At 67.2% G+C, this 57,149-nt stretch carries 49 protein-coding genes, 2 tRNA genes and 4 pseudogenes (2 of these 55 only partly in view); 28 read left to right on the top strand and 27 right to left on the bottom strand.

Features of this window, described 5'->3' with window-relative positions; genetic code table 11:
- Positions 1–351, top strand: partial view of an SEC-C metal-binding domain-containing protein gene (locus JQX13_RS36060; protein ID WP_239014062.1) — the 3' end only. 1,992 nt of this gene lie to the left of the window's left edge; only the last 351 of its 2,343 coding nucleotides appear in the window; its start codon lies beyond the left edge, outside the window; its stop codon occupies positions 349–351.
- A 33-nt stretch (positions 352–384) separates the two neighbouring features.
- Here the strand turns inward: JQX13_RS36060 and JQX13_RS36055 are convergent, their stop codons facing one another.
- Together JQX13_RS36055 and JQX13_RS36050 are read right to left on the bottom strand one after the other, a co-directional pair.
- Positions 385–1,029, bottom strand: coding sequence for a helix-turn-helix transcriptional regulator (locus JQX13_RS36055; protein ID WP_203403971.1), 645 nt, complete (start codon positions 1,027–1,029; stop codon positions 385–387).
- A 518-nt stretch (positions 1,030–1,547) separates the two neighbouring features.
- Positions 1,548–2,719, bottom strand: a protein-coding gene (locus JQX13_RS36050; protein ID WP_203403970.1) for an IS3 family transposase whose coding sequence is annotated in 2 segments (ribosomal slippage) — positions 1,548–2,464 and positions 2,464–2,719 — 1,173 coding nt in all. Because the reading frame shifts where the segments join, the coding sequence is not laid out codon by codon here.
- A 197-nt stretch (positions 2,720–2,916) separates the two neighbouring features.
- On the opposite strand from JQX13_RS36050, the gene JQX13_RS36045 reads away from it, so the two are divergent.
- The 4 genes and pseudogenes from JQX13_RS36045 to JQX13_RS36030 all read left to right on the top strand — a co-directional run.
- A complete protein-coding gene (locus tag JQX13_RS36045; protein ID WP_203403969.1) occupies positions 2,917–3,144 on the top strand; it encodes a hypothetical protein in 228 nt (75 codons plus the stop codon).
- Between the two features lie 656 nt (positions 3,145–3,800).
- A pseudogene (tnpC, locus tag JQX13_RS36040) lies at positions 3,801–4,981 on the top strand (IS66 family transposase); the annotation flags it as partial.
- Between the two features lie 60 nt (positions 4,982–5,041).
- Positions 5,042–6,212: pseudogene (locus JQX13_RS36035) on the top strand (IS3 family transposase).
- Positions 6,213–6,234: 22 nt separating this feature from the next.
- Positions 6,235–6,546, top strand: a pseudogene (locus JQX13_RS36030) (IS66 family transposase); the annotation flags it as partial.
- 84 nt (positions 6,547–6,630) lie between these two features.
- On the opposite strand, the gene ltrA reads toward JQX13_RS36030, so the two are convergent.
- Complete coding sequence (gene ltrA, locus JQX13_RS36025; RefSeq protein WP_203403968.1) at positions 6,631–7,968, bottom strand: group II intron reverse transcriptase/maturase; 1,338 nt, start codon at positions 7,966–7,968, stop codon at positions 6,631–6,633.
- Between the two features lie 735 nt (positions 7,969–8,703).
- On the opposite strand from ltrA, the gene JQX13_RS36020 reads away from it, so the two are divergent.
- Positions 8,704–9,531 carry a hypothetical protein gene (locus JQX13_RS36020; protein ID WP_203403967.1) on the top strand — a complete coding sequence of 276 codons (828 nt, stop codon included), beginning with the start codon at positions 8,704–8,706 and terminating at the stop codon, positions 9,529–9,531.
- A gap of 43 nt (positions 9,532–9,574) precedes the next feature.
- Here the strand turns inward: JQX13_RS36020 and JQX13_RS36015 are convergent, their stop codons facing one another.
- Complete coding sequence (locus JQX13_RS36015) at positions 9,575–9,862, bottom strand: helix-turn-helix domain-containing protein (protein ID WP_203403966.1); 288 nt, start codon at positions 9,860–9,862, stop codon at positions 9,575–9,577.
- Between the two features lie 94 nt (positions 9,863–9,956).
- Between JQX13_RS36015 and JQX13_RS36010 the strand changes: the two genes are divergently transcribed.
- The 10 genes from JQX13_RS36010 (at position 9,957) to JQX13_RS35965 (ending at position 16,448) form a co-directional block, all read left to right on the top strand.
- Entirely contained in the window at positions 9,957–10,172 is a 216-nt protein-coding gene (locus JQX13_RS36010; protein WP_203403965.1) for a hypothetical protein, read from the top strand.
- Positions 10,173–10,341: 169 nt separating this feature from the next.
- Positions 10,342–12,201, top strand: a complete 1,860-nt coding sequence (locus JQX13_RS36005) for a serine/threonine protein kinase (RefSeq protein WP_203403964.1) — start codon at positions 10,342–10,344, stop codon at positions 12,199–12,201.
- Positions 12,202–12,319: 118 nt separating this feature from the next.
- Positions 12,320–13,276 (top strand): DUF2381 family protein, encoded by a 957-nt coding sequence (locus JQX13_RS36000; RefSeq protein WP_203403963.1) that lies wholly within the window; start codon positions 12,320–12,322, stop codon positions 13,274–13,276.
- A gap of 81 nt (positions 13,277–13,357) precedes the next feature.
- Positions 13,358–14,662: a SitA5 family polymorphic toxin gene (sitA5, locus tag JQX13_RS35995; protein WP_239014061.1), complete on the top strand. Its 1,305-nt coding sequence runs from the start codon at positions 13,358–13,360 to the stop codon at positions 14,660–14,662.
- A gap of 7 nt (positions 14,663–14,669) precedes the next feature.
- A complete protein-coding gene (locus tag JQX13_RS35990) occupies positions 14,670–14,897 on the top strand; it encodes a hypothetical protein (protein WP_203403962.1) in 228 nt (75 codons plus the stop codon).
- Positions 14,898–14,958: 61 nt separating this feature from the next.
- A complete protein-coding gene (locus tag JQX13_RS35985) occupies positions 14,959–15,276 on the top strand; it encodes a hypothetical protein (RefSeq protein ID WP_203403961.1) in 318 nt (105 codons plus the stop codon).
- Positions 15,277–15,279: 3 nt separating this feature from the next.
- Entirely contained in the window at positions 15,280–15,555 is a 276-nt protein-coding gene (locus tag JQX13_RS35980; protein WP_203403960.1) for a hypothetical protein, read from the top strand.
- 14 nt (positions 15,556–15,569) lie between these two features.
- Positions 15,570–15,953 carry a DUF3969 family protein gene (locus tag JQX13_RS35975; RefSeq protein WP_239014060.1) on the top strand — a complete coding sequence of 128 codons (384 nt, stop codon included), beginning with the start codon at positions 15,570–15,572 and terminating at the stop codon, positions 15,951–15,953.
- A complete protein-coding gene (locus JQX13_RS35970; RefSeq protein WP_203403959.1) occupies positions 15,950–16,243 on the top strand; it encodes a hypothetical protein in 294 nt (97 codons plus the stop codon). The genes JQX13_RS35975 and JQX13_RS35970 overlap by 4 nt, the downstream gene beginning before the upstream one ends.
- Before the next feature lie 118 nt (positions 16,244–16,361).
- A tRNA-Sec gene (locus JQX13_RS35965) sits at positions 16,362–16,448 on the top strand.
- A 444-nt stretch (positions 16,449–16,892) separates the two neighbouring features.
- Here JQX13_RS35965 and JQX13_RS35960 read toward each other — a convergent pair.
- The 5 genes from JQX13_RS35960 to JQX13_RS35940 all read right to left on the bottom strand — a co-directional run bounded on the left by JQX13_RS35960 (position 16,893) and on the right by JQX13_RS35940 (position 22,309).
- The gene (locus tag JQX13_RS35960) at positions 16,893–17,471 is read right to left on the bottom strand and encodes a hypothetical protein (protein ID WP_203403958.1); all 579 of its coding nucleotides are present in this window, start codon (positions 17,469–17,471) and stop codon (positions 16,893–16,895) included.
- Complete coding sequence (locus JQX13_RS35955) at positions 17,468–17,842, bottom strand: hypothetical protein (protein ID WP_203403957.1); 375 nt, start codon at positions 17,840–17,842, stop codon at positions 17,468–17,470. The genes JQX13_RS35960 and JQX13_RS35955 overlap by 4 nt, the downstream gene beginning before the upstream one ends.
- Positions 17,843–17,874: 32 nt before the next feature.
- The gene (locus JQX13_RS35950; protein WP_203403956.1) at positions 17,875–19,674 is read right to left on the bottom strand and encodes a hypothetical protein; all 1,800 of its coding nucleotides are present in this window, start codon (positions 19,672–19,674) and stop codon (positions 17,875–17,877) included.
- Complete coding sequence (locus tag JQX13_RS35945) at positions 19,664–20,992, bottom strand: hypothetical protein (protein WP_239014059.1); 1,329 nt, start codon at positions 20,990–20,992, stop codon at positions 19,664–19,666. Before JQX13_RS35945 ends, JQX13_RS35950 begins: the two co-directional genes overlap by 11 nt.
- A 390-nt stretch (positions 20,993–21,382) precedes the next feature.
- Positions 21,383–22,309, bottom strand: coding sequence for a hypothetical protein (locus JQX13_RS35940; protein ID WP_239014058.1), 927 nt, complete (start codon positions 22,307–22,309; stop codon positions 21,383–21,385).
- A 40-nt stretch (positions 22,310–22,349) separates the two neighbouring features.
- Between JQX13_RS35940 and tcmP the strand changes: the two genes are divergently transcribed.
- Together tcmP and JQX13_RS35930 are read left to right on the top strand one after the other, a co-directional pair.
- The gene (gene tcmP / locus JQX13_RS35935; protein WP_239014057.1) at positions 22,350–23,147 is read left to right on the top strand and encodes a three-Cys-motif partner protein TcmP; all 798 of its coding nucleotides are present in this window, start codon (positions 22,350–22,352) and stop codon (positions 23,145–23,147) included.
- Positions 23,147–23,914: a DUF5131 family protein gene (locus tag JQX13_RS35930; RefSeq protein WP_203403954.1), complete on the top strand. Its 768-nt coding sequence runs from the start codon at positions 23,147–23,149 to the stop codon at positions 23,912–23,914. The genes tcmP and JQX13_RS35930 overlap by 1 nt, the downstream gene beginning before the upstream one ends.
- A gap of 6 nt (positions 23,915–23,920) precedes the next feature.
- Here the strand turns inward: JQX13_RS35930 and JQX13_RS35925 are convergent, their stop codons facing one another.
- Together JQX13_RS35925 and JQX13_RS35920 are read right to left on the bottom strand one after the other, a co-directional pair.
- Complete coding sequence (locus tag JQX13_RS35925) at positions 23,921–24,220, bottom strand: hypothetical protein (protein ID WP_239014056.1); 300 nt, start codon at positions 24,218–24,220, stop codon at positions 23,921–23,923.
- Complete coding sequence (locus JQX13_RS35920) at positions 24,193–24,429, bottom strand: hypothetical protein (RefSeq protein WP_203412635.1); 237 nt, start codon at positions 24,427–24,429, stop codon at positions 24,193–24,195. The genes JQX13_RS35925 and JQX13_RS35920 overlap by 28 nt, the downstream gene beginning before the upstream one ends.
- A 269-nt stretch (positions 24,430–24,698) precedes the next feature.
- Here JQX13_RS35920 and JQX13_RS35915 point away from each other — a divergent pair.
- Positions 24,699–24,787, top strand: a tRNA-Sec gene (locus tag JQX13_RS35915).
- Between the two features lie 383 nt (positions 24,788–25,170).
- On the opposite strand, the pseudogene JQX13_RS56565 reads toward JQX13_RS35915, so the two are convergent.
- Positions 25,171–25,412: pseudogene (locus tag JQX13_RS56565) on the bottom strand (AHH domain-containing protein); the annotation flags it as partial.
- A gap of 632 nt (positions 25,413–26,044) precedes the next feature.
- Between JQX13_RS56565 and grpE the strand changes: the two are divergent.
- The 5 genes from grpE to JQX13_RS35890 all read left to right on the top strand — a co-directional run bounded on the left by grpE (position 26,045) and on the right by JQX13_RS35890 (position 32,712).
- Positions 26,045–26,572, top strand: a complete 528-nt coding sequence (gene grpE, locus JQX13_RS35910; RefSeq protein WP_203403953.1) for a nucleotide exchange factor GrpE — start codon at positions 26,045–26,047, stop codon at positions 26,570–26,572.
- Positions 26,569–28,248 carry an Hsp70 family protein gene (locus JQX13_RS35905; RefSeq protein ID WP_203403952.1) on the top strand — a complete coding sequence of 560 codons (1,680 nt, stop codon included), beginning with the start codon at positions 26,569–26,571 and terminating at the stop codon, positions 28,246–28,248. The genes grpE and JQX13_RS35905 overlap by 4 nt, the downstream gene beginning before the upstream one ends.
- Before the next feature lie 3 nt (positions 28,249–28,251).
- Positions 28,252–30,243 (top strand): DUF6109 family natural product biosynthesis protein, encoded by a 1,992-nt coding sequence (locus JQX13_RS35900; protein WP_203403951.1) that lies wholly within the window; start codon positions 28,252–28,254, stop codon positions 30,241–30,243.
- 1 nt (position 30,244) lies between these two features.
- The gene (locus tag JQX13_RS35895) at positions 30,245–30,610 is read left to right on the top strand and encodes a J domain-containing protein (protein WP_203403950.1); all 366 of its coding nucleotides are present in this window, start codon (positions 30,245–30,247) and stop codon (positions 30,608–30,610) included.
- Between the two features lie 305 nt (positions 30,611–30,915).
- A complete protein-coding gene (locus JQX13_RS35890) occupies positions 30,916–32,712 on the top strand; it encodes a DUF7594 domain-containing protein (RefSeq protein ID WP_203403949.1) in 1,797 nt (598 codons plus the stop codon).
- 78 nt (positions 32,713–32,790) lie between these two features.
- On the opposite strand, the gene JQX13_RS35885 is transcribed toward JQX13_RS35890, so the two are convergent.
- Both JQX13_RS35885 and JQX13_RS35880 read right to left on the bottom strand, forming a co-directional pair.
- Positions 32,791–33,135, bottom strand: a complete 345-nt coding sequence (locus tag JQX13_RS35885) for a hydrogenase maturation nickel metallochaperone HypA (protein ID WP_203403948.1) — start codon at positions 33,133–33,135, stop codon at positions 32,791–32,793.
- 281 nt (positions 33,136–33,416) lie between these two features.
- On the bottom strand, positions 33,417–34,118 hold the full coding sequence (locus JQX13_RS35880; protein ID WP_203403947.1) for a DUF4386 family protein: 702 nt from the start codon (positions 34,116–34,118) through the stop codon (positions 33,417–33,419).
- 295 nt (positions 34,119–34,413) lie between these two features.
- Between JQX13_RS35880 and JQX13_RS55645 the strand changes: the two genes are divergently transcribed.
- The 3 genes from JQX13_RS55645 (at position 34,414) to JQX13_RS35865 (ending at position 37,479) form a co-directional block, all read left to right on the top strand.
- The gene (locus tag JQX13_RS55645) at positions 34,414–35,706 is read left to right on the top strand and encodes a GTPase family protein (protein ID WP_203403946.1); all 1,293 of its coding nucleotides are present in this window, start codon (positions 34,414–34,416) and stop codon (positions 35,704–35,706) included.
- A 196-nt stretch (positions 35,707–35,902) separates the two neighbouring features.
- Entirely contained in the window at positions 35,903–36,550 is a 648-nt protein-coding gene (locus JQX13_RS35870) for a TetR/AcrR family transcriptional regulator (protein WP_203403945.1), read from the top strand.
- A gap of 11 nt (positions 36,551–36,561) precedes the next feature.
- Complete coding sequence (locus JQX13_RS35865; RefSeq protein ID WP_203403944.1) at positions 36,562–37,479, top strand: sterol desaturase family protein; 918 nt, start codon at positions 36,562–36,564, stop codon at positions 37,477–37,479.
- Here the strand turns inward: JQX13_RS35865 and JQX13_RS35860 are convergent.
- Entirely contained in the window at positions 37,399–38,457 is a 1,059-nt protein-coding gene (locus JQX13_RS35860) for a hypothetical protein (protein WP_203403943.1), read from the bottom strand. The genes JQX13_RS35865 and JQX13_RS35860 overlap by 81 nt on opposite strands.
- Before the next feature lie 147 nt (positions 38,458–38,604).
- On the opposite strand from JQX13_RS35860, the gene JQX13_RS35855 reads away from it, so the two are divergent.
- On the top strand, positions 38,605–40,404 hold the full coding sequence (locus tag JQX13_RS35855; RefSeq protein WP_203403942.1) for a hypothetical protein: 1,800 nt from the start codon (positions 38,605–38,607) through the stop codon (positions 40,402–40,404).
- 16 nt (positions 40,405–40,420) lie between these two features.
- On the opposite strand, the gene JQX13_RS35850 is transcribed toward JQX13_RS35855, so the two are convergent.
- The 12 genes from JQX13_RS35850 to JQX13_RS35795 all read right to left on the bottom strand — a co-directional run.
- The gene (locus JQX13_RS35850) at positions 40,421–41,263 is read right to left on the bottom strand and encodes a TonB family protein (protein ID WP_203403941.1); all 843 of its coding nucleotides are present in this window, start codon (positions 41,261–41,263) and stop codon (positions 40,421–40,423) included.
- On the bottom strand, positions 41,250–41,678 hold the full coding sequence (locus tag JQX13_RS35845) for an ExbD/TolR family protein (protein ID WP_203403940.1): 429 nt from the start codon (positions 41,676–41,678) through the stop codon (positions 41,250–41,252). The genes JQX13_RS35850 and JQX13_RS35845 overlap by 14 nt, the downstream gene beginning before the upstream one ends.
- A 2-nt stretch (positions 41,679–41,680) precedes the next feature.
- Entirely contained in the window at positions 41,681–42,430 is a 750-nt protein-coding gene (locus tag JQX13_RS35840) for a MotA/TolQ/ExbB proton channel family protein (protein ID WP_203403939.1), read from the bottom strand.
- Between the two features lie 14 nt (positions 42,431–42,444).
- A complete protein-coding gene (locus JQX13_RS35835; protein WP_203403938.1) occupies positions 42,445–43,545 on the bottom strand; it encodes a PepSY domain-containing protein in 1,101 nt (366 codons plus the stop codon).
- Positions 43,546–43,554: 9 nt separating this feature from the next.
- Complete coding sequence (locus tag JQX13_RS35830) at positions 43,555–44,793, bottom strand: hypothetical protein (RefSeq protein ID WP_203403937.1); 1,239 nt, start codon at positions 44,791–44,793, stop codon at positions 43,555–43,557.
- Between the two features lie 52 nt (positions 44,794–44,845).
- A complete protein-coding gene (mxcH, locus tag JQX13_RS35825) occupies positions 44,846–47,257 on the bottom strand; it encodes a TonB-dependent siderophore myxochelin receptor MxcH (RefSeq protein ID WP_239014055.1) in 2,412 nt (803 codons plus the stop codon).
- A 185-nt stretch (positions 47,258–47,442) separates the two neighbouring features.
- Entirely contained in the window at positions 47,443–48,825 is a 1,383-nt protein-coding gene (locus JQX13_RS35820) for a class II 3-deoxy-7-phosphoheptulonate synthase (protein WP_239014054.1), read from the bottom strand.
- Between the two features lie 34 nt (positions 48,826–48,859).
- Positions 48,860–53,182: a myxochelin non-ribosomal peptide synthetase MxcG gene (gene mxcG, locus JQX13_RS35815; RefSeq protein ID WP_203403935.1), complete on the bottom strand. Its 4,323-nt coding sequence runs from the start codon at positions 53,180–53,182 to the stop codon at positions 48,860–48,862.
- Between the two features lie 64 nt (positions 53,183–53,246).
- Positions 53,247–54,158 (bottom strand): isochorismatase family protein, encoded by a 912-nt coding sequence (locus JQX13_RS35810; RefSeq protein ID WP_203403934.1) that lies wholly within the window; start codon positions 54,156–54,158, stop codon positions 53,247–53,249.
- A gap of 14 nt (positions 54,159–54,172) precedes the next feature.
- The gene (locus JQX13_RS35805) at positions 54,173–55,825 is read right to left on the bottom strand and encodes a (2,3-dihydroxybenzoyl)adenylate synthase (protein ID WP_203403933.1); all 1,653 of its coding nucleotides are present in this window, start codon (positions 55,823–55,825) and stop codon (positions 54,173–54,175) included.
- Positions 55,822–57,048 (bottom strand): isochorismate synthase DhbC, encoded by a 1,227-nt coding sequence (gene dhbC, locus JQX13_RS35800; protein ID WP_203403932.1) that lies wholly within the window; start codon positions 57,046–57,048, stop codon positions 55,822–55,824. Before dhbC ends, JQX13_RS35805 begins: the two co-directional genes overlap by 4 nt.
- A gap of 95 nt (positions 57,049–57,143) precedes the next feature.
- Positions 57,144–57,149 carry the 3' end of a 2,3-dihydro-2,3-dihydroxybenzoate dehydrogenase gene (locus JQX13_RS35795; RefSeq protein WP_203403931.1) on the bottom strand. The gene runs 768 nt beyond the window's last position, so only the last 6 of its 774 coding nucleotides appear in the window; its start codon lies beyond the right edge, outside the window; its stop codon occupies positions 57,144–57,146.

Raw genomic sequence — 57,149 nt, 5'->3', positions numbered from 1 at the left:
AGTTCCATCCTGATATTTTGCGTAACCCCTGATTTCACCCCACCATCCAGGTCGTGGATGAGAGAGTATGCTCTCGCGCTCGTTCACTCCATGCAGGGGAAGGACTTGCTCGTTTTTGAACTTGGATTTAAGGATGGAGACATCGCATGGGCGCATGGGGATATATTAGGGCAGCGTCACTTGAAAGAAATTGCACCTGATCGCCTAGCTCAGTTGAGTGAAAAATACAGCCAAAGCCGTTTGAATACGCTCAGGTCCACTAGAAAAGCCGGCAAAATTGGTCGAAACGAAAAATGTCCATGTGGAAGCGGACGCAAATACAAGGCATGTCATGGCCAGAAGAAAACGTGAAACCCCTTCTACACCTTAGCATCTCAGTTTGAATTACCTGATAGAGAGCTTACGGATAGAGTCCCCTGGATCCTGTTTCGCGCTGCCACTGCGTTTTTCGCACTTGAGAATCCGGCGCCTCGTGTTGGCCAAGCTGGGCCGACTTAACCGCTTGCCGCCCTCCTGAGGCAGGCCCTCTGCAAGCAGGGCCTCAATGCTGTCCACCGTGATCATCACTGAGCGCCCGACCTTCTGCGCTCGTTTCAATAGGCCCTGCCTCAAGAGGTCGAAGATCTTCGACCGTTTGCACCCGAGCATCGCCATGGCGCTCTCCAACGTCACGAACGTGGAGTTCCGGGCTACATCCTGGGCTCGAAGCGCTTGGAGTTCGCGCAGGATGATCTCTGTGATCCCTTGGAGGATGACCCCCACCAGTTCAGGGCCATCGTCCACAACGGGCACCTCCGACCGGAAGACCGGCACCGGGATCAACTCAGGCGGCGGTTCTGGCTGAGCGATGGAACAACTCGGAGGGATGTAGCTGAAGTTCTCGGACATGAAGGGCCTGTGGTCGGCCGGCACCTGTCCGTGCCGGTGCATGGTGTGGATCGAACCGGTGGCCACCAGTACCAAGATGAATATATCGAATCCTTGAGCACGCTCCGGCAGTCGGTTTCCCCGCCGCATTCCGCCGAGCATGGGCACGAGCTTCCTGTACGAGAACTCACCCCTCGCGAAGCAGCGCCCATCGGACGATCCGATACTTTCACTATGTATCTATGTGGTTCTCCCGTCCGCGCGGAGCGCGGACGGGTCCATCACGCCGCGTGAGCGGCGCTCTGTTTCTTCGCTCTATTTCTTCTGTTCTTTCTCTCTCTCTAGATCGGCTCTCACCCAGATGAGAGTACGGAAACCTGGAGCTGAGAGTACCGACACCTCAAGGTGAGAGTACCGACCGTGACCCAGCGCAACTGTTACCGCGCAGGTTTGTTGATGGGGATGTGAGCACGCTTGCTGATGGACTCTCCTTGGTGGCTCTATCGCCACACTGGGAGATGGGGAGGGGTCCGGGGAGGGGCGGCCCAGGGGTTGCAAAGGGGAGGCGGCCGACCCTCATGAGGAAGGGCACGGGATAAGGTGAGGGGAATCGGGCGTCGCTCGCGCAGCCCATCCAGGCCATCCGGAGTGGGCTTGCCCCGGTTACGTGGACAGTAGGGTTAAGATGCCAACTTCTGCGGTAAGGGCGCAAGCTCAAAATCCACTGGACTGACGTAGCCCAGCGAGGAGTGCCGCCGCTGGCGGTTGTAGAAGACCTCGATGTATTCGAAGAGGGCCAGCCGGGCCTGCTCGTGCGTGGCGAAGGCGGTGGTGTAGACGAGCTCCTGCTTCAAGCTGCTGAAGAAGCTCTCCACCACGGCGTTGTCCCAGCAGTTGCCCTTGCGCGACATGCTGCATTGGATGCCCCGAGCAGCCAGTGCCTGCTGGTAGTCGGTGCTGGCGTACTGGCTGCCCCGGTCCGAGTGGTGCAACAACCCCTGCGGTGGCTGGCGTCCCTCGAGGGCCATGTCCAGGGCGTTGAGCACCAGGTGCCGGTCGATGTTCTCGCTCATGGACCAGCCCACCACCTTGCGAGAGAAGAGGTCCATGACGACGGCCAGGTAGAGCCAGCCCTGCCCCGTCCCCACGTAGGTAATGTCCGTGGCCCAGGTGCTATTGGGCTGGCCGGGGGAGAAGTTGCGCTCGAGGATGTTGGGGGCAACGGGCTGGTTGTGGCGGGAGTCCGTCGTGCGCACGAAGCGCCGTCTCTTGCGAGCAGCGATGTCGTGCTCGTTCATGAGCCGGGCCACACGCTTTCGACTCACGCGCTGCCCCCGGGCACGCAGCTCCGCGTGGACGCGAGGACTGCCGTACGTGCCGCGGCTGTCGCGATGTATCCGCGTCACCTCCTCGGCCAGGGCCCGGTCCGCCTTGTCCCGCGCGGACTCCGGGCGCTCCTTCCAGGCGTAGTAGCCCGAGCGCGACACACCCAGCTGCTCGCACATGAAGTCCACAGGGAAGTGGGCCTTCTCCGCGTCGATGAACTCGAACTTCACCTCGAGGTCTCCTTCGCGAAGAAGGCCGCCGCTTTTTTTAGGAAGTCGCGCTCCATCTCCAGATGACGCACCTCCTTGCGCAGCCGCACCAACTCCTCCCGCTCGGCCGTGGAGAGTGCACCTGCCGACTCCTTGCCATCGCCTCCGTCGGCCTCGCGCACCCAGTTGCGCAGGGCTGACTCGGTCAGGTCCAAGTCCTTGGCCACCTGGGGCAGGCTCTTGCTGCCCTCGCGCACCAGTCGGACCGCCTCGGCCCTGAACTCCGGGGTGAAACTCCGCCTCTTCCTTCGCTCCATGAACACTACCTCCTGTGTAGCCGACTTATGAGGTGTGTCCACAAAACCGGGGCAGGCTCACTCGAAGGCTCAGCATCCTCGACGGTCAGCCCTACGACTTCACGCGGCGATTCGGGATGCTGACATCCCCACCGACACCACTACCGACACCGCCGCCCCCTACCCCTCCGCCCAGAAGCAAAGAGGAACGGCTGCGAGTGCATCTCGACGCGATCCGCAGTTACTTCTCGATAACGCTACGGATGAAGGGTCTGCACTGGACGCTCCGCCAGCCGACCGACGAAGAGATCCTGGAGGTGGGACTTCCGCTCGTTCCTGATCAGGAAGACCCAACTGGACGCGATGACATTCGCATGGTTCCCGCCATTGATGAGGCTCTCTTGCAGAAGCTGCTCGCGGAACACGCAAGCACCCAAAGCATGTAGAGCGGATGCCCGGAGCACGAGCGCGCCAGCCGGCACGCCACTTCGATGGAGGGCAACGGCAACCTTCCCGATCATGAGCTGGGAGAAGAACACCTCCATGACCGACAACCAGCGCGCCGCCATAGCGCGAGGGTGGGCCTCGTCCGGAATGGACCAGGCCGAGTACGCCCAGCTCCATGGCATCAGGCCCAGGACCCTGCGCGAGTGGATCCAGCGCTGGGCTCCAACAACTCCGGCCGATTTGCGTGCCCTCGCCATCGTCCGACAAACCCTCCGCGACCTTCAGGCGCTACACGATGCCCTGGCCGCCAACGTGGCGTGCCAGCAGGCGGAATCCCAGGGCGAGCCCCAACCCACAGGGGGGACACCAGCTCAGCAAGATGCCGAGCCGGCACGCCGACCGGCAGCCCCCGTGGACATGGGGCCGGTCATAGCCACGCGGAGACCTACCGCAGGAGGCTTCCAGTGGTAAGTGCGTAACCCGCTGACTCTTCGCACGACTTCGCCCCCACCACCGCTGCTCCGTGGCCAGTGGTGCTGGCAGAACTATGCTTGTAACCGTTCACCGCCTTGGCCTGGTTGAAGAGGAGCCGGGCACGAGGTGACCGGAGACGTGGTGCTGGACAAGAGGACGTCTGGCGTGGTGTAGCCAGGGCATGGTGCAGGTGGATGCCCGAGACGTGCAGATAGCGCAGCTAGAGAAGAGGCTGGAAGCAGCGCTGGAGCGTATCGCGCAGCTGGAGGAGGAGAATGCGAAGCTGCGCGAGGAGAATGCGAAGCTGCGCGAGGAGAATCGACAGCTCAAGGAGCGGCTGGGGCTCAACTCGAGCAACTCCTCCAAGCCACCCTCCTCGGATGCACCCGGCACCCGGCGCCAGCGCAAGAGGCCCACGGGCCGGCGTCCCGGGGGCCAGCCTGGACACAAGAAGCATGAGCGCGCGCTGCTGCCGCCCGAGCAGGTGCAGCACGTCGTGGAGTTGGTGCCCCAGGAGTGCAGGGGTTGCAAGCGACGGCTGCGGGGGCAGGACAGCGCGCCCCGGCGGCATCAGGTGGTGGAGGTGCCGCCCCTGTCGGCCATTGTCACCGAGTACCGCTGCCATGCACTGCAGTGCCCTGACTGCGGGGTAGTGACTCGAGGGAGGTGCCCGCGCATGCGCGCAGCGTCTTCGGCGACCGGCTCGCGGCGCTCGCCTCGTTGCTGGTGGGTAAGTACCGCCTGTCCAAACGACTGGTGAAGGACGCCTTGTCGGACATGCTGGGTGTGGAGTTGTCGGTGGGCAGCGTCAGCAACCTGGAGGGTGAAATCTCGCAGGCGCTCGCGCCAGCGACGGCCGAAGCCCTTGCCTCCGTACGCGCCTCGGAGGCGGTCAACGCCGACGAGACGGGATTCACGCAGGGACGAGAGGGTGGCCGGGCCGCTCGCGCCTGGCTGTGGGTGGTGGCCACGGCGCTGGTGGTGGTGTTCCACATCGCCACAAGCCGCGGCGGCAAGGTGGCCCGCCAGTTGCTCGGCGCGGACTTCTCAGGCTTCCTCACCACTGACAGGTGGAGCGCCTACGAGTGGGTGGACGCGGGGCTGCGGCAGCTGTGTTGGGCCCACCTCACCCGCGACTTTCAGGGCTTCATCGACAGGGGAGGAAGGGGCGGGAAGATAGGCCGAGAGCTCATGCGCGAGCGCAACCGCTTCTTCAAGTGGTACCACCGCGTGCGCGACGGCACCCTGGCACGCGAGGATTTCGAAAAGCGCATGCGCGGTGTGGAACGCAGAGTCGGCCAACTGCTGCGCAAGGCAGCGCGGCGGGCGGAGAAGAAGACGGCCGGCATGGCCCGGGAAATCTGAGCCTGCCCCGGTTTTGTGGACACACCTCATAAGTCGGCTACACAGGAGGTAGTGTTCATGGAGCGAAGGAAGAGGCGGAGTTTCACCCCGGAGTTCAGGGCCGAGGCGGTCCGACTGGTGCGCGAGGGCAGCAAGAGCCTGCCCCAGGTGGCCAAGGACTTGGACCTGACCGAGTCAGCCCTGCGCAACTGGGTGCGCGAGGCCGACGGAGGCGATGGCAAGGAGTCGGCAGGTGCACTCTCCACGGCCGAGCGGGAGGAGTTGGTGCGGCTGCGCAAGGAGGTGCGTCATCTGGAGATGGAGCGCGACTTCCTAAAAAAAGCGGCGGCCTTCTTCGCGAAGGAGACCTCGAGGTGAAGTTCGAGTTCATCGACGCGGAGAAGGCCCACTTCCCTGTGGACTTCATGTGCGAGCAGCTGGGTGTGTCGCGCTCGGGCTACTACGCCTGGAAGGAGCGCCCGGAGTCCGCGCGGGACAAGGCGGACCGGGCCCTGGCCGAGGAGGTGACGCGGATACATCGCGACAGCCGCGGCACGTACGGCAGTCCTCGCGTCCACGCGGAGCTGCGTGCCCGGGGGCAGCGCGTGAGTCGAAAGCGTGTGGCCCGGCTCATGAACGAGCACGACATCGCTGCTCGCAAGAGACGGCGCTTCGTGCGCACGACGGACTCCCGCCACAACCAGCCCGTTGCCCCCAACATCCTCGAGCGCAACTTCTCCCCGGCCAGCCCAATAGCACCTGGGCCACGGACATTACCTACGTGGGGACGGGGCAGGGCTGGCTCTACCTGGCCGTCGTCATGGACCTCTTCTCTCGCAAGGTGGTGGGCTGGTCCATGAGCGAGAACATCGACCGGCACCTGGTGCTCAACGCCCTGGACATGGCCCTCGAGGGACGCCAGCCACCGCAGGGGTTGTTGCACCACTCGGACCGGGGCAGCCAGTACGCCAGCACCGACTACCAGCAGGCACTGGCTGCTCGGGGCATCCAATGCAGCATGTCGCGCAAGGGCAACTGCTGGGACAACGCCGTGGTGGAGAGCTTCTTCAGCAGCTTGAAGCAGGAGCTCGTCTACACCACCGCCTTCGCCACGCACGAGCAGGCCCGGCTGGCCCTCTTCGAATACATCGAGGTCTTCTACAACCGCCAGCGGCGGCACTCCTCGCTGGGCTACGTCAGTCCAGTGGATTTTGAGCTTGCGCCCTTACCGCAGAAGTTGGCATCTTAACCCTACTGTCCACGTAACCGGGGCAAGCCCAATCCTGAAGTGGGAGAAGTGCCTCTGGACGTTTGTCGATGTGCCTGGCCTGGAGCCCACCAACAACTTCGGCGAGCGCTGCATCCGGCACGCCGTCATGTACAGGAAGACGTCCTTCGGCACGCAGAGTGAGGAGGGCAGCCGTTTCGTGGAGCGCATCTTCACCGCCACCACCACCCTCAAGCTGCAGGGCCGTGACGTGCTCTCATTCCTGACCGATACCCTCGCCGCACACCGCCGCGGCCTGCGCGGGCCTTCTCTCCTCCCCTCCGCCCCCGTACCTCAGCTCGCTCTCACCGCCTGAGTTGGGTCGGGTGGCCCCGGGAGTTGCCGTCCCGGGGCTCCCACAGATCCGGACGTGCGGAACTACCGCATCCGGCTCCTCGGTTCATGGATTCGCTGCGCGTCGGTAGAGGCTATGAACTACACGCGGTTTTGGTAACGGAAAGCGTCGAACGATTTGGTCGAACTTCTCCCATGTCGTCCGAGCCTGCCGCGTTCGTCGCGATAGCCATTTGTGCCACCTCTTGCGTACCTCCCATGCAAACGCCACGAGTGCCTTTGAGTTCCCGGTGATACCGAAGTACCCATAGTGCCCCCGTAGCTTCTGCGTGAGGACGCGGTGCTGCTCGGTTAACGGCCGGTGCCGATTGAGACGACACCATTGCGTCACCTGTTTCAGCGCTCGGCTCAACCGGTTGGAGGCTGTCTTGCGTTTCACCACCCAGGCGCCCCGCCGAGATCTTCCCCAGTAGTGCGTGAATCCCAGCAGGTCGAAGCTCCGACCGCCCTCTGCCTCACGTGGAGGCTTGGGGCGGTTGGATCGGAACTCCACCAACCGGGTCTTTTCCGGGTGGAGCGTCAGGCCATACTTCCCGAACCTCTTGGGGAGTACCGCCATGACGCGGCGAGCATCTTCCTCAATGGTGAAACATATCACGAAGTCGTCCGCATAGCGGATGAGTTCCGCGCTACCCTTCAGGCGCGGTTTGACTTCACGCTCGAACCACACGTCCAGAACCTCGTGGAGGTAGATGTTCGCCAGCAAGGGCGAGATGACACCACCTTGTGGGGTCCCCTGGTCGGGATGCGTTACTTCCTTCCCGTCCAGAACCCCTGCATTCAGCCATTTCCCGATGAGACGGAGCAGCACCCCATCTCGCACCCTTCGCTGGACGAGCTGCTGGAGCCGGTCATGTTCCAGGGTGTCGAAGAACTTTCGGATGTCCACCTCGAGGACCCATCCACCTCTCGTTCTCGTCAGCGACTCCCAGAGGCGTTGCAGTGCCTGATGCGCACTTCTCCCTGGGCGGAAGCCGAACGAGCAGGGCAGGAAGTCCTGCTCGTAGACTGCCTCCAGCACCATGGCCACCGCCCTTTGCAGTACCTTGTCTTCAAAGGTCGGGATGCCCAGAGGACGGGTCGTCTTCCCATCCCCTTTGGGAATATGCACACGCCTGACGGGCGGTGCCCGGTAGAGGCCGGACTTCGCGCGGTTGAGAAGCCCCTGGAGGTTGACTTCCAGGTTCTCCGCATATTGCTCCGCCGTCTGCCCGTCCGCTCCGACTGCACCGTCCTTGCGTGTGCGCCGATATGCCTCTCGTAGCCACTCCAAGTCGATGTGGTGAGCCAGCGTGGTGAACGCCGTGTCCGGCGCCTGCCTCGCCAACGTCGCTATCCGCTGGAGTTTCGTTGATACGGTTGTAGGGCTCGGTGTCCCCGCCATCTTTCCCTCCTACGGCTCCATGTTCCGGCGCCCCCTTCCCTCCACAGGGTCCGGACGGGTCCGTTCCCCTGCTTCCTCGGTACTACGAGGCGCTCCGACTCCCTGACGACCCTTCCGCCCGGCTTCGTTCTCCTTCGCCGCGGCGGTACCACCGCCACCCGTCTTTCGCTCCCGTGGGTCTCGGGCGCCCACCTCCCACGGGCCAGGGTTGTTGACCGGCTTCCCCAACCGGCTTCCGACGTGGAGTCGTCAGGGCCTCCCAGGTTCCTGGGGGACCCTCTGTACACGTGCCCCGCTCTTCGACCCCGGCGAGACCGAGGGGCCAGACCTTCGCGGCCTCACGGTGCTGCCTTCCGCTCGTTCAACGGCGTCGGCTCTCGCACGAGTGTAACTTTCGAGGCTCAATCACGCGGCCCGCGCACTCGCTGTCTACGCTTCGCAGTTCGGGTTTCCCCGATACCACGCAAGACTCGCTTCCGGCTGGTGGCCTCCTTTACCGGACAGGGGTTGAACCTGCTGGGTCCCTCGTGAGGTTTCCACTCCGCTTGTCGCTACTGCATCGTTTCCTCCTCACCCAGGCTTCGCCTGGCGCACTGAACGGTTACCTATGCTTTAGGTCATTCCACCAACCAAGAGCGGGCTATTTCTAAGGCCGCATACCGATCTCGTCCGGGCTCGATTACTGTGACGCCGTCCAACTGGGATCATTACTCTCAGCTATTATGGGAGGCAAAGATGGTCATCAAATCCACTAGTGATATCGGTCTCCACATTCTCCGTGGCCTTGCAGGGCCGCTCGGCAAGCTTGGGGACGACTACTCGGTTCCGTTGCTTGCCAAGCAGGCCGACGGTCTCCCTTGGCTCCTTGGAACAGGATGGTTCTTCCGTTGCGAACAAGAATGGTTCTTGGTCACCGCCGGGCATGTCCTCATGGAGCTTTCCACACCGAAAGCTCGAAGGGCGGGCGCTCCGAATGATCTCGATCTGTTGGTTCCAGGAGTCGGCGACGTTCTGGTGCCTCTGTCAGGCAGAATGAGCACATCACAGAGGTACGATGTAGGCATCCTCTGGCTCAAGGACCCGACTCCAATCCGAGAACGATGGACTCCAGTCACGGTGGCCGATCTGGCGCCGCTGAACGATCCTTCGAAGGCGTGGTACCACGTCACCGGATGGCCGCGTCAACTCAGCAAGAGCCTTACAGGAGGGATAGGGGCCAAACAGTTCCGGTTCACGGCCAAGTTCGACGCAGGAACGGAGCCTCACGACCCCGGGACCGAGATCCTTTTCCCCCTCCACAGGAACGACTTCGGAACGTTCGATGGAGAGCCCGACAAGCATCCCTCATTACAGGGGATCAGCGGGGCGCCCGTGTGGCAAATCTTCACTGATGACAATGACAATGGCCGCTATGCCCCCCGCCTTGCCGGTGTCCAGATCAGCTACTTAGAGCGGGGTACGATCTGGTACATCCGGGCAACCCGCTGGGGTGCTGTCCGGTTGCTGATCGAGCATGTCTCTCCGGGTCTTTTCAGCTCCGCCGAACGGTTGGTCGGGCTGTAGCGGGACGGCCATACTTATTCGGCTTGGGTCGTCCGGGAGGCCATCAGGACGTGCCCTTTCCCCCAATGCGAGGAGGCCGCCCTCGCCGCCCAATCTTAATTTGGGCGGGCTCGAACAGCGCGACCACGCGGACCCGCAGGTGGCGCGCGAGCTTCACCAGTGACTCGATGGTCAGGTTCTCGCGGCCTGCCTCCACCTGCTGAAGGTAGCGCAAGCTCACCCCGACCTCGGCCGAGAACTCCTCCTGCGTCAGTCCTTGCTCGCCCCGTAGCTCCGCCACGCGGCGACCTACGTTCCGAGCAACGGCCTTGGGCGTTTCGATGGTGCGCACACCCTCGAAGGTGGTAGCCAAGGCTCAGCTATAAAACGAACCTAAAGAATCGTATTATCCGTCGCTGTAGTTTCGCGGAGCCCACGGAGGATGAATGGCCGAGTGGTCCATCAGGCAGTTGAACAGCGGTGAGCTTGAGGTCCTGTACCTGAACAACTTCACGCAGGAGATCGTGTCCTGTGGCGTCAACAGGAGAGGCACCCCGGTGCTCATGATCGCGGACTGGATGATGGAGAACGCGGACGAGCACGACCTGATCCGGCTCCTGGACCAAACCGTCCTGCTCAAGCTCCCGGCGGCCCATGGGTAGTAGCACGTACGACGCCCACAGTAGGGGCGGAGAGCCAGATCTTGGTTCTGTTATCGTGCCTGATTTCGGAGGTTGAGTGCATGTACGAGGACAACGCCCTTCCTGCCGCTGATACGAGGACTAACGGGGACAATGAGCCGATGGGAGCCACGCCAAGAACGAGCGGGACATGCCGGACCTGCCGCCCGGCACGAGCGTCAACGGCGCGATAATCGAAGAGCTGGTGGATAGAGGGGGCTACGGCACCGTGTACCGGGCACGGGACAAGCTGAGTGGCACCCTGTTGGCCCTCAAGTTCGTCCCGCTCCACCGGGCCAAGCAGTGGGCCGAGCGCGAGGGCACCCTCGCCATGTACTTCCAGCACAAGAACCTCGTGCGGCAGGTGGGCTTCAGCTACTGGCCGCCCGTGCTGCCCGAGTTCTTCTGCTTGAAGATGCTCTACGTCGAGGGCCGCACGCTCGACGTGTGGGCCTGGGAAGAGAACCCCGACACGCTGGCCGTGGTGGGCAAGATGGTGGGTGTGGCGCGGGGGCTGGCCGTGGTGCATGACGAGAACGTCGTCCACCGCGACGTGAAGGAGGCCAACATCATCGTGCGCGACGAAGATGGGGAGCCGGTGCTGTTGGACTTCGGGGCCGCCAAGCGTGAGGGGCAGACTACCATCACCGAGGGCATGTTCCCCCCGGGTACGCCCAACTACCGCAGCCCCGAGGCGTGGCGTTTCGGCCTGGAGCACTGGAACGAGCGGCGAGTCACCTACCGGCCCGGGAAGGCCGATGATCAATATGCCCTGGGCGTGGTGCTCTACCGGTTGCTCACCCGTCGTTTCCCCTTCGAGGTGGCGTGGGATGACGAGGCATCGGTGAATGCCGTCATCAACAAGGAGCCGCTGCCGCCGCACATCGTCAACCCCAACGTGCCGCTGGTGGTGAGTGACGTGTGCATGAAGCTGCTGGAGAAGAAGCCGGAGAAGCGTTACCCGAGCGTCCTGGAGCTGGGGAAGGAGCTGATGCACCTGCTGGCCCGTGCGGATGCTTCCTGGCGGGTGCCCCTGCATGACGGGCCCCGTGTACCGAGGAGAGGCCGCCGGGGGGCCGCAGCGCGGAAGAAGAAGCCCGAGGCTGCCGCGCTACCCGTGGAGCCCATCCGGGCGCCGCCGACTCCGGCAACACCGACTCCTGCCACGGTGGCGGACGTGCCCGTGCAGGCCATGGCGCTCCAGGCGCTTCGGCGTGCGGTGGTGTGGATGGCCGTGCTGGTAGGCGCGGCCCTGGTGGGGTGGTGGCTCTCGGAGCGAAGGAAGCCCGAGCCCCAGCCCATACCCGTGGCTTCGCCTTCCCCGACGTTGAGGTCGCTTCTCGGTCAGGAAGTGGCGCCCTCGTGGCCGCCGCCGGAAATTGAGCAGGCCGCAGCTCCGCCCTCGGTGGAGAAAACCCCTGCGGTCGTCGCCTCGCTGGTGACGCGACCCAAGGACGACGCCTTGAAGAAGCCGCAGGCCCCCAGCCCCCAGGGGGACACGAAGCAGAAGGGGATCCTCTCACCTATGGCCAAGTGGTGCCTCGGCGCCGCCGCTGCCGCCAACACGGCCTGTCCCGGTGCCCAGGTGCGTCCCGCCCCCGAAGCCGAGCCGTGCCCGGCCGGTGCCGTCGAGACAATGACCGAAACGCTCGGCATCGACATCGGGAGTTCGGGCCTCGTCTCTTTCACCCACGAAAACCCCAAACCCATCACCGTGCGCGAGGGCGTCACGTCCGCGAGGTTGATTTTGGGGGGCGTCCCCGAAGGAGTGCCGGGCCCTCGGTGGAAGCTGCCAACGGGGAGCATCCTCTCCGGCCGGCTCCTTTTCGGAGACGGTCGCGTCTATGCCCGTTTCACCGAGGCCCGAACACCCACGGGGGACACGTTCAAGGTCTGCCTGGAGGCAGGGGATGAGGGTAAACGTGGTGTCCCAGCGGAGCCCGATGGGGGGCCGGAGACCGCCAAGGTCTTCGCCACCATAGGCGTGAAGGCGGTTCGCCGTTTCGAGTAGAGCTGTCCGAGCGGTTCGCGAGCAGGGGCTTGGAATCGCTCGTGCCCTACCGGGCGGGAAGGTGTGGTAGAGGCCCACGTCTCCGGTCTCTACCCCATCTGCTGGAGGTCCCCGCTCCGTGCTCACCTCGCCCCCCGCCGTGCTCTTGCTCCTGGCGCTCCTCGCGGATGCCAGCGCCACCGCGCAGCCACCTCTTCCGAGCTGTGAGGCGTCGCCACACCGGATCGAGCTGTTGGCGGCTCCCACCGACAAGGCGCCAGAGGTGTGCATCAGCCCCGACCTTCCCACCACCTTCCGGTTCGACTCGCCGCTGCCTCCGGGTGCGGTGGAGTTGCAGGAGCGCGAGCGTTTCGAGGACGTGTCCACGGGGACGCGCAGCCTCACCGTCATCCCCCCGAAAGACCTCCGGCCCGGGGAACGGCTCAAGCTGGTGGTGCGCTTCACGGATGGTGCCGCCCCAACGAGCGCCACCTTCGAGTTGGTGGGCCACCCGGCACGGGCCGCGCGGCAGGTGGAGGTCTTCCGCAACCGGCGCACCGTTGAGGACTACCAGCAAGAGGTCAAGGAGAAGGAGGCCCGAATCCAGCAGCTTCAATCGGAATTGGGGCGGGCGCAGGCGGAAGGAAGCGGGCTGGGCATCATGGGGCTGATCGCCAGCGGGCTGTTGAACGTGTATGCGGTGAACGTGCAAGGCGTCCTGGCCAAGAACCTCAAGAGCACCATCACCGACCCCCCGGCCAACGCGCTCCGCACACAAACGGTCATCAGCTACCGCTCCACCACCACGCGCGTCGAAAAGGACGAAGACGTGATGCGGGTGGCCGTGGCGATGGCCATGGAGAATCCCGGCACGGCTCTCTGGACGGCCAAAGATGCGGCGCTGCTGGTGGGAAAGGGCCAGGACGTGAAGCAGGTGAAGGTGTGGCAGCTCGCGCCTATTCCGCCGGGAGGGTCGGGCCTCGTTGTGGTGGAGACGGAGCTGCTGGCGCAGGATGCGCGGGGCACCTTCACCCTCAAGTTGTGGGACGAGAACGGAGGTCGGCTTGTCACCCTTGGCGGCGTGACCTTCCCGTGAACCCCGCTCCGGGGGTTGTCGTACCCATTGGGTATTCTTCCGGACTGGCTACTCATAGAGGGGTGGCCAGGAGGAATCCCCATGAAGCTGTGCTGCACGGCCGTAATGCTGGTTCTCCTCGTCGGGTGTGGCACGGCGTCCCGGGTCGTGCGCCTGGACACAGGCCAGACCGACACCCTCGTCTTCACACCTCGTTCCGGCGCCAAGCCGGTGACGCTGGGCAACAGCGAGTTCGAGGAGGCCGTGTCGAAACTGGCTCGGGATGTTCGGCCCCCCACCCGGCCCCAGGAAGCCGCCCGGCGGCTGTTCGAGATGGCAGCGCGGAGCGGTTCGTACTCGTACGAGACCCCCAGCCATCGAATCACTCCGCTCAAGCCGGGAGAGCACCTGGAGGGGCAGTCCACAACACCGGAGGTGGAGTTGACGCGCGACTACCTGCGCTGGTGCGAGCGCACCGGCAGGCCCGGGGACTGTCTCCGCCTGCTGACGGAAGGCCCCACCGTCAACGGGGATGGTCGTTTCGCGCTCGCCATGGCCCTGGCCAAGGGCGCCGTACTGGACGAGATGCTGGAAGCGTTCAAGGACATGGCCGACCCACACGCCATGGTGGCGGCGGTGCTCTGGACCTGGACCACGTACATGCTCCTCGTCTCCATTCCCGACGTGACGATCTCCAAGGGCCTCGCGGCCGTGATGACCGCCACGATCATTTCCTACGTGGGCGTCGATACCTTCTGGGGTCTCGTCGTGGGCTTCAAGCGGCTGATGGACGAGGCGGACCGGGCCACCACGTTCAACGAGCTGCGCGCGGCGGGCGAGCGGTACGGCAAGCTCATGGGCCGGAACGCAGCGCGAGCTTTCGCCATGCTGGCCATGGCGGCCATTGGCAACACGGCGCCAGGGCTGGCCGCGAAGGTGCCGAAGCTACCCGGCTCCATGCAGGCGGCCGTACAAGCCGAGACGCAGGTGGGCATCCGGCTCGCGGCGGTGGGGGAAGTGAAGACGGTCGCCGTGAGTGCCGAGACCATCACCATCGCCCTCGCTCCAGGTGCGGTGGCCATGACGGCACAAGGCACGAGTGGTGGCGGCAATCCGAAAAAGGACATCGTCATCCCGGAAGGAAGAGCGAAGCACATCTTCCGCGCTGCGCCAGGTCATCTTCGTGACACCCCTACCAATCGGCGATTGCTACAGGAGGTGGCAGCGGATGAATCAGCCAAACTCGGAACAGATAAATTCGGGAACGAATGGTTCGCGAGAACCAACCAGGATGGAACGCAAGTATGGGTGCAGGTGCGTCATGGAGAGATAATCAACGGTGGCCTGAATCAAGTTCCGCGCAACTACAATTCGCAAATGGGTCTATCCGCTCCTTCGAAACCTTGAGATTGACATGGAAGACAAGATCACGATCAAGGAAGCATACGCGGCGATGTACGCCTACCTTAAAACGCTCTACGACATGACAGGCTCGGATGACTTGGGCGGTTTCTTGGGCAGCATGTCGCTGCTCGATGACGGTACGCCTGCGGATCCCGGTGTCTGGGACGATTGGATGCGTGCCGTACAGCAGGCAAAGCACGGTCAAGTCGATCTAACCCTGGGACGCCCTGATGAGTGAGTACCACCCGTCTGACAGTTTCGGTTCTCAGGAGATCTTGTGGCCAGAAAGGAGGAATCAGATGGATTGGAGGACAATCGACCTGCATGGTGCCGCGAGCATTTCGCGGGTGGTCAACGTCTTCGAAATTCGCGACATGCGCGGCATTCCATGGACCAAATACAAGATCAAGGTTCTCGAAGAAGGCTCCGGGCGATTCCTCGCAATTGCCAATGTGCGTGTAAAAAATGCCAATGGCACCCCCGATGGGGAGGCAGGACTCGGACGGACAGAAGTAGAGGCCCTCCAGGATCTCATCACGAGACTGGGTGAAAGATTGAACTCTCGCAAGGACTGGGGAGATGAAGACTTTGAATGGACTGACCCACAGGATTTCTGAGGGATGATTAACTCGACGCTGTATAGACTGATCAATGTCTTTCGACGCATCAGCGGAGAGGAGGCCGTGATCTACCGATGCTTCGAGCTGATTCCGGGACGAGGTTTTGTCGTCCAGAGCGCTGACCGGATCAATCTGCCGGTGAGCATGGACGACGTGCGGTACCAGGAACGGCAGCTCTGGGAACTCTTTTGTGAGGAGGCTCCTGAGCAACGATCTGTACCCTATGCCTCCATTGAGGAGGCAATCGCCGCGTTCGATGCTGAATTCGGCAACTGACGTTGAGGCATCACATGGACGACAAGCTCATGAGCAAGGAAGCATACGCGGAGCAGATCTTGTGGCTCCGTGCAAAGGACGTGGATGAAGTGCAGCGCCTCGTCGCCGTAGCCGCCCTCGGCATGTGTCGCGCGCTGGTCGCGAGCGCGCTCAGCCCGGCCTACGCTTGTCACCGGCTTTTCGGACCGGCCCTGCTGGCGCGACTCGACCAACTCGACGCTCACCCCGCACTTCGCCATGCAATCCACATGGCCACCGAGCTTGAGGATGTGGCCGACCTCATCCCGGACAAATTGGCCAGCGCGATCGCGGATGTCGAAGCCGAACTCCTGAAGGCCCTGGCGGATCTCGCTCCGTCCGACCTTGCTGGCGAGAAGTGGCTGGTGAGGGCCCCGTGAGGATCCAGCTTTCCGACCTACGACGGGTGGCAAATGCCCTGTTCGATCACCTGGAGCGGACAGGCCGCACGGAGATCGACCTCACCGAGGACTTCTACTGGAACATCCCGGAGAAGCGGCTGTATTCGGTGTACTCCCCTCCTCCCGAGTCCGAGCTGACGGTGGGGCAGTTGTCCGATGACTGGAACGAGGTGGCGAAGATCGCGTCCGGCCAACGCCCTCCCATCGCCTACGCCCTGGTCTGGCTCTCGTCGCTCCTGCGCTTCATCGGCTCGAAGCTCGTCTCCTAATGGGACCACGGGGACATGCAGCCGCCGCGTACCCAAAGCGTACCCAAGATGAACGGACGCGGGTGGACCTCCACGGACGCGCCGCTGGCCCCGCTCCAGAGGGAAGCCGACCCCCACGAGGAACCCGCCGATCCGGGCGGCGGGGCTTCAAAACCGGTGGGGGGCATGGAGACATGTCCCTGGGAGGTTCGATTCCTCTGTCCTACCGACCCTTTTTCCCCCTGAATCCGGGCACTTGGAGCTGATGGACCGCTGAGTCCAAGTGTTCGGACGGGTACGCGGGCGTTCAGTCGGTTACGTACAGATTGCGTACAAGATTGGGCGACCGTACTCCCCCGCCGCGCTTCAAGCACAGGGACCGCTGGGCAACCGACATGAGGTTTTCCCTGGGCCCTTGGTCCCGCCCTGCCCCCTGCTCCTCCTGAATCCGCGCTGAAGAGGCACACTGGGCGCGTTTTGACTGTTTCCGGCAGCAGCAGGCATTTCCCATATGCATCAAGCGAGCAATGCGGCTCAGGCTCCTGGCCACCATATAGCCGAGCAGCTGTCAGACGCGGATGACCAAGCGGCGCGCAGCGGTTCAGCAGCACTGTCGTCCTTGTCTACGAACGCCTGCTCGGCCGAGGAGCAAATGAAAACCGGGGCAGGCTCACTCGTGCACCAGGGGCACCAACTCAGGGTCGTCCTCCAGCCGAGCGGGTGAGCTTGAGCCCCCCAGCGTGCCGGGGATGAGGTGCCGCACTGGCCAGGAGAGCATCCAGCCGTAATACCGGCCGTCATCGCTCAGCAAGTCGAGCGACGGGGCGACGTTGATGCGGTAGCGCCGTTCCGTCGGGACGAATTCGTCGAAGAAACACAGCAGCGCCGAGCCATCGCGTGCGAAATACCGCGCTGTCGTCTCGTCGAATAGGAACGACTCGCGCTCGCGCAGGCGCAGCAGCCCTGGAGAGACGGGACTCTCCTTCCAAGCTGCAAGTTCCCCACGGTCCAGGTTCCGCTCCGGCACGTTGAGAATCAGCGTCTCTAGAAGCAGCGTATCGTCGCTGAACCGGAACTCGTCTCCAAAGTCACAGGTGCTGCCCATCGTGCGCGCGAAGTGGGCGTCATAGCCCTGCGCGGAGCGGAAGGGACCGACGTTGAGAGCATCCAGCGTCCATCCCGGCAGGGTGGTGAGAGTGGAGCCGGGGACCGCGTCCACGGTGCAGTTGGAGGGCAAGCGGAGCGTCACTCGAGCATCTCCAGGTCCGTCCATTCACCGTAGACGTCTGACTCCCAGCCGCGTCGAACCCATTGACCTGAACGCCATTCCACTGCAAGACAACATTTGCCCTGTTCGGCGACGCGTCGTTTATCGACGAAGAAGAATACGAGCGCCCAAACGGCCACGTCACCATCATCCTTCCGGGTCGTCAGCAGCTTCACGACGAGCTCGATGATGATTCCCGGGTGCGGCGGCCCGACCACTCCCTCGAGCGTCGCGGAGGCAGCATCGACCTCAAGGCTCTCGCTCCCTTCAACGAGCCGCAGCTGGCAGCCGAGGAACACCGATAGGGATCGGATCCATTCGATGTGCTCCGACCAGACGTCAGCGGTCTTCATCGTTCGAACGCTCCCTTCCGGTCAGCCATGGCTCACCGCAGCCTCTCATAGGGACCACCATTGGGCACCGGATTGGCCGGCTTCCCCGTCCCGCGTTGGATTGGACGGCCTCTATTGTCCTTCGTCGCGAGTTTACCAAACGCGGTGATCACACGCGTCGGATCACCTTGTTCGGTGATGACCGTCGTCCCGTCGCGGTGGTAGTGGTCGACGGGGCGCCCGTTGGCATTGAGCCCGCGGTGCACCGTGGTCTTCGGGTCGTTGATGATGTCCGCTTGATCTTGCCGGCTCACGCCATGGGCGTCAGGATGCCCGGGACGACCATCGGGACCGTATGGTCGGGCGCCCTTGATGTCCTTGGCATCTATCTTCGCTCCGTCCGGTGCGGCGCGGCCCCGCGTTGAAGGAGCCCCTGAGCGCTGCGAATCGGCTACGGCCAACATGGCCTGCCGCGCCCTGGGCACGTTGCCCCGGGCTTCATAGAGTGCCGCCGCGCCGGCCTCTCCCCACTCTGCAACGAGGAGCCCAGCCTCCCGCTGTGCTTGAAGGTACCGGGTCAAATCGCGAAGCGCATTGACCCCGAGCTGCTCCCCAAGCCGATCCACTACTGCCTTCAGTCCCTCCACGTCGAGCGCGGACACCTGGGGTCGCCGCACTCCGCCCCACCCGGCTGCTTTGGCATCGGAGAGATAGCGCACACCCTTGCCGCCAGCGTACAGGCCCACCATCAGCGCCGCAGGCGCGAGCTCCCGCGCGGCCCGCTCGTAGCGGCCTTGGTACAGCGAAGACACCCCGTGCCCCGTCCCCGCTGCCAGGTAGTAGAAGCCCAGCGGCACTCCGAACGTCATGGAGTCAAAGGTGCCCAGCGCCACGTGGCCCGGAGAGAAGTGCTCTCTCGTCAGGGCCCGCTCCGTCTCATCGAAGGCCTTCTGGTAGGGCGGGGGCAAGTGGGCTCGTGTGGCGAACACGCCTCCTCCGCGGGCCCCATCCATCGCGGGGATGGTGGAGGCCACGTCGTCGGCGGCACGGCCCAAGCCTCGCACCACGTCACGGAGTTGCTCCTCCCGCTCCGGGTAGTCCGAAAGCTTGAAGCCCCGCTGCTCCAACGCCTCGCGCACGGCCTCCATCGGCCCCAGCGTCTGTTCCAGTTGCTTGTCCCTGGCCAGCAGCACCAGCAGCTCGCGCACCTCGTCATCGAAGGCCGTGTCGAAGAGGAAGAGGGTGAGCACCTGGGCGTAGGCCCCGTACTTCCGGGTGGCAGTGACGAGGAAGGAGAAGCGCTTGCGCTGGAGCACCTCTGCGGCCCGGGCCTCCATAGGCCCCAGCGCACCGAGCCTCACTGCGTTCCAGTCGCCCAACGCCTCCACCAGCCGCGGCATATCCACCCGGCGCTGTAGAGCGAGGAACTCGCCGGGCGAGGTGCACTGAAAGAAGGGAGCCAGCAGTTCTTCATCCCACCAGGAGGAGTAGTCCGGCCAGCCTTCCGGCACGGCCTGCCCCCCGCATGAGGGTGGGCCTTCCGGGGAGGGCTGCACGCCGGCCGCCTGGCGCAGGGCCATCTCCTCCGCGCTCACCACCGCCACGTCCGTGCCCACCACGGGCGCACCGTGGCGGCGCCTCAGCCTCACCAGCGCTCTCTTCTCCCACGTCGTGGCACCGGAGTGTGTCTGGGCCAGGTGGGCCCCTGTCGCCGGCTCCTCTCGTAGCACCTCGGCAGGGCCGTGAGGCTCGCCCGCCCTGGGCAGCGGCGGCAGCGTGGCGCATCCCGTGGCGAAGAGGGCGGCTGCCATCCACAGCACCACCCACCTGGGCCTCCGCGCTTCAACGCGCATCGTCCACTCCCATGCCCAAGGAAGCGAAGGCCACCGGGCTCAGCGTCCCATCTGCCCCCGGGTAGAGCCGCGTGCCGCCCTGGGCCAGCGCGTACAGCCTGCGGCCGAAGCGCCAGCGCACCTCCGCCGAGTACAGGTGGCGCGCTCCCGGCTGGCCCAGTCCTCGGGCCAGACCACTCACCGCCACCTCGAGGCTCCGCTCAGCCAGTTGCACCGCCAGGCGCCCGTCCACGTCCACCCGGCCCCAGTCGAATACCTCCGCGCCCACCGAGAGGTGCAGGTGGCGCTGCAGCACCTCTCCCAGCCGCACTCCATCCCACCCCACCACCGCCTCGCCGTACGCGGAGAGCCCCTCCGGGAAGGGTGCCTGCGTCACAGGAGTTCCGGAGCGGCTCACCGCGATCAGCCGGTCCAACTCGTAGTCCGGCCCGAAGTACCCCTGGCGGAAGCCCCCTCGCTGCCGCCGCACCTCCAGCCGCAGCTTCATGTCCAAGGTGGGCGTCAGCGCGTCCGCGCCCATGCCCACCACCGCTCCCCACCCGGCCAGCACGTGCAACTCGAAGCCAGGGCGCACCATCACCACCGCCGTCCCATCCACATGCGCCAGCGTCACCTGCGGCGACTGTCCGCCGGCCCTGCCCCACTCCCTCACTGCTGACAGCCCCAGCGTGTAGCGCCCCGGCTCTCGCAGAGGGCCTGCGAGGACGTGCGCCAGGTCCACCTCTGCTTGCGCTCCCACCAGGCGCGCGCCCAGCATGTCCGAGGTGAAGACCTCCACGAACAGAGGGCCCACGGTGCTCGTGAGGTACCCACCTGCTGGGTGGTAGTCCGGGTTGGCCCGGTTGGAGTAGCGCCGCACCAGATGCCCAGAGAGCAGGCTGTAGTCCTCCAGCGCCCCCACCCACAACGCCACCGCGGACGCCTCACTGCCCAGCTTGAGCGCTCGCACCACCTGCCCCCAGTCCGACAGGCTGTCCCAGTCCTCCTTCCGCACCCGCCCCGCTCCCGCCTCCCCTCCCCACAGCCGCAGCCGCACCGGGGCACCCATGTGCAGGCCCCACGCTCCTCCGCCGTCCACCACCAGCATCGGACTCAGCTGCGCGTAGCCCACCGGCTCTCCCCCTCCTCGGGGCAGCAGCGCCAGCGTGCTGGCCTCCAGGCGCAGGAGGGAGTTCCACCCTCCGCCCTCGCCAGCTGCCGTGGCCGGCGCAGGTAGCACGGCCTCGGCCGAGGAAGCCGAAGGCCACGCGCCGTCGGCTGGCTCCTCCGCTCCGGTGACCTGCGTCAGCAGCAGCACCGCCACCCAGGTGAGTGTCATGGGGTGGACCTCGCAGTCGGGTGCGCAACCTCGGAAGGCTCAGGCAGGACCGGCTCGGTCCCGGCCCAGTCGCCTACGGCTACCGTCAGCGCAGCAACCGCGCCCTGGGAGAAGTTCGAGAACATGTGCACCCCCCTCGGCCACTCAACGAGCCAGCGTCTCGTGAGCCCTCCGCAGTTCGCCAGCGTACGCGGGCTCCCTGTCACTGCCCCCAAGGGCGCGGGAGCGCTCCACTCAGCGCGTGCATCTCACCTAGCAGGATAAGGACCTACCACTCGCGTGCCGGCTCAGCTCGTGTCCAGCCCACTCCGCCAAGCTGGCGCGCGCTCGTAGTTCGCAGCCGGGCGCTGATGCTCCTATCCGGTGGGCTGAGCAGGGAAGCACCTGAAATCACTGGGTGATTCCGGTTGCGCTCTCTGGGCGGAGCCGCGAACGTGTTCGCAAGCGGCACCGAATGGGGACGCGTTCGACCTCCGTCTTCACCAGCGAGGGAAGCGGGAAGTTGCGCCAAAGTTCCTCGTTGTCACGGAGCCACTGGAGCACCTGCGGCTCCGTCAGCTTGTCCTCGGTGATGATCTCCGACAGCGCCACGCTCGACGTGCGCGAAAGGCCGACGCCGATAAGAGCGATCTGCGTTTGAAGGCTGACGCCAAGCTCCAGAAACACGTTGAACGGCGGGATGCGCTCGATGAGATCCTCGCGCTCCACCTCCCGCAGGAACTGCCGGAGCACGTCGCAGTAGGCGCTGAGACCGCGCGGCGCCTCGAATCGTGCGATTTGCTCGACGTCGTTCATCACGTTCCTGATCTCTGCTGCTGCTTTGTCGTCGCCCTTCCTCTTGAGCCGGTCATCGATCAGACGTGAGAGTGGGAACCCCGACATCCACCGCGTGACGAGCAGCGCCAGCATGAAGGCTCTCGGGCCCTCGGGACCGAGCTTGGGGCAAGCCCGCCTGCAAAGGCGCCCGAAGATCCCTGCGTACACCTTGGCGGCGTCCTTGCTCGACGGCTCCGACGGCAGGAGCTCTTCGACGTCACCCTCTCGCTCGCGGAAGTACTTGAGGAGTTCGTCCAGAGCGAACGGACTGATGCCAGGGTTCCTCACGATGATGTCGTGCTCGATCGCCAGTCCGTCGACGGCTTCCTCCACGATGGCGGCCAGCTCGCTGAGCATCGTTTCGTCGTAGCGCCCCGCCCATCGCGCTTCGAGGAGTCCTCCGTAGCGCACGTGAACACCGGCGAGGTACGCGAACACCGACTCGAACTCAGGATGCTCCTTCAGCGTCTCGAGCGGCGCACCGTCCTTGATGAACTTCACGAGCTGCGGAGCTACTTCGATCCGAAGCACCTCGTCGGTCGTGCGACGAATCGGCTGCCGCACGATGCGCCGCGAGCGAGAAGAGGAGCCGACCGGCAACCTGCTGTTCCCCGATCTCGCGACTGACGAACCGCAGCAGCTCCTCGACGGTTCCGCCCGCCTTGCGCTCAAGGCGCGGGGCTCAGGAGCCCCGGAGGATGCTCCTCGCTTCCATCGCTTCATCTTCATCGAGCGCGACGCGAAGCGCTGCGCGGAGCTCGAGGCGCTGAAGTCCGAGCCCGAGTTCGCCGCCCTCGCGGCTGACATCCGCGTCGAGCAGGGAGACGCGAACGCCGAGATCCAGAAGATCTGCGCGAAGAACTGGAGTGGGCACCGCGCCGTGCTCTTCCTCGACCCCTACGGCATGCAGGTCGAGTGGCAGACCATCGAGGCCATTGCGAAGACGAAGGCGATCGACCTCTGGCTGCTCTTCCCGCTCGGCATCGGCGTCAGCCGCCTGCTCACACGCTCGGGCGAGATCCCGAAGGGCTGGCGGACGCGGCTCGATAAGCTGCTCGGTACCACGAACTGGTACGACGAGTTCTACAAGGTCGAGCACAAGGCCGATCTGTTCGGCAACGACGAGGAGCGCGTCGTCAAGGCGACGAACGAGACGATCGCGCGCTACTTCAACGACCGCCTCAAGACGATCTTCCCCGCCAACGGCGTCGCCGAACCGGGCGTGTTGCGGAACTCGTCGAACAACCCTCTCTACCTGCTGTGCTTCGCTGCGGGGAACAATAGAGGCGCGCCCATCGCAGTGAAGATCGCCAACCACATTCTCAAGGAGACGCGCTGATGGCACTCGGCTCCGGCATCGAGTGGACCGAGTCCACCTGGAACCCCGTCACGGGGTGCAACAAGATCAGCCCCGGCTGCAAGTACTGCTACGCCGAGCGCATGGCGGAACGCCTCCAGGCGATGGGGCAGCCGAACTACAGAAGCGGCTTCAAGCTCACGCTTCAGCCGCAGATGCTGGATCTGCCCCTCCAGTGGAAGAAGCCGCAGACGATCTTCGTGAACTCGATGAGCGACCTGTTCCACAAGGACGTGCCGCTCGCGTACATCCAGCGCGTCTTCGACGTCATGCGCCGGGCGCACTGGCATCGCTTCCAAGTGCTCACGAAGCGCGCCGACCGGCTCGCCGAGCTGAGCCCCGAGATCGACTGGCCGAGGAACGTGTGGATGGGCGTGAGCGTCGAGAACGCGGACTACGTCGACCGCATCGACGACCTGCGCACGACAGGCGCGCACGTGAAGTTCCTCTCGCTCGAGCCGCTTCTCGGCCCGCTGCCGAAGCTGAAGCTGAAGAACATCGACTGGGTCATCGTCGGCGGCGAGTCCGGTCATCGAGCGCGCCCGATGGACCCGGCGTGGGTCACCGACATCCGCGACCAGTGTGCGCGCGCCGGCGTGGCGTTCTTCTTCAAGCAGTGGGGCGGCAAGAACAAGAAGAAGGCCGGTCGACTGCTCGACGGGCGAACCTGGGACGAGATGCCGACCGCACCGGAATCGACTCGGTCGGCGCGCTCTACGCGGACGCGCGCCCTGCCGATCGTGGCCTGAGGCAGCCTACGCCGCCCGCTGCTCGGCCCACGTCCCCGCGTGGGTCACCGCTCGGAGGGTCCGCTCGGCCAGCGGCTCGGCGCCGTCGACTGCTTCGAGCGCCAACACGGCGTCTTGGAGATCGGGCGCCAGCATGAGTAGGTAGAGGAGCTGCGTCACCCGCGCCCGCGTCAGCCCCAGCTTCCTCGCCACGGCGGCCCGGTCGGCGACGAGGCCCCGGTCAATGGCCCCTTGTAGGTGGTACGCCAGGGCGAGCATCCGGGCCACGTGCACCTTGGTCACCTTCGCGGGCAGTCGGAGTACCACTTCCGCAGCTCGTCGGCCACGTCCCTCTCGAACCTGCCGTCCAGCGTGCCGATCACGTCCATCCGCGTAACGAAGTCCCGGAAGTCGAGACGCCGGGAGACGTGCCCGAGTAGCACCGCGGCAAGGTTGTCGTGGAAGAGCGACGCCAGCTGCCGCTCCGCGCCCCTCACCCGCCCCGCCGCTCCTCGCACCCAAACCGGCTGGTTCATTTTCCCGCGCTTCTTCATGTTCAGCGACAGTTGTCCGATGACTGGAACGAGGTGGCGAAGATCGCGTCCGGCCAACGCCCTCCGATCGCCTACGCCCTGGTCTGGCTCTCGTCGCTCCTGCGCTTCATCGGCTCGAAGCTCGTCTCCTGATGGGACCTCGGGGACATGCAGCCGCCGCGAACCCAAATCGTACCCAAGATGAACGGACGCGGGTGGACCCCCACGGACGCTCCACCAGCCCCGCTCCAGAGGGAAGCCGACCACCACGAGGACCCCGCCGATCCGGGCGGCGGGGCTTCAAAACCGGTGGGGGGCATGGAGACATGTCCCCGGGAGGTTCGATTCCTCTGTCGTACCGTCCCTCTTTCCCTCTGAAAAGGTGAGCACTCGTTCCAGCAGGGTCGAGCAGAGTCGGCGGCAGTTCCCCGTCGTTTCCCCCGCCGCGCAGCGGCTTCGTTCAACAGGTGGCCCGCCACACGCGCTGCTGGGATGAGGGCAAGAGGCTCGAATGTGAGGAGCACCTGGCCGCCCTCGCCGCCCACGAGCGCCACGCCCACGAACTGCGCGGGCGCGACAGGCTGAGCCAGTCCTGCCCCAGCGCCGACGCCCTCGTCGCCGCGCTCGCCTCGCGCAACGTCCACCTGGCCGGCCACACCTCTCGCCCGCTCAAGCTGCTCGACGCCCATGGCCACCAGGCTCTCGAGGCCGCCCTGTCCACCGCGCTCTCTCCCGGTGCCATTGCGTCTTCTGCGTCAGTCGCACGTCGCGAGCGAACCGCTGGAAGGCCTGCTGGAACTCGGCCCTCGGTATTGGCACCGGCCGGGTGGTGACGGCACCGGGCTCCATGAAGTCCACGACGTACACGGTGGCGGACTCGAGCCGGGCTCCGGTGTGGCGGCCACCCGCTCCTTGGGGTCAGGCGGGGGCGTGAGCGAGTTGCGGCGGTAGCCCGCAAGGAGGCTGCCGTGTGGGGTGCCCGTGGACGCGAGGACTGACGGAGCACCCCACCGTATAGGGTGGGCCAGGGGAGAGACGCCCCAGGTGGTCCTTCAGAGGGAAGGCGAGTTCTGGTTGAAGGCCGGGGGTGAGCACCACCTCGAGGAAGAAGCCGGAGCAGGCTGCCCTGTTGGAAGTAGCCGCCAGTGAGAGGCCGGAGCGGCAGGAGACGAAGAGCAGTGCCCGCTACGCCTCGCCGAGACCGTTCCGGGAGTGGCAGCCGGAGCAGGGGCAGTTGCCGCCGCGGTATGCGGCTTCGCTCCGTCTCACTCTCAACAACAGACATCCTTTACCCGTACCCGCTCATGGGAGAGGGCTTTCCCAAGGGGGGATGGAAGCGAGGAGGAAGTACTGGACATGACGGGCGAGGTCATGTCATAGAGCCCCATAGGAGAAGTAGACCCCAGGAATGCCCATATCGAGAGAAGAATGGGAGACACATCCGCGCGAGCGGGAGGGGTCATCGCTCTGCGGCGAGCTGTTTGGCGCGGCCACGAGCGTTGGCGCGTGAGCTGAAGCTGCGGCTCCGATTCTGTTTTGTATGGAGCGCCGGTCGGAAACGACTGGCGTTGATTTGATGTTCACCTGGCTGAGACGCCTGTTCATTGGACGTTCAGGAGTGCCCGGACTCCCGGGGACCACACTACCTGCCGAGTCGCCTCCCACCTGGGGCACCCTGCTTCTGGATGCCGTCCAGAAGTCCTCCCGGGCCCAGGCCCGTTTGGCCCTCCATGTCGAGGATCTGGAGCGCAAGCTGGAAGGGGGACTCGCGGAGCTGAGGGGCTCGCTCTCTTCTCTCCGCGGCGCGACGTCTGGCAACTCTTCGGGGAGCGAGCCCCCCTGGGACGAGTTCCTGGATGCCCTGGATCTGCTCGAGGAGGCCTCCCGCGTCGCGGCGGATGAGGCGCTCGCATCGGGACTCATGGGAGTGGCGGCCCGGCTCGAGCGATTTCTGACCTCCTCCGGGATCACTCGCCTGACGTCCATCGGCCACATTCCCGACGGGCGCCTGTTCCGGATTGTAGGCACTCAGCCCCACCCCAGCTTCGCCGAGGGCGCCATTGCCCGCGTGGTTCGCGCCGCCGCCCTGCGGGGCGAGCACCTCATTCGCGAGGGCGAAGCCATCATCGTGAGGAATACCCCTTGAGCCATGTCTTTGGAATCGATCTCGGTACGACCAACTCCGTCATCGCCCACCTGGTGGAGGGCCGCCCGGTGGCCGTGTCCGTGGAAGGCAGTCGCATCGTCCCCTCGGTGGTCCTCTACGAGGACAATCGTGTCGTCGTGGGGCGAGAGGCGCGCAACCTCGAGTTGCTGAGGCCCGAGCGGTGCATCCGCTCGGTCAAGCGCAAGATGGGGACGCTCCACCGCTACTCCATCGCCGGGCGCGAGGTGTCTCCCGAGGAGGTCTCCGCCGAAATCCTGTCCGCGCTCAAGCAGGGAGCCGAGAAGGCCACCGGCGTCCCCGTGCGTGACGTGGTCATTACCGTGCCTGCCTACTTCGATGACGCCCAGCGCCGCGCAACCCTCGAGGCCGGCCAGCGCGCGGGGCTGCACGTGTTGCGGCTGCTCAATGAGCCCACCAGCGCCTCGCTCCTGTATGAGCACGTGCTGCATCCCGAGGCCCTCCGTGTGGCCGAGCCCGAGATCCTTCTCGTCTACGACCTGGGGGGCGGCACGTTCGACGTGTCGGTGCTCGAGGTGTTCCAGGGGGTGCGCGAGGTGCGCTCCACCGCGGGCAACACCCATCTGGGTGGGGACGACTTCGACGACAAGCTCGTTCAGCTCTTCCTCGAGGATCTCAAGAAGCAGGGCGTGGATCCTCGCGAGGACGTGCGGGCCATGGCGCGCCTGCGCCAGCTGGCCGAGGAGACGAAGATCCGTCTGTCCGCGGACGTTTCCGTGCATGTGAAGGAGGAATTCCTCACCCAGGCGCAAGGCAGGCCCATCCACCTCGAGTTGGAGGTGCGGCGGCGCGTCTTCGAGGAGCTCATCGAGCCGCTGCTCGAGTCCACCGTGGCCCTGACCCGCCAGGCCCTGGCGGAGGCCCGGCTCGAGGGGCAGTCGCTGTCCAAGATATGCCTGGTGGGAGGCTCGACGCGGATCCCTCGGGTCCGCCAGATGCTGGAGGAGGCCTTCGGAGTCGACATCCACGAGGAAGTGGATCCAGACCTGGCCGTGGGGCTGGGCGCGGCCATCCAGGCCGGCATGTTGTCCGGCGAGCCGGTGGGACGCATCCTCGTGGATGTGGCGTCGCATAGCCTGGGCATGCGCGTCATCGGAGAGGACGACCTCGGGAACGCCACGCCGGATACCTTCGCCCCGGTCCTCCGCCGCAACACGGTGTTGCCGACAACGAAGGTGGAGGAGTTCTACACCCTGGTGCCCGAGCAGAAGCTCGTCCAGGTGGAGGTGTTTCAGGGCGAGTCGCGCCGAGCCTCGGAGAACACGCGGGTGGGGGCCTTCGAGTTCCCACTCGAGCCCCGGCCCGCGAACTCACCGGTGCGGGTGGAGTTCGCCTACGATCTCAACGGGGTGGTGAAGGTATCCGTCAGCCAGCCCGGCACGACGAACGCCAAGACGGTGGCCCTCTCGGTGGCGGACGTGGGCAAGGCCCTCCCGGCCCTGGCGCCGGGGCAGAGCGCGGTGGAGCGCAAGGGGCACGCCCTGCTCGAGCGGCTCCCTCCCGAGCTCCACGCCGAGTTGAAGCGGCTTCTTGACCAGTACGCGCAGGCCCAGGGCGTGGCGCGCGAGCGCGCGGAGGAGGCGCTCCTGGATTTCTTCCTCAATCACGAACACGGGTCGGGACTCCCGGAGCCTTGAGCCATGGTGAAGCACGACCGCACCGGGCGCCAGCACCGCCAGTGGCTGGAGGAGGCCCGAAAGTACCAGAAGCGAGGGAACCTGGAGGGGATGCTGTCCGCGCTCCTGCGGCTGCCGCCGCCGCTGAGGGAGGAACTGCTCCCCAGCGGCGCCGCCCTCTTCCGGCAGGCCGTCCGGGAGCAGCACCGCCGCGGCTCCTGGGGGACGCTCAGCACCCTGGCCGTGCGCGTGGACGCCGAGCCCGGCCTGGTGGAGCGAGGCGCGGCTCCAGAGGAGGCCTGGGCCACGTACTGGCCACTGGTATGGGCGGCGGGCCGCACTCGCGACTGGGAGCGCGCGCGGCGGCTGTGGCAACCCCTCACCGACCCGGCGCGAGCGCATGCGCCCCTTCTGGCCGAGGCGATGGATGGATGGCTCTCCTCCGAGGGGAGCCCCGCTCCCGAGCTCATCGCCCCGGCGCTCGAGCGCCTGCCCCCGGTGGATTCGCGCCTGGGAATCGAGCCGACGAGCCAGCACGTCTCCCTGCCGCCGCCCCGCTCGCTGGAGGAGGTGGAAGGGGCGCTCCTCGCCCTGTACGCGCTTGAGCCCTTCCCCGTCTTCGCCAGCCGCGCCGAGGAGTGGGCACGAGCGGCACCCGCCGGGGTCTCTCGGGCGGTATGGGAGCTGGCGGGACAGCTGGCGGCGCGAGAGCTGTGGCTCCGGGCGGAGGGGGGCAAGGGGCACGACGCTCTCTCGGAGCCAGCCTCGCTGTTGGCCCGGGCGGTGCGAGAGGGAGGAGCCCCCGAGGCCCTCTCCGCTCCTACGTTGCAGGCGCTGCGGGTGGTAGCCGCGGGGCTTGCGCGGACGGTCGTCTCGCGCATCGAGGACGCCGAGCCCCTATGCACCCTGGCTCAGGCCGCGGCGATCCAACCGTCGGCCCGGTCCTGGGTGGTGCAGGCTGTGTCCGGGCTCCGCTTCAAGGGGGCGGCCCTGCCGCGGGCGCTGGGCCTCTACCAGGAATTGCTGGCCCGGATCGCGAACGCGCCCCTCTGGGCGCGGGCCTTCCTGGCCTGGTGCGAGCAGAACCCCGAGGCGCTAAACGCACCCGGGTGGCTCCAGGAGGGCTTGGGCCGGCTGGTCGCAACGGAGGCCTCTTCCCTGCTGTCCTGGCTGGGTGGAGCCGTGCCCTCCGAGCGTATGGGGTTGATCGAGTGCGTGGCCGCTACCTGCGCACCGGACCTGGTGGCGTCATGGGTGGACGTCTGCTGGGAGGGCGCGAACGAGGAGCTCCGGAGGGAGCTCAGCGAAGCCGTCCGTATCCTGCTGGACCGCAGTCGGATGAAGCAGGGAGGACGGGATTTGGAGCGGCTGCTGCGCGGCGTGCAGACCATGGAGGATGTAGAGCGGATGCTGCTGGGGGTGGAGGGGGCGCTGGAGCAGGTCTACTCCTCGATGAAGCTGACCGGGGACGGCCTGCGCATCTGGCGCCGGTTCGCTCCCAGGGTGCTGACCTACCAGGTGGGGTTCCTCGAGGAGGCGGTGCGCCATGCTTCCTCGGACGCCGAGGCATGGGATGCCGCCGTGCGGTACCTGGAGGCCCATCCTGGAAACACGGGGCATATCGAGGCGCTCCGAACGATGGAGGTGCTCGGTCGGGAGGCGCTCGCCAGGCGCATTCTGGAACGCTGGCTGGAGCGCCGCGCCGCCAATGTGCAGGCGCTCGCCGAGGCGGCGGTGGCCGCCGAGAGGATGAACACCCCTTGCAAGTACCTCCACCCGGTGCTGGAGGCCTTCATGCGGGCCCTGTCGGAGCAGTTACCCGCTCTCCATGCCCCGGTGGTGGAGCAGGCGCAGGCGTTGGCGCACGAGCATGGGTACCGGCCGCGCAAGCGCGGGGCTTCGCGGAAGAAGAAGGCCGCGAGCACCCCGGCGCGCCGCGCGTCACGTTCGAAGAAGGAGCCCGAGAGAAGCCCTCCGAAGGCTGTCTCTCCGGAGGAAGGGGAGGAGAGTAGCTGATATGACGCCCGAAGATCCGTTCGCCGTATTGGGGTTGGCGCCTACGATAGACCCGGTCGCCGTCAAGAGCGCCTACTTCGCCGCGCTGGCGCGGCACCCACCTCACCAGGATATGGAGGGATTCCAGCGGTTGCGCCGCGCCTACGAGGCGCTCACCCGACCGGGAGGCCTGGCGGTGGCATATCTGACCAGCCCCGTGGACGTGCAGAAGCTGGCCAGGGACGCGCGCGAGCGTTTCGATGCACCGCTCGAGAAGGCCGCCGTGGTGGCGCTGGCCGCGCGAAGGGAGGCGGAGACCGTGGCACGGTGGGTGGAGCGGTGCTCCCGGATGAGCTGGGATGAGGCACTCCGGGCTTTTGCCAGGTGATGCGACCTGCATTCAGCGCCCTCCAACCCGCCACGTCGCCATCGTGAAGGGGCTCGTCGATGCCCTCGGCGGACACCTCTGGGTCGAGAGCATTCCTGGAGTGGGGAGCACCTTCTTCTTCACGCTCCCCACCGCGAGCCGGCCGAGGAACATCCCTCTCATCACTGAGTAGCCTGCTTCCAATCCTCGGGAGCGCCGGTCCCCCCGAGTGCAGGTGCGCGTCCTGAAGGCCACACCTCGCCCGGGAACGCCCCCCCGGCACATGCGGTGCACGCTCACACGTGGCCTTTTTCGGAGGGTCTGGCATGGAGCGGAAATCCGGTTGGAGTGGGCGATGGGCGAGCGGGTTGATGGCATTGGCCCTGCTGACCCACTGTGGTGGAGACACGGCGGTGGAACCCCAGGGCAGCGCCACGACGCGCGCCGCCAGCGTGGAGGACCTGCAGCCACCCGTGCCCGAGTGCATGCCGCGCCTGGAATCCTTCTTGTCCGTCACCACGCCCTTCGAGGACGGCTTCGTCTCCCGGGACGCCCCGGACCAGAGCTTCGGCGGCGAGCCGGCGCTGCTGGTGGATGGCTCGCCCCGGTTGGAGTCCTACCTCAAGTTCTACGTCACCACCGAAAGCATGCGCGTGCGTGACGCGAAGCTGGAGCTCTCCGCCTTCGATCTCACGACGGATGGACCGGTGCTCTACCGTGTCAGCGACGAGTGGAACGAGGGCCTCACCTGGAACACGCGGCCGAGCCTCCTGGAGGGCCCGCTGGACGACCTGGGGGCGATCAACGCCGGCACCCGGGTCGCGTACGACGTGACGCGGGTGGTGACCTCGGAAGGCCTCTACAGCTTCGGCCTCATCCCCGAGTCGGGCAATGGCGTGGACTTCTACTCGCGGGAGGTGCTCCAGAGCGAGCTGATCCCGACCCTGCGCCTCACCCTGGAGACGCCCCTCTTCTGCTCCTACCGTGGAGTGGGAGGCGGCCTCACGCAGTGGGTGCGGCAGATCGGAGGCCTGGGCAGCGAGCGCCTCCATGCCCTGGCCACCGCGCCGGAGGGCGACTTCGTCGCGGCGGGTCTCTTCGGAGACGCGGCCTTCCCGGAAGGAGCGGGCCTCGCACTCGCGCGCTACACCGTGGAGGGCGTCTACCTCTGGAGCCGCGTGGTGGCCACCGAAGACGTCGAGGCGCGGGAGCTCACCCTCACGGGGCGCGGAGACATCCTCGTGGCGGGCAACTACGAGGGCACGCCGGACCTGGGAGCGGGGCGCCTTCCCTCCGTTACCGGGGAGGCAGTGGGAAGGGTGGGCCTCTTCATCGCCAGGTTCTCCCCCACGGGAGAAACCGTGTGGACCCGGGGCTTCGTGGCCACGGACGCCAGTGGCGCCCCCCTGCTGGTGAGCCCGCGGGCCGTGACGACCGACGCCGAGGGCAACTTCGTCGTCACCGGCAGCTTCCAGGGGCGGATGAACCTGGACGGGAACGTCCTCTCCTCGGGTCCCACGATCGATCCGAGCCTTGGACCGCCCTTGGCTGGCTTCCTGGCGAAATTCTCCGGAGACGACGGCCGGCACCTCTGGTCGAGGGCCTTCGAGGCCAGCGACACCTCCCGGACGACAGGAGGCGATGCCGTGGCCGCGGACACCGGGAACGAGCTCCTCGTCGCGGGCTGGGCGAGCCCCCGGACGGACCTCGGGGATGGGCCGCTCGGCGAGTACGCCCCGTTCATCGCCAGGTACAGCTCCTCGGGGAGCCTGCTGTGGAGGCGGGTGTTCAGCGGGGCCGAGGGAGGCATCACCGATGTGCGGCCCCAGGGCGAGGACAGGGTCGTCCTCATCGGTAATCTCGCGGGCGCCTTCACCTTCGCGGGCGAGACCTTCTCCAGTCCCCCGTTCCTGCCCAGCGGCTTTCTCGGCGCGCTCACCCGGACTGGAGCGGACCTCTGGATGCGGGAGCTCAACCAGCCCATCGAGGTCCCCTCGCTCCGCCCACAGCTCGCCGCCCTGCTCTCCCAGCGAGGCATGCCCCAACTCCTGCTGAGAATGGGCTACGGGCCCGAGGTGTACCCCAGCCCACGCCGGCCGGTGGAAGAGGTCCTCCTCTCCTGAAGCCCCGGCGGAGCAAGTTCAATCCCTCCAAGCTATCGCATCCACCAACCACGGATTGCCAGGAGCCATGGACTCCACCTACTCCTCCACTTCGATGGAGGTAACGGCGAGCCCCGTCTCCCCGAGTGCCTCCCCCTCGGTGCTCCCACACTCCGGACACAGCAGGAGGTGGTAATCGGGAGCGTAGGTATCGCCACAGGCCCGGCAGCGCGCCACCACGTGGATGAGGTCCAACAGGAGCCGGGCTCCTTCCGCGCTCGTGCCCCGGGCGTGGGCGGAGAAATGGAAGGACAGGCTCTCGGCGGACAGGGACCCGGTCTCCGCCACCCAGCCCCGCACCACGCGAACACGAGAGGCGCCCTCGGTGACGGCACGCTGGAGGACGGTCTCGAGCACCTGACGGGCAAGTGTGGACTCATGCATGGCTACGCTCCTTGTTGGGATGGCGCCGTCCCGCAGGGCCTCGAATCCCTCCACGGACAGAGAGGAAGCGTTGCCGCTCGGCTTCCGGTGGAGCGACCTCGGGCATACGGCCTCCTGGAGCAGAGGACACGGGGACGCGGCTCGCCAGCCTATGGCACCAGCCACGAGCGCTCGCGAGCGAGGGGGCCCGGCTCGTCATCCGGAGAACGCTCGCGGCCCCTCGCTTTCCCTATCGGACGTCCGCCTCGGCCTTGAGGGCAGGTGGGAGTACCTCTCGAGGCCTACCTCACCTCAGCGACCCCGTGGGCGCCGCGCCCAAGCTGGAAGAGCCTCTGGGCAATCAATACCAGCCATATCCACATCGGGACCAGGGAGACGAGCGAGAAGATGACACCCGCCTTCCCCGCGGAGGCTGGCACCAGACTGAGCACGCCGAACACCAGTCCGACGTAGCCCGTCACCCGGCCGAACACCTGGCTCCGCAACATGGCGGTCGAGGTGAGCAATGTGGCGATGGCGCCCAGCACGTAGCTCACGTTGAACGCGCTCCCCTGCTTCCAGCTCGTGACCATCACATGGCCCGCGGCCAGGAGCGCCCCCCTCTGCGCCTCCGTGGTCGCCGCGGCGTATTGCTTGCTCAGGGAGAGCATCTCGAACGCCGTATTCGAGCCGAGGTATGTCGTTATCGCCACGAACTCCAGGGTGACTGCGAGGGTCGTGAGGGATGGACTCGCATCTCGAAGCGCGGCGTAGAGGGCGAGATAGATGAGGGCCATGAGGACATTGCCGACCATCAGCAGGACGTCCATGTCAATGAGCCCGATGAGGCCGTGGGACTGGAAGAGCGCGAACCAGTCGAGCACCGTGCTCGGTGGCGGCCAGAGCACGTAGAGGACGATCTGGATCGGAACGAGCACGAGCACGGCGACGTTCGCCGCCGCCCCCACCCTGAAGAGGGGCCTCCAGGAGTCGTCCATGCTCATGTCGTTCCACCGCTCCCCGCCCCTCCGCCGCCCGCTCAGCGGTGGAAGTAGCCGTCCGACAAGGTCCGCAAGAAGGCGATGATAGCGCGCTCCTCCTCGACGGTGAGACCGAGATTACCCAGCTCCTCGGTGTTGACGTTCAGCCCGACCTCGGGCCAGGGCTCGCACGAGAGGCCCCCCGAGGCCTCCCCAGCCCCTGGCGCCCTGAGTGCTGTCCCTCCAAGAACCTTCGTCGTCTGAAGCCAGGGGGGAACTCGCTCCCCCCGTGTGCTATGGCCCACTCCGAGGAGGACCCATGGCCGCCCCGCATGAACCCACGTTCCAGGAGATCTCCGAGACCGTCCGCCGCCTCGAGGAGATGCTCGACCGCGTCCCGGATCCCCTCGCCCGGGACATCCGCCAGAAGATCTCCCACCTGCGCGCCCTGCTGCTCGAACAGCGCTCGCCCCAGTTGGTCCTCGTGGGCCGCCGCGGCGCCGGCAAGTCCTCCCTCATCAACGCACTCTTCGGCACCCGCGTCGCCGAGGTCGGCCACGTCAAGGCCCAGACCGGACAGGGCCGCTGGTTCGACGTCCAGGGTGAGCTCGGCACCCTCTCCATCCTCGACACCCGCGGCATCCAGGAGGGATCCCTCCCCGAACAGGCCGACGAAGCGGAGACCCCCCTCGACTCCATCCTCACCGAGGTCCGCCGCAAGGCCCCCGACGCCCTCCTCTTCCTCATCAAGGCCACCGAGGTCGATGCCGCCATCGACGCCGACCTGGACGTGCTCGCTCAAATCGTCTCCGCCGTCGAGCAGGCCCACGGCATGCGCCCTCCCCTCATCGGCGTCGCCACGCACTGCGACCTGCTCGAGCCCAAGCGCACCGACCTCCACCTCTCCGACGTGCAGGACCCCACCGAGCTCCAGGAGAAGCTCCGCCACGTCGAGGCCGTCGAGCGCCAGCTCCGCGAGAAGCTCCGCTCCCGTGACGAGCTGCGCGGCGAGCTCGTCAACGTGATCGGCGTCTCCACCTACCTGTCCTGGCGTCAGGACGGCAGCATCCGCTCGGACGAGCGATGGAGGCTGGGCGAGCTCGCCCAGATGCTGTTTCGCGAGCTTCCCGAGCAGGGCCGGCTCGTCCTCGCCCGCGTAACGCGCGTGCGCGCCCTCCAGGAAGAGCTCGCCTCCTCCCTCACCCGCGCCATGGCCTCCGTCTGCATGGGCTTCGCCGTCGTGCCCATCCCCATCGCGGACATCATCCCCATCACCTCCGCCCAGGTGAGCCTCATCGCCGGTATCGCGTGGATCTCCGGCCGACAGCTCGACCTCGAGGCCGCCGCCGAGTTCCTCCCCGCCCTGGGCGTCAACGTCGGCGCCGCCTTCGCCTTTCGCGAGGCCGCTCGCGCCCTCGTGAAGTTCGTCTTCCCCGGTGCCGGCAATGTCGTCTCCGGCGCCGTCGCCTTCGCCGGCACCCTCGCCCTCGGCACCGCCGCCCGCGCCTACTTCCTCCGCGGCGCCTCCGCCGAGGAGGCCCAGCGCCTCTTCGTGGCCACCCGCGCCTCCGCCGAGACCCACCCCGACCCCACCCTCCCCGACGAGATCTGAGCACGGGCCTCCGGACCCTGGGAGCCACGGAAGCCACGGGTCCGGGCACCGGCTCACATCCTCTCACCCCGTCCCTCTCCCAGGGGGAGAGGGGTGGGTGGGTTGCTCGTCTCCTTTCCCTCTGGGAACGGAGTCCGACATTCTGGTGAGTGAGCACTCACTTTCTTTTTGGATAAGACGGCATTACACTTCGCTCATGCCTGACTCATCCCCGGGCTCCGAGGCGGCGCCTCGCGTCCGACGCACCCAGCAGGAACGGCGGGACGCCACCCGCCTCAAGCTGCTCGACGCCACCGTCGAGTGCCTGGTGGAGCTCGGTCATGCGGGGACGACCACCCTCGCGATCGCCCAGCGCGCGGGCATCTCCCACGGAGCCCTGTTCAAGCACTTTCCCACCAAGGCCGTGCTGCTCGGCGCCGCCGTCGAGCATCTCTTCCCCCGCCTCATCTCCGAGTACCGCGCGGAAATCGACGCGGCGCCCGCTCCCGTGGGGGACCGCGTCGTCCAGGCCATCGAGCGGCTGTGGTCCATCTACCAGCGCCCCGAGTTGCTCGCCGCCATCGAGTTGTATGTCGCCGCGCGCACCGATCCCGAGCTGGCCTCGGCCCTGAGCACCGTGGACCCGCCGCACCGCCGGCATCTCCACCGCGTCGCCCGCGAGCTCTTCCCCGACGTCGCCTCCACCCACCCCGACTTCGACGCCATCATCGAGCTCATCCTCAACGCCGTGCAGGGTGCCGCCGTCGGCGGTGTGGCGCTGCCCGCCAATCCCGATCACCGGCAGATGCTCGCGCTGCTCGTCCGGTTCGCCCGCGGCTCCTTCTCCACCCCACCCCAACCCTAGGGAGCCGCACCATGGCGGACCTCGCTTCCTTCGATCCCACCCAGTTCGCCACGCCGGCGTTCATCCTCCTCATGCTCGTGGAGGGCATCTGGCTCGCCCGGCACCGTCAGGAGGGCCAGGTGGGCTACGCCGCCAGGGATACGGCGGCCAGCCTCACCATGGGCACCGTCTACTCACTCATCTACATGGTCTGGAAGGGCGTGGAGTACGCCTTCTACTCCGTCCTCTACGAGCTCTCTCCGCTGAAGCTCGGCTCCGGCGTGCTCGCATGGGTGGCGCTCTTCTTCGCCGAGGACCTCTGCTACTACTGGTTCCACCGCGTCCATCACGAGTCCCGCTTCTTCTGGGCCTCGCACGTGGTGCACCACTCCAGCCAGCACTACAACCTCTCCACCGCCCTGCGCCAGACGTGGACGCCCATGACGCACATCCTCTTCTGGGCCCCGCTGCCGCTGCTCGGCTTCCATCCGGCCATGGTGCTCACCGCCCATGCCATCAGCCTGCTCTACCAGTTCTGGATCCACACCGAGGCCATCGGCCGCATGGGGCCGCTCGAGTGGGTGCTCAACACGCCCTCCCACCACCGCGTCCACCACGGCTCCAACCCGCGCTACCTGGATCGCAACTACGCCGGTGTCCTCATCATCTGGGATCGCCTCTTCGGCACCTTCCAGCCCGAGAACGAGCGCCCCACCTACGGACTCACCAAGAACATCCAGACGTACAACCCGGTGCGCATCGCCTTCCACGAGTACGCCGCCATCGTGCGCGACGTGCTCCGCCCCAACCCGCTCCGCGTCCGCCTGGGCTACGTGTTCCGCAATCCCGCCTGGAAGCCGCCGGAGGACTCAATCCCGGCAGCAGGCGATGGCGCCATCCTGCGAGCGGAAGAAGGCGGTCGTCAGCTCCCCTCCCACCCAGGCGCATAGCACCTCGTACGTCCGCCGCCGCGCGCCTCCCACGCGCGCGGGCTCGCGGATGAGCGACTCCGGGTGCCGGATGAAGACGTTGTAGCCGAGGATGTGCCCGTCCGAGCGCAGCACCGTGATTCCATCCGTGGCCATCATCCCCCGCAGCAGCTGCGCCGCCGAGCTCACCGCCGACGCCGCCGCCACGTCCGGGCTCTCGTGGTAGCGCATCACCCGCGCCACCATGTCGATCGGCTCCGACAGCAGCACCCCATCCACGAACATCGGCGAGCCCTCGCGTCCCTTCGGCAGCACCGCCACCAGCGTGCCGTGTGAGGCCTGCATCGCCTCGAAGAGCACCCGCCGGTAGAAGTCCCGCGTCAGGCTGCGCGCCGGCTCCTTCACCGCCGCGGTCAGCCCCAGCGCCAGCTCGTCCATCGCCACCGTGGGCAACGTGACCTCCGCCCGCGCGCCGGACAGGAAGATGTGCCGGTACAGGCCGCCCAGTCCCCGGAGCTCGATGACGTTCTCCGCCAGTTGCAGCACGCCCACCAGACGCAGCGAGCCATCCCCGGCCCGCCGCATCCGCTCCAGCGGCGTCTCCACCAGCGGAAAGGGCTCCGTGCGGAAGATGCCGTAGGCGAAGCCCTCCGGAACCAGCAGCACGTACAGGGACCACCACCGCCCCTGGCCCAATGGCGCGCATTGCTTGAGCGCCCGCTGGATCGTCTCGCGTGTCCTCGGGCCCGTGCCGATCGCGATCGGATCGCTCCCGCCCAGCACCCGCAGCATCCCCTCCAGGTCGTCGCCCATGAACGCCACCGGGAAGAGCGGCTCGCCCTCCTCGCGGTAGCGCGACAACGTCACGACGAGCTCGCTGAGGGGATCGCCCACCTGTGCGGAACCCAATCCGGCCTCATTGAGGAAGGAACAGACCGCGTCTGACAGCAAGTGACGGAACGACAGGACCGGGGACTCTCCCGGAGCCGGGGTGCTCATGGACACACGCAGTCTCCCCCAATCCCCACGTTCGCGCACCTCCTGATGGGTTTGACTCAATGTGGGATTCCAAGAAAAAATGGAGCAACAGGGGTGCAATTCGCCGTTCCTCCTGCACGACCCCCACCTCTCCCCCCAGAGGCCCCCTTGAGCAATCGGAGTGCGATCGCGGTTTCGCCAGCCGCCGCCATCGAAGTGGACGCGGGCGTGGCGCTGCCCGTGGCTTTCGGTGGACTGAGGAAGATCCTCCAGGCCTGCGAAGACGCGGCCCCCGAGGCCGTGCGCTCGCTCGCCCGGCAGCGACCCTCCGAGTGGAACCGCCTCTTCCCCGGCTCCATCGAGGGCGCGCCGGATCTCACCGACCTGGCCCTCACGCCGTCCGAGCGCCGGCTGCATCGCGAGTCCGAGCAGATGTTCTGGGTGCTCAACCTCGCGGCGCGCGCCATCGTGGAGACGCTGAGGGAGAGCGGACGGTCGCTCGTCATCCACGGCGCGGGCGAGTGCGATCTCGTCAGCCTGCGCGCGGTGATGCGCGCGGCCGAGTGGGGCCGGCTGGAGCGGCTCGAGGGCCGCATCCTGCTCACCGGTTGGAACACGCGCCGGCCCTACTCCGCCGCCTTCTTCGAGGAGCGGCGCCGGGCCTTCCTGGACTCGCTGTGCCAGCGGATGCGCACCCCGTTCCCCGAAGGCGGCGCGAGCCCCATCTCCGGCCGGGCGCTCGAGCCCGCCGTGGACTTGGAGGGCCGCTACCTGGGTGCCGTGGTGGATGACGCCGCGCCGCTGGAGTACCGCATCGCCGCGGCCGTGCTCGCCATCCGCGGCTGCTTCTTCACCACGAACTACGAGGGCGCCATGTTCGCCGCCGAGCGAGGGCTGGCGCTGCTCGATGCCGCGGGAGGCGCCCTGTCCCCCGCGCGGGTGGCCGAGGGTTGGGATGCGCTCGACACCGGCTTCACCACGCCGGCCATCGAGATCGACCGGAGCAGCCTCGGGGACGCGGAGGAGCTGCGCCTCCTCTTCGAGCGGGGCATCGGCGTGGTGCACGTCTTCACCGGCCAGCACGACGAGGCGCTGGCGGCATTCGGCCGGGGACTCGAGCGCCGGGCCCCACCGGAGCGGCTCGCCCACCTGCACATGTTCCGCGCCCTCACCCGCACCAAGCGCCTGGCGCAGATGCCGGATGCCCGCGCCGAAGTGGAGGCCGGGCTCGCGCTGCTGCGGGGCGGAGAGACGCCGCTGCGCTCCCTCCACGAGGCCTGGCTGCGCAACGTCTACGCGCTCACGTACTTCCTGGAGAAGAACCTGCCCCAGGCGCTGGTGCAGGAGAAGCACGCCATGCGCTGCGTGGGCGACCTCCACGACGCGAGCGCCACGCACCTGAAGATCAACCTCATCTCCAACGCCAGCTACCTCCAGGAGTCGGCGAGGAACTACGCGGACTCCATCGCCATCTGGCGGCGCTTCGAGAAGATCAGCGCGAGCTGGGGCGCCAACTTCGCCAAGCACCACCGCTACCGGCTGGCCGCGCTCCAGATGGCCAATGGCGAGCGCGAGGCCGCCGTGGCCAGCTACACCGAGGCCTTCGAGTGCGCCGGAGCGCTGGGAGATCCCCTTCACCAGCAGGTGATCGCCGCGGACCTGGGGCTGCACCTGCTGGACTCGCAGCCAGCCATCGCCGCGCAGTGGTTCTCCCGGGCGGTGGAGCAGGCGCGCGCCATCGGGGATCCCCTCCGGGTGGCGCAGAGCCTCGCCGGCCAGCGGCTCGCCGAGGGCAGCCATGACTGGACGGAGGCCCTGCGCTGCGCCCAGGAGAGCACCACCACACCGGCGGAGACGGAGCCGCTGGTGCGGGCCCTCTCGAACGGTGACGCCGAGGCCGTGCGAAAGGCGATGCCCCGCCCGCGCAGCAAGCTCAACCGCCCCTTCGACGCGGTGAACCTCTACTGAGCGGGCGAGGCCCGGCTCACCGCCGCTTGAACCGGACGCGGATGGGCGGCGAGGTGGCCAGGTAGGGACGGCCGTCCCGATCCAGGGCCGCGTCGAAGCGCGCGCGCCGTGCACACTCGAGCGCCGCCTGTCCGAAACCGTTGCCCGGATCGGACACCAGCTCGGCCGAGGTCACCCGGCCCTCGGGGGTGACGACGACGCGCATCACCACCGTCTGCTCGGAGATCCGCAGCGCGTCCGCTTCCTGGGGCCAGGGGCAGTCCCAGTTGCGCGCCGGGAGCTGAACGGGGCGAGCCCTGCCCGTGCCCGAGCCCTTGTCATCACCCTGGCTGCTCGCGACCTCTTCCACCGCCCGCTCGGAGGTCCCGTTGGACGCCGTCACGCCTCCGGCGTAGCTCGATCCTTGACCGCTCACGATGTCGAAGCCGGTGAAGTCGAGAGGAGCCTCCGCCGCATCCACGGCGACGACCTGTCCGGCCTGGGCGGGCGCGGGAGCGGGAGCCTTGGTGGACTTCGCGCGGCTCGGGGGCGAATCGGCTCGGGCCACGCGCTGCTGGGGCCGCGGTGCGGGCGGAGGAGGTTTCGGGGGTGGCGGAGGCTCGACGGGGGCCGGAGGCGTCAGATCCACCACGTGATCGATCCGGATCGGAGGCTTCGCCGCCACTACAGGTGGAGCCTGCTCCTCCCCCATCAGCCATGCCCGCCACGCGAGGACGCCCGCGACACCGTGCAGGGATACCGTCACCACCGCCGCCCACACGAGTCGCCCCGGACTCCTCGGCTTCACGGGCCCGAAGATGATCGACGCGATGCTCTCGGCGCTGGTCGCGCTCCGCGAAGGAGACTCAGGGCGTAGCACGCTGCTCCTCCTCTGGAGGCCGGACCGTGCCGAAGGCCACACGGGAGAGGCCTGCTTCCTTCAGTTGATCCAACACGGAGATCACCTGCCGGTGCGGGACGGCGCCGTCCGCCTGGATGACCGCGCGAAGCTCCGGATCCCGAGCGAGCGCCTGGCGCACCTTCTCCCGCATGGCCGTGCCCTCCGTGGCCTCTCCATCCATCAGGATCTGACCGCTCGCGGTGATGGAGATGGCGAGGATCGTCTGGAGATCCTCGCTCTGGGAGGCCTGGGGCAGATCGAGCGGCAGGGCGGGATTGTCGACGAGCTTCGCCGTGACCATGAAGATGATGAGCAGCACCAACGTGATGTCGACGAGCGGCGTGACGTTGATGCCCTCGATCATTCCGCCCCGGTTCTGTGTTCCGCCCGCCATGGTCAAACCACTCCCCGTGCCGACTTACTCTCGAGGGCACTGTACTGAGCCATGGGCACTTCGGGGAGTGCTCGCTCACCGGAGCCCCCACCGGGGGTGCTCCGCTCCCGGGCGGAGAGATAGGCCAGCACGAGGTTGGTGAGCGCCTCGGAGTCCGAGAGCATGCGGGTGATCCGCCGCTGGAAATAGTTGTACGCCGCGACCGCGGGCAGGGCCACGCCGATACCCACGGCGGTCGCCACCAGGGCCTCCGCGATGGCGCCCATCACCGCATTCGACGCGACCTGACCCGCGCGCCCGCCCGCCCCCGTCGCCCGGCCGAGCTCCTCGAAGGCGAGGAGCACTCCGATGACGGTCCCGAAGAGCCCGATGAAGGGCGCGTTGTTTCCCAGCGTGCCCAGGTAGGCCAGACGGTTCTCCAGCGTCGAGCGCTCGATGGCCAGGGCACTCTGCATGCCCTTGTCGGCGGCGGCCACGCCCCGCGGCGCGAGGCGGAGCCCCGCCCGGGCCACCATGGCACCCAAGGACGTGCGCTTCTCGAGCTTCGCCAGCGCTCCGGGAAAATCCCCGCTCGCCAGCGACTCCTCGAGGGTGCTGGAGAGCTCGCGCAGGACGTCCTGCTTGCCGCGGAAGAAGAACCAGCGCTCGACGATGATGCCAACGCTCACCAGGGACAGGGCGAACAGCAACCAGAGGATCCAGTTGGCGCCCCACAGCACGAAGACATTCTTCACCATTTCAACGATGGGCATCACCGTCCTCCTTCTCAGTGGTCGTCGCTCTCGACACGCGTCATGACTTCCGGGGCGGGCACGGCTCCCGCGGGACGCACCGCGGCCGCGGCTGGCTTCGCCTGCGCCGGGGGCGGCTGTCCATCACCCGGGCCGGTGCGCTTCTGCACGTTTCCAAACTGGAGCTCCGCGACCGTCCCGCCAATGAAGACCAGGCCCAGGCCGACCGCGAGGCTGATGGCCCCGACGCCAATCACACGCGTGGGCTTCATCTGCCACCACATGAACAAACCCGACACCGCCCAGAAGACGATCATCAACCCGGTGATGTCCGCGAACAACGCCCAGACCCAGGTGAAGCCGGCATCGAGCGGATAGTGGTGCGTCTTGTGAAGCTTCGTGAGCAACTCGTTGGCGCTGATCTCCGGAGTGGCCTCGGTGGGACGGCCATCCAGGCGGCCCGAGCCCAGGTTATAGGTGACGTTCCAGACCCGCTGCTGCGCGTCGGTCATCCGGAACCGCACTTCCGGAGCGCCGCGAGGACTGGCGCGAAGAGGCGTCTTCGCCTTCACGTCCAGCTTCGGCAGGAGGTGGGCCACCTTGGATTCGATCGCGGCCATCGAGTGGTCCGGCAGGGACACGGTCGCCCCCGCGAAGGGGGCCGTCTCCCGAGGCTTCGAGGAGCCGGTGGTGCGCGTCGACAGCGTCGCGGTTCCATCGTTCAGATCCACGATGAAGATGTGATTCTCACCCTCACCGGGAGCGAGCAGCACCGTGAAGCCCGAGAAGCTGCTCTCGAAGCCAGGGTCGAGCTGATAGGCCCCACCCTGGCCGTTGTTGCCCTGTGCGTTCAACTGAGCAACGACCTCCCGGGCGATCTCACCGGCCTGCACCGGCTCCAGACCGGTGAGCGAGCGGAGCTGCTCGCTGGAGATCTCCCGCACCTTCACGTCCTCGCCGAGATTGGGATGGTTGAACAGCATCCCGCTGATTCCGAAGACCAGCAACCAGGGGAAGAGCAACAGCCCCAGGTACATGTGCGTCCGGCGGACGAGCTTCATCACGAGCTGATAGCGCTTTGGAGAACGCGCCGGGCGCTCGGGCGAAGTGGGGGTGTCGGGGAGGTCGTTGGACATGGGGTGTTCTTAGCGCAGCTGCACGAAGGAGAAGCTGACGCCAGAGTAGGTGGCCGTCACCTTTCCGCTCTGATCCGTCAGCTCACGGAGGCTCGTGCTCGACGAGTCGGTCGCGAACTCGGTGAAGAGGGTCCGACCATTGGCCTCGAAGAGGAAGGTGCTGCCGCTGCTCGCCGGGAGCCCCACGGCCGGAGTGGCCGTCGGGCTGTCGCCGAGCTGGATCTGCCACCACGTCCACGCCGGCGCGCTCGCCAGGGCGCGGGGAACGGTACTGTCCTTCACCTCGAAGCTCTTCTCATCGAAGACGCGCAGGTAGACCGTCCCGTTCGGACCAGGGAGCAGCGAGCCAGCGGTGCCTCCGTTGACGAGCTTCTCGAGCTCCACGAAGAAGGAAGAATCGAACTCCAACGTCTGGGGGTTGAACCGGAGCAGGCACGGCGGCGGAGCTGTCGCCCCCTTGACCCGGCGCACGGCCGAACCATACACCTCGGTCGCGAGGTACAGCATCCCGTCAGGGCCCAGGACGCCATCGCGCACGTAGCCGCAGCGCTCGTCCTTCGTGATGACCTTCGCCGTGTCGTTGGTCGTATCGACGACGATGAGGCCCACCTTCGTGACGATGTCGCCCGTCTCGGTCGTACGCCACCCAAGCGGCATGATCACCTGGTTCTCACGGCGGATCGGCAACGTCGCGAAGGTCTGGATCGCGCCATTCACGGCGAGCCCGGTGAGGTTGATGGCCCCCGTGACCGACATGTCGCTGGGGTTCCAGACGATGACCTTCGAGTTCCGCCCGTCGAAGTAGTACGCCTTGGTCTCCGAGATGAACTGGAACTGGTGCTGGTACTCGCCGATCGACAACACACCCTGGTTCGCGAAGCTCACGGAGGTGCCCTTTTCCAGGCGCCCGTCACTCGTCAGGTTGTAGCGGGTGACCGTGGGGCCCTCGCTTCCGGCCACGAAGAGGGACCCCGACTTCGGAATGCCCACCCCCAGCGCACGCCCGGGAACCTCGGTGGCGTTGTCCAACGACAGCGGCGCGGTGTGGTCCACCGAGTCCGTCACGATGATGTAGCTCTGGGAGTCATCCGACGCGCGGACCTGCGTCGTGATGGCATACACCGACTGGGTGGAGGTGCCACCGTCCGGGGTGGGGGTCGGATCCTCACCCGGGCAGCCAGCGAGGATCGGAAGGGCGAGCACCGTGATGGCGAGACGCAGTGAACGGAGAGGGATCGTGAATCTCATCTGGGGCCTTTCTGATGTCTGGTGTTGCTTTCTTACAGGGGCGTCGTGCGGCTCAGAGCTCCACCGTGAGCTTGGTGAAGATGCTCCGCCCGGGACGTTGGATTCCGAAGAAGTCGAACGCGGGTGTATCGGTCAGGTTCTGTGCGTCGACCGACCAGCTCAGCGTGGTGCTGGCGCCGCGGATGACGTAGGTGACGGACAGCGAGTGCAGCAACTGGGACGGGATCACCTGCTTGGAGTCCTTCTGTCCCAATCCCTCCCAGCCGCGGAAGAAGGACTGGACATACTGGGAGTGCCACGTCAGCGAAAGCTCGTCCCGGGAGCTCAACAGCTCCTTGAGAAGGAAGCGGGCGCTGCCATTGGCCTGCAGGTAGGGACGGTTCGGGATGCGCTGTCCCGTGAAGAAACCGAAGGCGCCCTCGGTGGAGATGTTGCGGAAGTCCTGCCAGGTGACGTTGCCGTCGAGTGCGAGGTATTGCCCCGGAGAGGTCCACCCGGCCGCTCCGGCGGCGCCCAGTGAGCGGGCCGCGAAGACGTTCTGGTAGGTGAAGAAGCTCTCCCGGCCGATGAGCACGATGAGCTGGTCCGCGAGCCGCCCGAAGCCCGTCACGTTCGCCCGGAACGATCCCGCCGGCGTCTGCTGGCTGTCGAAGACGAGCCCGAGGTTGACGTTGTGACTGGTCTCGGGCTTCAGGCCGAGGTTGTCGCTGATGAGGACTCCATCGCCGAAGAGCTCGTCCGGACGCGGCAGGCGCGTGGCCCATTCGTAGGAAGCCTTCGCGTAGAGCTGCCGGGACAAGCGCAACCGGGCGCTGTCGCCCACCCCGACTCCGTGCGTATCCCGGTCGAGCCTCCCGAAGTTACCGGTGGGCAGGAGATTCTCCGTGCGCGCCAGCTGAACGTAGTCCTTGATGAAAACGATGTTCTCGAGGTTGCCGTCGAGAGCGTCGAGCTCGTACTCGAGACCGCTGACCAGCGAGAACACGTCGCGCTCACCGGCGAGCGGGTCGATCCCCTGGCGGGCGCGGAGGAGCACGTCCTCGCCAGTCCGGCTCACGAACGTGGGCGCGAGCGAGAAGCGGAGCGTGTGGGGGGGGGAGATGTTCCACCCCAGGTTGAACCGCGCGAAGCCGGTGTGCTGACCCACGTACCGCTCGACGGCACGGGAATCGATCTCGCCGGGCTGCGGGAGCTTGACGATACAGCGGCCGAACCAGTCGTAGGCACATTCGCCCACGTCCTTGAAGCTCGTCTGGCGGAAGGTGTAACCGGCGACCGCGTCGATCGAGAGCCCCTGGGAGAGGAGCTGCTCGAAGCGAAGGGTGGCGCCCCCCGAGAGCTCCCCGGAGTCCACCTCACCATACGGCACGTCCATGGTGGCGCCGTGCTGGAGCTCCTTGGCGTACGAACCCACGAAGGCACGAAGGAGCAGACGCCTGGCCCAGGGACGATCCACGAAACCCGCCTCGACACCGGCACCACGGGCCCGGTAGGCGTCATGGAAACGGTAGACACGCACGGGACTGAGCCGCCCCTGGTAGTCGGCCGCCTCGACGTCGACGGGATAGTCGTTCTTGGCGTAATCCAGGAAGCCGTTGGCCCGGACGAGGAACCCAGAAGGCTCATGCAGGTGCCGGACGCTGGCCGTGAGGCGATGCGTGTCGAAGGACCCGAGCTCGTAGGACGCGGCGGCGCCCGTGCCGTGAACATCCTGGTCGGTCACGAGATGGATCGCCCCTCCCAGCGCATCGCTCCCGAAGCGGACGGGGACGACCCCCTGGAAGATGTCCACACGCTGGACGAGGTTCACGGGGACGTTGGCGAGACCGGTTCCGAAGCCCGCCAGCTCGAGCGGCACGCCGTCGACGAAGAAGCGGATCTGCTCATCCGTGAGCCCGGCGAGCGAGAAGCGCGTACGGCTGCCGAGTCCTCCCGAGCGACGCACCCCTACCCCTTCGGTACGGGACAGGGCCTCGCCCATGTCGGCGCTCTGGCGCTGCATCTCCTCCATCTCGATGACCTGCACCGCTTCGGCGGACTGGCGCTGGCGCTCCGCTTCCGACTCGCCCTCGACGGTGACCTCGATGGGCTCGTCGGCGCCCGCCGCCGGGCCAGGCGCGACAGGCGGAGGCTCGGACCCGGACGGCCCGCCCTGCGAAGGCTCCTGGGGTGGAGGCGTCACCTGGGGAGGCGGAGGCAGGCGGAATTCATAGGTATAGTTGATGCGCGAGGGCATCGGCTTTCCGTTGCGCTGCGCTGGCTCGAAGCGGAAACGGAGTGCCGCCTCGCGGGCCGCCTCGTCGAAGCCATGTCCCGCGGGCTCGACCACCTCCGCCTGTGTGACGTTGCCCTGTGCGTCCAGGGTGAGACGCAGGACCACCTTCGCCTCACGCCGCTCGCGCTCCGCCTCGGCCGGGTATGGCGCCTCGACGAACTCCACGAGCTTCGGCGGCTTGAGTGACACAATGGGGGGGACCGCTTCGGGCTCCCCCGCTCCGGATGCACCCGGATCTCCAGCCTGAAGCGCTCCCGCCTGAGCCAGGCCGGCGACAAGGAACCACGCGATCGGGATTATGAAAATGGTTCTCATTTTCAATTTCGCGTTGCGTCTAACCGGGAGCAGGCAGGCATGTCAAGGAGGAACTCGACTCAGGCGGCCCTGGCTTCGGGAGCGCGCAGGGACTGGAGCTTCTCGGCCACCATGAAGGCGAGCTGCAGCGCCTGCTCGGCGTTGAGCCGCGGATCGCAGTGGGTGTGATACCGGCTGGACAGGTCGTCCTCGGTCACCGCCCGGGCGCCGCCCAGGCACTCGGTGACGTTCTGCCCCGTCATCTCCAGGTGCAGGCCTCCCGGGTGGACGCCCTCGGCGGCGGCGACCTGAAGGAAGGTCTTCACCTCCGACAGGATGCGATCGAAGGGCCGGGTCTTGTAGCCGTTGCTCGCCTTGAGGGTGTTGCCGTGCATCGGGTCGATGGACCAGACCACGGGGCGGCCGTCGCGCCGGGTGGCGGCCATCAACCTGGGCAGACACTCGGCGGCCTTGTCCGAACCAAACCGGCCGATGAGCGTCAGCCGTCCGGGGATGGCCTTGGGGTTCAGCACGTCGATCAGCCGCAACAGCTCGTCCGGCTCCAGCGTCGGACCACACTTGAGCCCGATGGGATTCTGGATGCCCCGCATGAACTCCACATGGCCGCCGTCGAGCTGGCGCGTCCGCTCGCCAATCCAGAGCATGTGAGCGGAGGTGTCGTACCAGTCGCCCGACGCGGAATCGACGCGGGTCATGGCCTCCTCGAAGTTCAGCAGCAGGGCCTCGTGGCTGGTGAACAGGTCGACCGGGTTCTGGCCCGACTGCTGCTCGGGGTGGTGGTGCCCGCCGAGCGCGCTCATGAAGCACAGGGATTCGAAGATCCGGTCCGCCAGCTCGCGGTAGCGATCGCCCTGGGGGCTGCCCGCGACGAAGTCGAGGGTCCACCGGTGCAGGTTGCAGAGGTCCGCGTAGCCGGCCTGGGAGAAGGCGCGCAGCAGGTTCAGCGTGGCCGAGGACTGGTGGTAGGCCTTGAGCAGCCGCTTCGGATCCGGCACGCGCGAGGCGGCATCGAACTCCATGCCGTTGATGATGTCGCCGCGATAGGCCGGCAGGGTGACTCCGTCGATCGTCTCGACGGGGCTGGTGCGGGGCTTGGCGAACTGGCCCGCGATGCGGCCCACCTTCACCACCGGACGGCCACCCGCGAAGGTCAGCACCACCGCCATCTGGAGGATGAGCCGGAAGGTGTCGCGGATGTTGTTGGTCGTGAACTCCTTGAAGCTCTCCGCGCAGTCACCGCCCTGCAGCAGGAAGGACCTGCCCTGCGAGACCTGGCCCAGCGCGGCCGTCAGGCGACGGGTCTCCGAGGCGAACACCAGGGGCGGCAGGTGCGACAGCTCGCCCTCGACGCGGGCGAGCTCCCGCGGATCCGGATAGTCGGTCGGGACGTACTTGACGGGCTTCTCCCGCCAGGAATGTGGGGTCCAGTTTCGGGTCATCATGAAAGTGCCCTTTCAAGGGGGGGAGGGCTTGAAGTCATCGAGGAGCGGGCAGGAGGCCCTGCTCCACGCAGTAGTCCAGGTAGCGGAACAGCAGGTGGCGGTCGGCCGGCGGGCAGGAGATGCCACTTCCCGCGAGCGCCCGTGTCACCCGCTCGCAACGAATGGCTCCCAGGCCGAAGGTGGGCTCCGCCGAGCCCGAGCGCAGATCGAAGAAGGCCAGCGTGGTGCTGTGGTCCGCGTTGCGCTCGCCCGCCGCCAGGCGCTCGCACCACTCGGGGACCGGGTACAGCTCGACCGGGTAGCCGTAGTCGCGGACCCAGCCGAACAGCTCGGGCAGCCGCACCTCCGGCGTGGGCGAGAGGTTGAACACCTCACCCGACGGCGTCACCAGCGAGAGCCGCACGAGCGCCCGCGCCACATAGTCCACCGGCGTCCAGGCCTCACCCACCTCGAGCTGGGGCAGCGCCTTCGCGGGGATGCCGGCCAACAGGATGCGCCAGACCAGATCCTGCGGATTGACGATGCCACTGTCGGGCGCGCCAACGACCCGCCCCAACCGGTAGACCGCCACCGGCAGGCCGCGCTCGGCCGCCTGTTGGACCAGTCTCTCCGCCACCCACTTGCTCTGCTGGTAGCCGTCGCGCAGCCCCGCGTGCGGCGGCACGAACTCCTCGGGAACCTCGGGGCTGAGGTTCGACTGTGGGGCCACCGCCAGCGTCGAGACGTAGTGCAGGGGCTTGGGACGCACCGCGGCGGCCAGCCGCAGCAACTCGCGAGTCCCTCTCACGTTGACCGCCTGCAGGCTGCCGTACTCGCGCACGACGCTGACCACCGCGGCGTTGTGGTAGATGGCGTCGCACTCGGCGGCCAGTCCGTGGAACCGGGTGGAGCCGAGTCCCAGCCACGGCTGCGTCAGGTCCGCGGGCAGTGCCACCACCCGCTCGGCGAGGCCCGCGGTCGAAAGCCGCTGGGAGACCAGGGCCGAGCGAATCCGCTCCATCGCATGGGCTTCGTCACGGGCCCGCACCGGGCAGATCACCCGTGCGTCGGTCTGGCGCAGCAACTGATCGAGCAGGTGCGCGCCGACGAAGCCGGTGGCCCCTGTCAGCAGGACCTGCCGCAGCGGGGCCTGCGACGCGGAGTTGGAGGCCTGTCCATTGGCGGTCAGGCGAGGAACGATCTCCTCGGGCAGCTCGGCATCCGCGAGCATGGCGGCGGTGAGGCCACCACTGTCCGCCCCGGACTCCGTGCCCCCCTCCAGCGCCTGCGCCAACGCGGCGGCGGTCGGGTAACGGAACACCGTGGCCACGGGCACCTCTCGGCCCAGCTCGATGCCCAGCCGGTTCGCCACCTGGATGCTCTGGAGCGACTGTCCGCCGAGCTCGAAGAAGTCGTCCTGCGCCGACATGCCGCTCATGCCCAGGACCTGTTCCCACACGCGCAGCACCACGCGCTCGAGCTCGGTGGCCGCCGCCGCGCTCGGAGCGGACTCCTCGGTGGGAAGCGCGCGGCGCAGCTCGGCGCGATCGACCTTGCCCGTGCTGGTGCGGGGCAACCGCTCGGAGAACATGAAGACGCCGGGCACCATGGGCGCGGGCAGCTTCTCGAGCAGGTACCGGCGCAGCTCCGCCGCCGACGGAGCGGGAGATGCGGCGACGATGTGCGCGCACAGCCGCCGCGTGCCCCCTGGCAACACCTGACCGACCACGGCGGCATCACGCACACCGGGGTGGCCGAGCAGCACGGTCTCCACCTCGGCCGGGTCGATCCGGTGGCCGCTGATCTTGAACTCGTCGTCGACGCGGCCGACGAACACCAGCTGTCCATCCTCGCGCAGCCGGACCCTGTCTCCGCTGCGGTAGGCGCGTGGGCGGTCCGGCAACGCTTCGAGCGAGGTGAAGCGCGCCGCATCCAGCTCCGGACGCCCCAGATAGCCTCGCGCCAGACCACCCCCCAGGAGGTACAGCTCGCCCTCGGAGCCCGGAGCGGCGAGCCTCCCGTGCGAGTCGAGGAGGACCGCGCGCACACCGGGAAGCGGACGGCCGATCGGCACTTCCTCCCCGGAGGACACGGGCTCGGAGCCACCGCTGAGCGTGGCGACGGTGGCGACCACGGTGGCCTCGGTGGGGCCGTAGGTATTGAGCAGCTGGACTTCTGGCCCGACCGCGGCGCGCCACCGTGCGACCCGCTCGGGCAGCGCGGCCTCTCCACCGATGATCACCGTGCGAAGGGAGGACGGCAGGCGGGCCACGCCCGTCGAGACGCTGTAGGCCAGCTCGTGCCAGAACGCCGTGGGAAGATCCAACACGGTGATGCCATGCTCGGCGCAGGCGTCGAGCAGCCTCGGCACCGACTGGAGCATCTCATCGGTGCGCAGCACCAGCTTCGCGCCCGCGCACAGGGTCAGGAAGATCTCCTCGACGCTGGCGTCGAAGTGCAGCGGCGCGAACTGCAGCACCCGATCCTCACGGCGCAGCCCGTAGCGATGCGTCGCGCCCGCCACGAAGTGGGCCAGCGCGCCCCGGGAGATCTGCACACCATTGGGCTGGCCGGTCGAGCCGGACGTGTAGATGACATAGGCCAGCTGCTCGTCAGCCGCTCGTGGGCTCTCGGGAGCGGGACGAGGGACGGCCCGCTCATTCTTCCGGACGACGAGGTGACCCGGAGCCATCGGACCGGTACCGGGCTTCGGGCTCTCGGCGGTGGTGACGATCAACGCGGGCGCGGCGTCGTCGAGGATCGCCGTGGTCCTGGACGAGGGCCCGAAGGGATCGATCGGCAGGTATCCGGCCCCGGCGAACAACACGCCCAGGCTCGCGATGATGGCATCGATGCCTCGCGGCACCATCACCGCCACGGGTGTGTCGGACCGAGCACCCGCCACGACGAGCTGGTCCGCCAGCGCGTGGGCCGCCTGGAGCAACTCGCGGTAGCTCAGCCCGTGAGGACCGTGCTCCACGGCGATGGCGTCGGGCTGCTCCTCCGCCCTCTCGGAGATCTGCTCCAACACCGGGCGAGCCGGCGCGGGGAGCGGTCCTCCATCGAGCACGGACGTCGGACCCGTGGACCGGCCAATCGCCTGCTCGGGCGCGGCGACCAGCGACTCCAGCAGCTGGAGGAAGTCGCGCTGATGGGCGTCCAGCACGTCGGCGGTGTAGCAGGCCGGGTTGGCGTCGAAGTCGACCCGCAGCCCTCCCCCATCGGACCTGGCGTACAGACCGATCGACAGATCCTCGACCGGCCCGGCGGAGATGTTGTGCGCGGTGGCCGGTATCCCCGCGAAACGCAGGGCGTAGTCGAACGGCATGATGTTGACCACCGGGCCGAACAGCCGGCGCTGCCCACCGACCAGCCGCAGGTCGCGGCGGAGCTGCTCGTAGCGGTAGCGCAGGTGGGGCCGCATGGCGCGGAGCTCCGAGCCCACCTCGCGAGCCAGCGCGAACAACCCGGCATCCGGGCGCACCGGCACACGCAACGGAACGATGTTCATCGCCATGCACGGCACACGCAGCGCGGCGGAACCCAACCGCGACATCACCGGCAATCCGAGCACCACCTCCGGTGCCTCGGTCAGCCGGTGCAGCCAGGCCGCCGTAGCCGCGAGCACGAGGTCCGGCCAGCTCAGGCCCGCCTGGCGCGCGGCCTCCTGCAGCCGCTCCACGGTCCCGGGCGGCAGGTAGCGCGTCTGGCGCACGAAGCTGGACGACATGGGCGCGGGCCGCGCCAGGCTCACCGGTGAGGGCCGATCGGCGAAGCGCTTCGTCCAGAAGTCACGGTCGAGCTCGTACTGCGGCCCGGCCCGATAGGCCGCGTCCTCGTCCAGCACGGCGCGCAGGGAACCGAAACCGCCCGTGGTGGGCCGGCCGGCGACCCGCGCGGTGTAGAGCTCGGCCACCCGCCGTGCCAGCAGCGAGAAGCCAAAACCATCCATGGCGATGTGGTGGACCCGCTGGAACCAGAAGAACCGATCGGACGCGGCCTTGAACAGCGCCTCCGCGAAGAGCGGCCCCCGGCCGAGATCCACGGGCCGGGACAGGTCTTCCCGCATCCACGCCTGGGCCGCCTCCCAGGGATCGGGAGTGCCACTGAGATCGACCACGTGCAGGGTCCAGTCCGCCCGTGGCTCGATGACCTGCGTGGGCCCCTCCCCTTCGGACACGAAACGCGAGTGCAGCGCCTCGGCCTCTCCAACGGCCTGCCGCACCGCCGCCTCGAAGAGCACCGGGTCGACGGGCCCGCGTATCTCGATGCACTCGCCAGCGTTGTACACCGGGCTGTTGAGATCGAACTGCTGGCCCAGCCAGATTCCGTGCTGGGCGGCCGACAGGGGCCAGCGGGCATCTTGTGAATCGCGCATCGCCAGGTACTCCGTAGGGGGGGGAAGGCGTCCGGTGTGGGGAGAGCCCCACGCGTTCCGCGGACTACGAGGGGTGGTTGCTGTTCCGAGGCGCCGACATGCTCGAGGACAGCAGCGCGTACCAGTCCGTCAGGGTCGGACGCTCGGCCAGCTCCACGAAGGTAATCTCGGCTCCGGTGCGCCGCCACCGCTCGACCAGGCTCATGATCCGGATCGAATCGAGTCCCCTCTCGAGCAGATTCTCGTCATCGCTGATCGCCGCCGACGACTGGAGCAGGATCTCCGCGACGTCCTCGCGCACCTGCTGGCGGCTCAGGGCCTGGTCGCCCACCGCGGACGCGGGCCGCAGCACGTCGATGACCTGCTGCGCGGTGGTGGTGACGGCGCACAGCTTCGCCGCGTAGTTCAGCGCCATCTGGTGGTGCTCCAACGAGAAGTCACCCACCGCGTCGGCGACCAGGAACGCCTGCACGTCGTTCATGAACGCGTGGCTGGCCGTCTGGAGACAGCCGATGTGCGCGTAGATGCCGGTGATGATCAACTGGTCGCGACCGCGCGCGCGCAGGAGCTCCAACAGCTCGGTCTTGACGAACGCGCTGTAGCGCCACTTGGTGAGGAGGATGTCTCCCTCCGCCGGAGCCAGCGCCTCGACGATCTGCTTCTGGTGCGGTCCGTCGGGAATGCCCGGGCCCCACAGATCCAGCTGCAGGCCCCGCTGCTCGGGCGTCTGACCGCCGGGCTGGGCCGAGTACACCACCGGAATGCCCAGCTCGGTGCAGTGCCGCCGCAGCTTCTGGATGTTCGCCAGCAGCTCCGTCACCGGAGAGTGGTCCGGCGTGAAGGCATTCAGGAAGTAGCGCTGCATGTCGTGGATCAACAGCACCGCGCGCTTGGGATCCGGCGTCCACGACACCTTGTTCTTCGGCAGGTCGGCCGCGCCGGGCATGGCATAGGGAGAGATGGAGGGGAGTGCCATGGGAATGACTCCTTTCAGCTCGAGGGAGAGAGAACAGCGTTTCGTCGGGAGAGCGCCTCGCGCAGCGCCTTCTTGCTGACCTTCCCGACTCCGGTCTGCGGGAACGCATCGATGAACTCGACCCGATCCGGGATCTTGAAGGCCGCCAGTCCCCGCTCGCGCAGGAACGCGGTGATCGCGGCGGCCGGCGGCGGGGCCTCACGCGGGACGATGAACGCGCAGGTCCGCTCGCCGAGGAACGGGTCGGGCATGGCGACCACCGCCGCGTCGTGGACGGCGGGATGGGCCAACAGGTGATTCTCGACCTCCTCGGCCGCCACCTTTTCGCCACCCCGGTTGATCTGATCCTTCGCGCGCCCCTCCACCACCAGGTACCCCTCTGGTGTCACCCGCACCAGGTCTCCCGTGCAGTAGAAGCCATCGGCCGTGAACGCCCGCGCGTTGTGTGCCTCGGCCTTGTAGTAGCCGCGGATGGTGTAGGGACCGCGCGTCAGGAGCTGGCCCGTCTCCCCCGGCGCGACGTCGTGACCGTCCTCGTCGACCACGCGGATCTCATCATCCGGAGAGATCGGCCTGCCCTGCGTCGTGACGATGAGCTCCTCGGGATCGTCCAGCCGCGTGTAGTTGACCAGGCCCTCCGCCATTCCGAAGACCTGCTGCAGCGTGCACCCGAGCGTGGGGCGCACCCGCCGCGCGACCTCGGCGCTGAACTTGGCCCCGCCAACCTGCAGCACTCGCAGGCTCGACAGGTCGTGCCGCCGGGTCTTGGCGGAATCCAGCCAGATCATCGCCAGCGGAGGCACCAGCGCGGTGATCGTGACACGCTCGCGCTCGATCAGCGGGAATGCCACATCAGGGCTCGGGTGCGGCGCCATCACGGCCGTGCCACCCGCGTAGAAGGTGCCGAGCACACCCGGCGAGCTGAGCGGGAAGTTGTGCGCGGCGGGCAACGCGCACAGGTACACGCTCGACCCGTCGAGCTGGCAGCACTCCACGCTGCCGCGCAGGCTGTAGATGTAGTCGTCGTGGGTGCGCGGAATGAGCTTGGGGACACCCGTGCTGCCGCCCGACAATTGGAAGAACGCCACATCGCTGGGGCGCGGCCCCTCCGGCAGCTCGGTTGGCGAGGCGTACAGGCCGCTCAACGCGGTGAACGGGCCCGCCTCTCCAGCGACAATCACGTGCCGCAGGGTCGGCACCGCTTCGCGAACCTGTCCGGCCAACGTGCGGTAGTCGAAACCCGCGTGCTTGTCGGCAATGACGTAGGCGACCGCCTCGGTGAACGAGCAGAAGTAGTTGATTTCGGAGCTGCGGTGCGCGGGGAGCGCGAACACCGGCAGCGCGCCCATCCGGAACAGCGCGAAGATCACCTCATAGAACGCGGCGACGTTGGTCAGCTGGACCACCACCCGGTCCCTCGCCTTGATGCCCAGACCATGAAACCCGGCGGCCAACTGGTCCACGCGTCCGTCGAGCTCGCGGTAGCTCAGGCGCTGGTTCCCGGAGACGATCGCGGTGCGCTCACCGTGACGCTGGGCCCGCTCACGCAACATCTGCCCGAAGGTCTCGCCGCGCCAGTAGCCGGCCTGCCGGTAGCGCGTGGCGAACTCCTCGGGCCACGTGGGGCAGCCCGGGAGCGAAGTGGCCTCCTGCCCGGGGCCCGTCATGGCTGCACCTCGACGCCCTGCCCCAGCCCCATCGCCTGGAGCATGGTCCGGAACTTCGCCTCGGTCTCGGCCAGCTCGGACTCCGGCTTCGAACCGACCACGATTCCCGCCCCCGCGAACAGCCGCAACGAGTGTTCGTTGGCCTCGGCGCAGCGGATCGTCACCGCCCACTGGCCGTCACCGTTCGCGTCGCACCAGCCCACCGTGCCCGTGTAGAAGCCACGCTCGAACGGCTCGATCGTCCCGATGGCCGCGTGGGCCAGCTCGGTCGGGTAGCCGCACACCGCTGGCGTGGGATGCATCGCCACGGCCAGCGTCAGCGACGAGATGGACGGATCCTTCAGCTCGCCGCTGATCCGGCTCGACAGGTGCCACAGGGTCGGCGTGCTGACGAGGGACGGCCCCGCCGGCACGTCCAGCTTCTTGCAGAACGGCCGCAGTGCCTCCGCGACCGACTCGATCACCACGGCGTGCTCGTGGAGATCCTTTGGCGAGACCAGCAGCGCGGCGGCCCGCTCCTGATCCTCGATCGGGTCGGCGCTGCGCGGCACCGTGCCCGCCAGCGGATTGGCGAGCACCTGCAACCCCGAGCGCGAGACCAACAGCTCCGGACTGGCGCCGATCAGCGTGCGCTGCCCCTGTCCAGGAGTGGCCGCCAGCTGCGGGGGCAGATCCACCGCGAAGGTGTAGCCGGCGGGGTTGCGCCGGGCCAGGTTGCGCAGCAGTTGCCGCAGATCAATGGGCGTGGCGGCGTTGAGATGCAGCGAGCGGGACAACACCACCTTGCGCAGCGGTCCGCTCTGCATCAGCTTCAGCGCTTGCGCCACGCCGTTGAGATAGGCGGCGGGCTCGGGCACGGGCTGCACCGTGTAACGCGCCGCCAGCGGGCGCTGCACGGGCGCATCCGTATCGAACACCAACGGCCCCGCGCGCTGGATGGTCGTGGGCACCACCAGCTGGGCGGGAATCGCCCCGTCGAAGGGCACCGCGCCCACCACCACGGGGATGTCGTGGGAGGCCTCGCGGGCCTCGGCGAGCACCGCCGCCACGCGCTCGGGCAGGAGCTCCAGCGAGTTCGCGCCTCCGGGATGCGGCACGGTGGCGAACGCGCCTCGTGCCAACATCGTCCGTTTGGGCGAGGCGAAGAAGAAGGACGAGCCCGCCTCGTAACTCTCGAGCAACTGCGTCGCCAGCATCTGTGGCACCAGGGGACGTTCGTTCATCACAGGCACCTTCTGCTATTGAAAATGAAAACCATTCTCAAATTTTGGGTGAAAAAAGGGTGTCGCGGAGAGGGAGCCCCGCGAGCAATCGAGGGCTAGGC

This window comes from Archangium violaceum (genome assembly GCF_016859125.1).
Classification (GTDB): domain Bacteria; phylum Myxococcota; class Myxococcia; order Myxococcales; family Myxococcaceae; genus Archangium; species Archangium violaceum_A.
The sequence above is the reverse complement of the archived record's forward strand: the minus strand, read 5'-3'. Positions and strand labels throughout refer to the sequence as shown.

Bases quoted from the DNA above. Each gene is read 5' to 3' on its own strand.
- JQX13_RS35820 (WP_239014054.1), bottom strand. From the start codon at position 48,825: ATGATGACCCGAAACTGGACCCCACATTCCTGGCGGGAGAAGCCCGTC.
- dhbC (WP_203403932.1), bottom strand. From the start codon at position 57,048: ATGAACGAACGTCCCCTGGTGCCACAGATGCTGGCGACGCAGTTGCTC.
- sitA5 (WP_239014061.1), top strand. From the start codon at position 13,358: ATGAAGCTGTGCTGCACGGCCGTAATGCTGGTTCTCCTCGTCGGGTGT.
- JQX13_RS36005 (WP_203403964.1), top strand. From the start codon at position 10,342: ATGCCGGACCTGCCGCCCGGCACGAGCGTCAACGGCGCGATAATCGAA.
- JQX13_RS35885 (WP_203403948.1), bottom strand. From the start codon at position 33,135: ATGCATGAGTCCACACTTGCCCGTCAGGTGCTCGAGACCGTCCTCCAG.
- JQX13_RS35835 (WP_203403938.1), bottom strand. From the start codon at position 43,545: ATGTCCAACGACCTCCCCGACACCCCCACTTCGCCCGAGCGCCCGGCG.
- JQX13_RS55645 (WP_203403946.1), top strand. From the start codon at position 34,414: ATGGCCGCCCCGCATGAACCCACGTTCCAGGAGATCTCCGAGACCGTC.
- JQX13_RS36010 (WP_203403965.1), top strand. From the start codon at position 9,957: ATGGCCGAGTGGTCCATCAGGCAGTTGAACAGCGGTGAGCTTGAGGTC.
- JQX13_RS35920 (WP_203412635.1), bottom strand. From the start codon at position 24,429: ATGAACCAGCCGGTTTGGGTGCGAGGAGCGGCGGGGCGGGTGAGGGGC.
- JQX13_RS35810 (WP_203403934.1), bottom strand. From the start codon at position 54,158: ATGGCACTCCCCTCCATCTCTCCCTATGCCATGCCCGGCGCGGCCGAC.
- JQX13_RS35980 (WP_203403960.1), top strand. From the start codon at position 15,280: ATGATTAACTCGACGCTGTATAGACTGATCAATGTCTTTCGACGCATC.
- JQX13_RS35890 (WP_203403949.1), top strand. From the start codon at position 30,916: ATGGAGCGGAAATCCGGTTGGAGTGGGCGATGGGCGAGCGGGTTGATG.
- JQX13_RS35950 (WP_203403956.1), bottom strand. From the start codon at position 19,674: ATGCGCGTTGAAGCGCGGAGGCCCAGGTGGGTGGTGCTGTGGATGGCA.
- JQX13_RS35870 (WP_203403945.1), top strand. From the start codon at position 35,903: ATGCCTGACTCATCCCCGGGCTCCGAGGCGGCGCCTCGCGTCCGACGC.
- JQX13_RS35865 (WP_203403944.1), top strand. From the start codon at position 36,562: ATGGCGGACCTCGCTTCCTTCGATCCCACCCAGTTCGCCACGCCGGCG.
- JQX13_RS36055 (WP_203403971.1), bottom strand. From the start codon at position 1,029: ATGCTCGGCGGAATGCGGCGGGGAAACCGACTGCCGGAGCGTGCTCAA.
- JQX13_RS35930 (WP_203403954.1), top strand. From the start codon at position 23,147: ATGGCACTCGGCTCCGGCATCGAGTGGACCGAGTCCACCTGGAACCCC.
- JQX13_RS35830 (WP_203403937.1), bottom strand. From the start codon at position 44,793: ATGAGATTCACGATCCCTCTCCGTTCACTGCGTCTCGCCATCACGGTG.
- JQX13_RS35900 (WP_203403951.1), top strand. From the start codon at position 28,252: ATGGTGAAGCACGACCGCACCGGGCGCCAGCACCGCCAGTGGCTGGAG.
- JQX13_RS35860 (WP_203403943.1), bottom strand. From the start codon at position 38,457: ATGAGCACCCCGGCTCCGGGAGAGTCCCCGGTCCTGTCGTTCCGTCAC.
- JQX13_RS35840 (WP_203403939.1), bottom strand. From the start codon at position 42,430: ATGCCCATCGTTGAAATGGTGAAGAATGTCTTCGTGCTGTGGGGCGCC.
- JQX13_RS35805 (WP_203403933.1), bottom strand. From the start codon at position 55,825: ATGACGGGCCCCGGGCAGGAGGCCACTTCGCTCCCGGGCTGCCCCACG.
- JQX13_RS35955 (WP_203403957.1), bottom strand. From the start codon at position 17,842: ATGAAGACCGCTGACGTCTGGTCGGAGCACATCGAATGGATCCGATCC.
- JQX13_RS35975 (WP_239014060.1), top strand. From the start codon at position 15,570: ATGGACGACAAGCTCATGAGCAAGGAAGCATACGCGGAGCAGATCTTG.
- mxcG (WP_203403935.1), bottom strand. From the start codon at position 53,182: ATGCGCGATTCACAAGATGCCCGCTGGCCCCTGTCGGCCGCCCAGCAC.
- JQX13_RS35990 (WP_203403962.1), top strand. From the start codon at position 14,670: ATGGAAGACAAGATCACGATCAAGGAAGCATACGCGGCGATGTACGCC.
- JQX13_RS35985 (WP_203403961.1), top strand. From the start codon at position 14,959: ATGGATTGGAGGACAATCGACCTGCATGGTGCCGCGAGCATTTCGCGG.
- JQX13_RS35945 (WP_239014059.1), bottom strand. From the start codon at position 20,992: ATGACACTCACCTGGGTGGCGGTGCTGCTGCTGACGCAGGTCACCGGA.
- JQX13_RS35880 (WP_203403947.1), bottom strand. From the start codon at position 34,118: ATGAGCATGGACGACTCCTGGAGGCCCCTCTTCAGGGTGGGGGCGGCG.
- JQX13_RS36020 (WP_203403967.1), top strand. From the start codon at position 8,704: ATGGTCATCAAATCCACTAGTGATATCGGTCTCCACATTCTCCGTGGC.
- ltrA (WP_203403968.1), bottom strand. From the start codon at position 7,968: ATGGCGGGGACACCGAGCCCTACAACCGTATCAACGAAACTCCAGCGG.
- JQX13_RS35895 (WP_203403950.1), top strand. From the start codon at position 30,245: ATGACGCCCGAAGATCCGTTCGCCGTATTGGGGTTGGCGCCTACGATA.
- JQX13_RS35845 (WP_203403940.1), bottom strand. From the start codon at position 41,678: ATGGCGGGCGGAACACAGAACCGGGGCGGAATGATCGAGGGCATCAAC.